The sequence below is a fragment of the Bosea vestrisii genome (genome assembly GCF_030144325.1).
Taxonomy (GTDB): Bacteria; Pseudomonadota; Alphaproteobacteria; order Rhizobiales; family Beijerinckiaceae; genus Allobosea; species Allobosea vestrisii_A.
Genome location: NZ_CP126307.1, coordinates 4604685 through 4660536, shown reverse-complemented (window position 1 = coordinate 4660536; position 55852 = coordinate 4604685). Strand labels below are relative to the sequence as shown.

The 55852-nt window shown below is 67.4% G+C and carries 52 protein-coding genes and 2 pseudogenes (2 of these 54 only partly in view); 22 read left to right on the top strand and 32 right to left on the bottom strand.

The window, feature by feature from the left end:
• Together QO058_RS22875 and ispH are read right to left on the bottom strand one after the other, a co-directional pair.
• Positions 1 to 380, bottom strand: partial view of a homoserine kinase gene (locus QO058_RS22875; protein ID WP_284168517.1) — the start only. 586 nt of this gene lie to the left of the window's left edge; only the first 380 of its 966 coding nucleotides appear in the window; its start codon is at positions 378 to 380; its stop codon lies off the left edge, out of view.
• A 7-nt stretch (positions 381 to 387) separates the two neighbouring features.
• Positions 388 to 1359 (bottom strand): 4-hydroxy-3-methylbut-2-enyl diphosphate reductase, encoded by a 972-nt coding sequence (gene ispH / locus QO058_RS22870; RefSeq protein WP_284168516.1) that lies wholly within the window; start codon positions 1357 to 1359, stop codon positions 388 to 390.
• Positions 1360 to 1552: 193 nt separating this feature from the next.
• Here ispH and QO058_RS22865 point away from each other — a divergent pair, with 193 nt between their 5' ends.
• The 3 genes from QO058_RS22865 to QO058_RS22855 all read left to right on the top strand — a co-directional run bounded on the left by QO058_RS22865 (position 1553) and on the right by QO058_RS22855 (position 5760).
• Positions 1553 to 3418, top strand: a complete 1866-nt coding sequence (locus tag QO058_RS22865) for a monovalent cation:proton antiporter-2 (CPA2) family protein (protein ID WP_284168515.1) — start codon at positions 1553 to 1555, stop codon at positions 3416 to 3418.
• Positions 3415 to 4788 carry an MATE family efflux transporter gene (locus tag QO058_RS22860; protein WP_284168514.1) on the top strand — a complete coding sequence of 458 codons (1374 nt, stop codon included), beginning with the start codon at positions 3415 to 3417 and terminating at the stop codon, positions 4786 to 4788. The genes QO058_RS22865 and QO058_RS22860 overlap by 4 nt, the downstream gene beginning before the upstream one ends.
• A gap of 63 nt (positions 4789 to 4851) precedes the next feature.
• A complete protein-coding gene (locus tag QO058_RS22855; RefSeq protein WP_284168513.1) occupies positions 4852 to 5760 on the top strand; it encodes a DUF937 domain-containing protein in 909 nt (302 codons plus the stop codon).
• A gap of 61 nt (positions 5761 to 5821) precedes the next feature.
• On the opposite strand, the gene QO058_RS22850 is transcribed toward QO058_RS22855, so the two are convergent.
• Positions 5822 to 7708 carry a methyl-accepting chemotaxis protein gene (locus tag QO058_RS22850; RefSeq protein WP_284168512.1) on the bottom strand — a complete coding sequence of 629 codons (1887 nt, stop codon included), beginning with the start codon at positions 7706 to 7708 and terminating at the stop codon, positions 5822 to 5824.
• Positions 7709 to 7896: 188 nt separating this feature from the next.
• A complete protein-coding gene (locus QO058_RS22845; RefSeq protein ID WP_284168511.1) occupies positions 7897 to 8262 on the bottom strand; it encodes a DUF1127 domain-containing protein in 366 nt (121 codons plus the stop codon).
• 168 nt (positions 8263 to 8430) lie between these two features.
• Here QO058_RS22845 and QO058_RS22840 point away from each other — a divergent pair, with 168 nt between their 5' ends.
• On the top strand, positions 8431 to 9312 hold the full coding sequence (locus QO058_RS22840; RefSeq protein ID WP_129158886.1) for a LysR substrate-binding domain-containing protein: 882 nt from the start codon (positions 8431 to 8433) through the stop codon (positions 9310 to 9312).
• A 14-nt stretch (positions 9313 to 9326) separates the two neighbouring features.
• Here the strand turns inward: QO058_RS22840 and QO058_RS22835 are convergent, their stop codons facing one another.
• The 7 genes from QO058_RS22835 to QO058_RS22805 form a co-directional block, all read right to left on the bottom strand.
• Entirely contained in the window at positions 9327 to 9791 is a 465-nt protein-coding gene (locus QO058_RS22835; protein WP_284172998.1) for a TadE/TadG family type IV pilus assembly protein, read from the bottom strand.
• Positions 9792 to 9866: 75 nt separating this feature from the next.
• Complete coding sequence (locus QO058_RS22830) at positions 9867 to 10301, bottom strand: TadE family protein (RefSeq protein ID WP_284168510.1); 435 nt, start codon at positions 10299 to 10301, stop codon at positions 9867 to 9869.
• 62 nt (positions 10302 to 10363) lie between these two features.
• Positions 10364 to 11470 (bottom strand): TadE/TadG family type IV pilus assembly protein, encoded by a 1107-nt coding sequence (locus QO058_RS22825; protein ID WP_284168509.1) that lies wholly within the window; start codon positions 11468 to 11470, stop codon positions 10364 to 10366.
• Positions 11471 to 11695: 225 nt separating this feature from the next.
• Positions 11696 to 11869 (bottom strand): Flp family type IVb pilin, encoded by a 174-nt coding sequence (locus QO058_RS22820; protein ID WP_284168508.1) that lies wholly within the window; start codon positions 11867 to 11869, stop codon positions 11696 to 11698.
• Positions 11870 to 11958: 89 nt separating this feature from the next.
• The gene (locus QO058_RS22815) at positions 11959 to 13344 is read right to left on the bottom strand and encodes a glutamate--cysteine ligase (RefSeq protein WP_284168507.1); all 1386 of its coding nucleotides are present in this window, start codon (positions 13342 to 13344) and stop codon (positions 11959 to 11961) included.
• 223 nt (positions 13345 to 13567) lie between these two features.
• Entirely contained in the window at positions 13568 to 14743 is a 1176-nt protein-coding gene (locus QO058_RS22810; RefSeq protein ID WP_284168506.1) for a carboxylate-amine ligase, read from the bottom strand.
• Positions 14744 to 14909: 166 nt separating this feature from the next.
• The gene (locus QO058_RS22805) at positions 14910 to 15650 is read right to left on the bottom strand and encodes a 16S rRNA (uracil(1498)-N(3))-methyltransferase (RefSeq protein ID WP_284168505.1); all 741 of its coding nucleotides are present in this window, start codon (positions 15648 to 15650) and stop codon (positions 14910 to 14912) included.
• A 243-nt stretch (positions 15651 to 15893) separates the two neighbouring features.
• On the opposite strand from QO058_RS22805, the gene QO058_RS22800 reads away from it, so the two are divergent.
• Both QO058_RS22800 and ubiA read left to right on the top strand, forming a co-directional pair.
• Positions 15894 to 16298, top strand: a complete 405-nt coding sequence (locus QO058_RS22800) for a hypothetical protein (protein WP_284168504.1) — start codon at positions 15894 to 15896, stop codon at positions 16296 to 16298.
• 13 nt (positions 16299 to 16311) lie between these two features.
• Positions 16312 to 17256: a 4-hydroxybenzoate octaprenyltransferase gene (gene ubiA, locus QO058_RS22795; RefSeq protein ID WP_284168503.1), complete on the top strand. Its 945-nt coding sequence runs from the start codon at positions 16312 to 16314 to the stop codon at positions 17254 to 17256.
• Here ubiA and QO058_RS22790 read toward each other — a convergent pair.
• Positions 17253 to 17636, bottom strand: coding sequence for a DUF6101 family protein (locus QO058_RS22790; protein WP_284168502.1), 384 nt, complete (start codon positions 17634 to 17636; stop codon positions 17253 to 17255). The genes ubiA and QO058_RS22790 overlap by 4 nt on opposite strands.
• Before the next feature lie 424 nt (positions 17637 to 18060).
• On the opposite strand from QO058_RS22790, the gene QO058_RS22785 reads away from it, so the two are divergent.
• The 5 genes from QO058_RS22785 to lpxK all read left to right on the top strand — a co-directional run bounded on the left by QO058_RS22785 (position 18061) and on the right by lpxK (position 22395).
• The gene (locus QO058_RS22785) at positions 18061 to 18855 is read left to right on the top strand and encodes a 3'(2'),5'-bisphosphate nucleotidase CysQ (RefSeq protein ID WP_432211971.1); all 795 of its coding nucleotides are present in this window, start codon (positions 18061 to 18063) and stop codon (positions 18853 to 18855) included.
• 205 nt (positions 18856 to 19060) lie between these two features.
• A complete protein-coding gene (locus QO058_RS22780; RefSeq protein WP_284168500.1) occupies positions 19061 to 19303 on the top strand; it encodes a DUF4170 domain-containing protein in 243 nt (80 codons plus the stop codon).
• Between the two features lie 28 nt (positions 19304 to 19331).
• Entirely contained in the window at positions 19332 to 20081 is a 750-nt protein-coding gene (locus QO058_RS22775; protein ID WP_284168499.1) for a lysophospholipid acyltransferase family protein, read from the top strand.
• Positions 20078 to 21379, top strand: a complete 1302-nt coding sequence (locus QO058_RS22770; RefSeq protein WP_284168498.1) for a 3-deoxy-D-manno-octulosonic acid transferase — start codon at positions 20078 to 20080, stop codon at positions 21377 to 21379. The genes QO058_RS22775 and QO058_RS22770 overlap by 4 nt, the downstream gene beginning before the upstream one ends.
• Positions 21379 to 22395 carry a tetraacyldisaccharide 4'-kinase gene (gene lpxK, locus QO058_RS22765; protein ID WP_284168497.1) on the top strand — a complete coding sequence of 339 codons (1017 nt, stop codon included), beginning with the start codon at positions 21379 to 21381 and terminating at the stop codon, positions 22393 to 22395. The genes QO058_RS22770 and lpxK overlap by 1 nt, the downstream gene beginning before the upstream one ends.
• Here lpxK and QO058_RS22760 read toward each other — a convergent pair.
• A complete protein-coding gene (locus QO058_RS22760) occupies positions 22381 to 22602 on the bottom strand; it encodes a DUF2093 domain-containing protein (protein WP_284168496.1) in 222 nt (73 codons plus the stop codon). The two genes, lpxK and QO058_RS22760, sit on opposite strands and share 15 nt — an antisense overlap.
• Before the next feature lie 119 nt (positions 22603 to 22721).
• Here QO058_RS22760 and QO058_RS22755 point away from each other — a divergent pair, with 119 nt between their 5' ends.
• The gene (locus QO058_RS22755) at positions 22722 to 23567 is read left to right on the top strand and encodes a dienelactone hydrolase family protein (RefSeq protein ID WP_284168495.1); all 846 of its coding nucleotides are present in this window, start codon (positions 22722 to 22724) and stop codon (positions 23565 to 23567) included.
• A 29-nt stretch (positions 23568 to 23596) separates the two neighbouring features.
• On the opposite strand, the gene QO058_RS22750 is transcribed toward QO058_RS22755, so the two are convergent.
• Positions 23597 to 24325 (bottom strand): SGNH/GDSL hydrolase family protein, encoded by a 729-nt coding sequence (locus tag QO058_RS22750; protein ID WP_284168494.1) that lies wholly within the window; start codon positions 24323 to 24325, stop codon positions 23597 to 23599.
• A 156-nt stretch (positions 24326 to 24481) separates the two neighbouring features.
• Positions 24482 to 26005, bottom strand: coding sequence for an exodeoxyribonuclease VII large subunit (gene xseA / locus QO058_RS22745; protein WP_284168493.1), 1524 nt, complete (start codon positions 26003 to 26005; stop codon positions 24482 to 24484).
• Between the two features lie 92 nt (positions 26006 to 26097).
• Between xseA and purD the strand changes: the two genes are divergently transcribed.
• The 3 genes and pseudogenes from purD to QO058_RS22730 all read left to right on the top strand — a co-directional run bounded on the left by purD (position 26098) and on the right by QO058_RS22730 (position 29258).
• Positions 26098 to 27378, top strand: coding sequence for a phosphoribosylamine--glycine ligase (gene purD, locus QO058_RS22740; RefSeq protein ID WP_284168492.1), 1281 nt, complete (start codon positions 26098 to 26100; stop codon positions 27376 to 27378).
• Between the two features lie 61 nt (positions 27379 to 27439).
• Positions 27440 to 28355: pseudogene (locus QO058_RS22735) on the top strand (alpha/beta fold hydrolase).
• Positions 28356 to 28382: 27 nt separating this feature from the next.
• Positions 28383 to 29258, top strand: a complete 876-nt coding sequence (locus QO058_RS22730; protein WP_284168491.1) for a patatin-like phospholipase family protein — start codon at positions 28383 to 28385, stop codon at positions 29256 to 29258.
• On the opposite strand, the gene QO058_RS22725 is transcribed toward QO058_RS22730, so the two are convergent.
• A complete protein-coding gene (locus QO058_RS22725) occupies positions 29218 to 29964 on the bottom strand; it encodes an ArsR/SmtB family transcription factor (protein WP_284168490.1) in 747 nt (248 codons plus the stop codon). The genes QO058_RS22730 and QO058_RS22725 overlap by 41 nt on opposite strands.
• Before the next feature lie 157 nt (positions 29965 to 30121).
• Here QO058_RS22725 and QO058_RS22720 point away from each other — a divergent pair, with 157 nt between their 5' ends.
• Complete coding sequence (locus QO058_RS22720) at positions 30122 to 30862, top strand: sulfite exporter TauE/SafE family protein (protein ID WP_284168489.1); 741 nt, start codon at positions 30122 to 30124, stop codon at positions 30860 to 30862.
• A gap of 1 nt (position 30863) precedes the next feature.
• Here the strand turns inward: QO058_RS22720 and QO058_RS22715 are convergent, their stop codons facing one another.
• The 3 genes from QO058_RS22715 to QO058_RS22705 all read right to left on the bottom strand — a co-directional run bounded on the left by QO058_RS22715 (position 30864) and on the right by QO058_RS22705 (position 32609).
• On the bottom strand, positions 30864 to 31244 hold the full coding sequence (locus tag QO058_RS22715; protein WP_284168488.1) for a D-Ala-D-Ala carboxypeptidase family metallohydrolase: 381 nt from the start codon (positions 31242 to 31244) through the stop codon (positions 30864 to 30866).
• A gap of 394 nt (positions 31245 to 31638) precedes the next feature.
• Complete coding sequence (locus QO058_RS22710) at positions 31639 to 32142, bottom strand: GNAT family N-acetyltransferase (RefSeq protein ID WP_284168487.1); 504 nt, start codon at positions 32140 to 32142, stop codon at positions 31639 to 31641.
• Positions 32142 to 32609 (bottom strand): nucleoside deaminase, encoded by a 468-nt coding sequence (locus QO058_RS22705; protein WP_284168486.1) that lies wholly within the window; start codon positions 32607 to 32609, stop codon positions 32142 to 32144. The genes QO058_RS22710 and QO058_RS22705 overlap by 1 nt, the downstream gene beginning before the upstream one ends.
• A gap of 134 nt (positions 32610 to 32743) precedes the next feature.
• Here QO058_RS22705 and QO058_RS22700 point away from each other — a divergent pair, with 134 nt between their 5' ends.
• From QO058_RS22700 to QO058_RS22690, 3 genes are all read left to right on the top strand, one after another.
• Entirely contained in the window at positions 32744 to 35029 is a 2286-nt protein-coding gene (locus QO058_RS22700; RefSeq protein ID WP_284168485.1) for a pseudouridine synthase, read from the top strand.
• Positions 35030 to 35039: 10 nt separating this feature from the next.
• Positions 35040 to 35600: a 16S rRNA (guanine(966)-N(2))-methyltransferase RsmD gene (gene rsmD / locus QO058_RS22695; protein WP_284168484.1), complete on the top strand. Its 561-nt coding sequence runs from the start codon at positions 35040 to 35042 to the stop codon at positions 35598 to 35600.
• Between the two features lie 794 nt (positions 35601 to 36394).
• Positions 36395 to 37060 (top strand): hypothetical protein, encoded by a 666-nt coding sequence (locus QO058_RS22690; RefSeq protein ID WP_284168483.1) that lies wholly within the window; start codon positions 36395 to 36397, stop codon positions 37058 to 37060.
• Between the two features lie 127 nt (positions 37061 to 37187).
• Here the strand turns inward: QO058_RS22690 and mutL are convergent, their stop codons facing one another.
• From mutL to QO058_RS22650, 8 genes are all read right to left on the bottom strand, one after another.
• The gene (gene mutL, locus QO058_RS22685) at positions 37188 to 38999 is read right to left on the bottom strand and encodes a DNA mismatch repair endonuclease MutL (protein WP_284168482.1); all 1812 of its coding nucleotides are present in this window, start codon (positions 38997 to 38999) and stop codon (positions 37188 to 37190) included.
• 18 nt (positions 39000 to 39017) lie between these two features.
• A complete protein-coding gene (locus QO058_RS22680) occupies positions 39018 to 40310 on the bottom strand; it encodes a M16 family metallopeptidase (RefSeq protein WP_284168481.1) in 1293 nt (430 codons plus the stop codon).
• A 52-nt stretch (positions 40311 to 40362) separates the two neighbouring features.
• The gene (locus QO058_RS22675; RefSeq protein ID WP_284168480.1) at positions 40363 to 41673 is read right to left on the bottom strand and encodes a M16 family metallopeptidase; all 1311 of its coding nucleotides are present in this window, start codon (positions 41671 to 41673) and stop codon (positions 40363 to 40365) included.
• A gap of 141 nt (positions 41674 to 41814) precedes the next feature.
• Positions 41815 to 42471 carry a hypothetical protein gene (locus QO058_RS22670; RefSeq protein WP_284168479.1) on the bottom strand — a complete coding sequence of 219 codons (657 nt, stop codon included), beginning with the start codon at positions 42469 to 42471 and terminating at the stop codon, positions 41815 to 41817.
• A 159-nt stretch (positions 42472 to 42630) separates the two neighbouring features.
• A complete protein-coding gene (lspA, locus tag QO058_RS22665; protein ID WP_284172997.1) occupies positions 42631 to 43119 on the bottom strand; it encodes a signal peptidase II in 489 nt (162 codons plus the stop codon).
• Between the two features lie 8 nt (positions 43120 to 43127).
• Positions 43128 to 46121 (bottom strand): isoleucine--tRNA ligase, encoded by a 2994-nt coding sequence (ileS, locus tag QO058_RS22660; RefSeq protein ID WP_284168478.1) that lies wholly within the window; start codon positions 46119 to 46121, stop codon positions 43128 to 43130.
• A gap of 186 nt (positions 46122 to 46307) precedes the next feature.
• Positions 46308 to 47291, bottom strand: a complete 984-nt coding sequence (locus QO058_RS22655; protein WP_284168477.1) for a bifunctional riboflavin kinase/FAD synthetase — start codon at positions 47289 to 47291, stop codon at positions 46308 to 46310.
• A 79-nt stretch (positions 47292 to 47370) separates the two neighbouring features.
• The gene (locus QO058_RS22650; RefSeq protein WP_432211970.1) at positions 47371 to 47817 is read right to left on the bottom strand and encodes a MaoC family dehydratase; all 447 of its coding nucleotides are present in this window, start codon (positions 47815 to 47817) and stop codon (positions 47371 to 47373) included.
• A 278-nt stretch (positions 47818 to 48095) separates the two neighbouring features.
• Between QO058_RS22650 and QO058_RS22645 the strand changes: the two genes are divergently transcribed.
• Positions 48096 to 48479 carry a response regulator gene (locus QO058_RS22645; RefSeq protein ID WP_126113555.1) on the top strand — a complete coding sequence of 128 codons (384 nt, stop codon included), beginning with the start codon at positions 48096 to 48098 and terminating at the stop codon, positions 48477 to 48479.
• A 4-nt stretch (positions 48480 to 48483) separates the two neighbouring features.
• On the opposite strand, the gene QO058_RS22640 is transcribed toward QO058_RS22645, so the two are convergent.
• The 3 genes from QO058_RS22640 to QO058_RS22630 form a co-directional block, all read right to left on the bottom strand.
• Positions 48484 to 49341, bottom strand: coding sequence for a TIGR01459 family HAD-type hydrolase (locus tag QO058_RS22640; protein WP_284168476.1), 858 nt, complete (start codon positions 49339 to 49341; stop codon positions 48484 to 48486).
• An 82-nt stretch (positions 49342 to 49423) separates the two neighbouring features.
• Positions 49424 to 50866, bottom strand: coding sequence for an EAL domain-containing protein (locus tag QO058_RS22635; RefSeq protein ID WP_284168475.1), 1443 nt, complete (start codon positions 50864 to 50866; stop codon positions 49424 to 49426).
• 147 nt (positions 50867 to 51013) lie between these two features.
• Positions 51014 to 52201: a tetratricopeptide repeat protein gene (locus QO058_RS22630; RefSeq protein ID WP_284168474.1), complete on the bottom strand. Its 1188-nt coding sequence runs from the start codon at positions 52199 to 52201 to the stop codon at positions 51014 to 51016.
• A 774-nt stretch (positions 52202 to 52975) separates the two neighbouring features.
• Between QO058_RS22630 and aptA the strand changes: the two genes are divergently transcribed.
• The gene (gene aptA, locus QO058_RS22625) at positions 52976 to 54316 is read left to right on the top strand and encodes an omega-aminotransferase AptA (RefSeq protein WP_284168473.1); all 1341 of its coding nucleotides are present in this window, start codon (positions 52976 to 52978) and stop codon (positions 54314 to 54316) included.
• A 66-nt stretch (positions 54317 to 54382) separates the two neighbouring features.
• Here aptA and QO058_RS22620 read toward each other — a convergent pair whose 3' ends face one another.
• A complete protein-coding gene (locus QO058_RS22620; RefSeq protein WP_284168472.1) occupies positions 54383 to 54877 on the bottom strand; it encodes a peptide deformylase in 495 nt (164 codons plus the stop codon).
• 108 nt (positions 54878 to 54985) lie between these two features.
• Between QO058_RS22620 and QO058_RS22615 the strand changes: the two are divergent.
• Positions 54986 to 55120: pseudogene (locus tag QO058_RS22615) on the top strand (LysR family transcriptional regulator); the annotation flags it as partial.
• Here the strand turns inward: QO058_RS22615 and QO058_RS22610 are convergent.
• On the bottom strand, positions 55121 to 55852 hold the 3' portion of the coding sequence (locus QO058_RS22610) for an FAD-dependent oxidoreductase (protein WP_284168471.1). 1473 nt of this gene lie beyond the right edge of the window; only the last 732 of its 2205 coding nucleotides appear in the window; its start codon lies off the right edge, out of view — the gene reads right to left on this strand; it ends in the stop codon at positions 55121 to 55123.

Below are 55852 nucleotides of genomic sequence, written 5' to 3'. Positions count from 1 at the left end.
AGCGCCAGCCCGCGACCGAGCTCAGAACAATGCGTCGCGTTCGGACGCCGCACCGACAGCCCGTCCAGGAAGGTCACGATCGCGGCCGGGCGGCCGGCCAGGCGGCCAACGGCCGAGCCGTTCAGCGCCTTGACGGGCTGCGGACAGATCAGGCCGCGCGCCGCCAGATGCTCCATCAGGCCGATGAAGAAGGGCAGATCGGCGAGATCGACCCGCTCCTCGTACAGCGTCAGGATGTAAAAGGCCTTGCTGGTGTGGAGCAGGAAATTGGAGTTCGAGACGCCCTCGGCGATACCCTTCACCGCGAGCAGATCGCCGATGCCATAGCTCGCCACGAAGGCAGCCATCTCGTCATCGGGCACTTCGGTATAGACGGCCACGCGTTCTTTACTCGGCTGCGGTCGGGGTCGGCTCGCGCAGTTCGCGCGGCAGCGGGAAGAAGACGCTCTCATCGGCGGTCGAGACCGTCTCGACCGTGACCTCGTAACGCTCGGCGAAGGCGTCGATGATCTCCTCGACCAGCACCTCGGGCGCGCTGGCGCCGGCGGTGATGCCGAGGCGACGCAGATTGCTGAAGAGCGACCAGTCGATCTCGTCGGTGCGCAGGACGAGGCGCGAGACCGGGCAACCGGCCCGCTCGGCGACCTCGCGCAGGCGCTGCGAGTTCGAGGAATTGGGCGAGCCGACCACGATCAGACCATCGACCAGCGGGGCTACGCGCTTGACCGCCTCCTGGCGGTTGGTGGTGGCGTAGCAGATGTCTTCCTTGTGCGGGGCGATCAGCGCCGGAAAGCGCGCCTGCAGCGCCTGCACGATCTCGCGGGTGTCGTCGACCGAGAGCGTGGTCTGCGTGACATAGGCGAGCTCCCTGCCCTCCGGCGGAGCGAGCGTCGCGACATCGTCGAGCGTCTCGATCAAGGTGATCGCGCCCTCCGGCAATTGCCCCATCGTGCCGATCACCTCGGGATGGCCGGCATGGCCGACGAGGAGGATATGCCGGCCGCGCTTGCGATGGACCTCGGCCTCGCGATGCACCTTGGTGACCAGCGGGCAGGTCGCGTCGATCGCGAAGAAGTTGCGGGCATGCGCCTCCGCCGGCACCGATTTCGGGACGCCATGGGCGGAGAAGATCACCGGCCGTGTCGCATCCGGGACCTCGGAAAGCTCGGCGACGAAGACCGCGCCCTTCCGCTTCAGCGATTCGACCACGTATTTGTTGTGCACGATTTCGTGGCGCACGAAGACCGGTGCGCCATGCAGTGCCAGCGCCTTCTCGACGGCGTCGATCGCCCTGACCACGCCGGCGCAGAAGCCGCGCGGGGCACAGAGCAGAATGTCGAGCGGCGGCTTGGCGGTCACTGGCGCGCTGGTTCCAAGGAGATCGCGCCTTCTTTCGGTCTGGCGGCTTCGATGTCAAGAAAGCCTGGCGCCGCAGCGCATCGCCGCCCATGCAACACCGCCTCTCGCAGGATGCCGCGGCAGGCCCTACATTGCTCGCAATCGGCCATTGCCTCCGCGCGGCCAGCCCTTCGCCTTCAGCCCGAGTTCCCGCATGGCCGACGCCGCCTCGCATGCCAGCTATCTGCCGCCGATCCTGACCTTCTGTGCGGGTGCGGTGGTGGCGGTGCCCTTGTTCCGCCGCTTCGGGTTGTCGGCAGTGCTGGGCTATCTCGCCGCCGGCATTGCGATCGGTCCCTCGGCGCTCGCGGTGATCAAGGATCCCGACGCGATCCGCGGCACGGCCGAGATCGGCGTCGTGCTGCTGCTCTTCCTGGTCGGGCTCGAATTGCAGCCAGCGCGGCTCTATTCGATGCGCAAGGACATCCTGGGCGCCGGCCTGACCCAGATGGCGCTGAGCGCACTGGCGATCGGCGCGGCCGCCTGGCAGTTCGGTGTCGCCATGGGCGGCGCAATCGCGATCGGGCTCGCGCTTGCATTGTCGGCGACCTCGATCGCCCTGCAATTGCTGGAGGAACGCGGCGACGGCGCCGAGCCCTATGGCCGACGCACCTTCTCGATCCTGCTGTTCCAGGACATCTCGATCGCTCCGGCGCTGGCCCTTCTGCCGCTGCTGGCGACGACCGGCGCCGCCCATGGCGGCGGCTCGACCAAGGCGCTGACGGGGCTTGGCCTGGCCCTGCTCGCCATCGCCGTCGTGGTCCTCGCCGGCCGCTATGCGCTCAATCCCTTCTTCCGCCTGCTCGCCAAATCCGGCGCCAAGGAGGTGATGACGGCGGCCGCGCTCCTCGTCGTGCTTGGCGCCGCCCTGCTGATGGAGCAGGTCGGACTTTCCATGGCGATGGGCGCCTTCCTCGCCGGCGTGCTGCTGGCGGATTCGCATTTCCGGCACGAGCTCGAGGCCGATATCGAACCCTTCCGCGGCGTGCTGCTCGGCCTGTTCTTCATGGCGGTCGGCATGTCGATCGACCTCAAGCTCATTGCCGAGAACGCGCTGCTGCTGGCGCTGGCAGCGCCGCTGCTGGTGCTGTTCAAGATCGCGGCGGCTGCTGCGATCCTGCGCGCCTCCTGCTCCTCGACGAGCGAAGCGATCCGGGCCGGCGCCCTGCTCTCGCCGGCCGGGGAATTCGCCTTCGTACTGCTGCCGCTCGCCGCCTCGCTCGGCCTGCTCGACGAAAGGCAGGGCGCGCTGGCGACGGCGATCGCCGCGCTCAGCATGCTGATCGGCCCGATCGCCGCCAAGCTGATCGACATCTGGCTCGCCGCCAACGCACCGCCGCCCGAGGAAATCGAGGAGACCTTCGACGGGGTGACGCCTTCGGTGCTGGTCATTGGTTTCGGCCGCTTCGGCCAGGTGGTGACGCAGGCGCTGCTGCTGCAGCATCTCGACGTCACCATCATCGATTCCGACATCGAGCGGATCCGCTCGGCCGCCAAGTTCGGCTTCAAGATCTACTACGGCGACGGCACCAGGCTCGACGTGCTGCGTGCCGCCGGCGCCGGCAAGGCGAAAGTCGTGTGCATCTGCATCGACGACCGGCAGGCGGCGCTGCGCATCGTCGAGATGGCCAAGGTCGAATTCCCGGCCGTGCGCATCCATGCCCGCGCCTATGACCGCGTCCATGCGATGGATCTGATGCGCCTCGATGTCGACTACCAGATGCGCGAGACCTTCGAATCGGCGCTCGGCTTCGGCCGGGTGACGCTGGAAGCCCTCGGCCTGAGCTATGAGGAAGCGAGCTTCGTGATCGAGCATGTGCGCGACCGCGATGCGCAGCGCATGGAGATCCAGTTCAGCGAGGGCGTCGCCGCCGGCCTCGAGAAGGTGCCGCGCGTCACGCCCGAGCCCATCGTCGCGCCGAAGGGCAAGTCGAAGGCGCTCACCAAGGAGACGCAGGACGTCATCGAGGATGGCGGCGCCGAGGTTGCGGTCGGCGGAGTCGGGGAACCGGCAGAGTGAACGCACCAACGCTCCCCTCGCAGGCCGTCTTCGTCAGCGGCTCGACCCTGCGCCATGTCGCGGTGATGACGGCGACCGCCTCGGTCGGCCTGATCGCGATCTTCGTCGTCGATTTCCTGTCGCTGCTCTACGTCTCGCGCCTCGGCCGGCCCGAGGCGACGGCGGGCGTCGGCTACGCGACGATCGTGCTCTACCTGATGATCTCCTTCAATGTCGGCCTGATGATCGCGGTAACGGCGCTGACAGCGCGCGCGCTCGGTGCCGGCGACCGCGAGGGCGCCCGGCGGATGGCCGGCTCCACACTCACGGTGATGGCAATAGCGGGACTGGGGCTCAGCTTCGTCATGCTGCCATTGCTGCCCTGGCTGCTGCCCAAGCTCGGCGCGCATGGCGAGTCGCTCGCCGTCGCGACCTCCTTCCTGTGGATCACCCTGCCCTCGAATGCGCTGATGGCGCTCGGCATGGGCCTGTCCGGTGTCCTGCGCGCCGTCGGCGACGCCAAGCGGGCGATGTATGTCACCCTCGCCGGCGGCATCGTCACCGCAGCACTCGACCCGCTCCTGATCTTCGGCCTCGGGCTCGGCCCGAATGGCGCCGCCTGGGCGACCGTGTTCTCGCGCGTCGTCTTCCTCGCCGTCGGCTTCCATGGCGCGCTTCGCGTGCACCGGATGGTCGCCCGACCGACGCTGGCGGCGCTGCGCCGCGACGTCAGGCCGACTTTCGCGATCGCGGCCCCGGCGATCATGACCAATCTCGCCAATCCGATCGCCAATGCCTGCTTCTTCGGCATCATCGCCCGCTTCGGCGACCAGGTCATCGCGGCAAGCGCGATCATCGACCGGCTGGTCCCGGTCGCCTTCGGTGTGCTGTTTGCGCTGTCTGGCGCGGTCGGGCCGATCCTGGCGCAGAACTGGGGTGCTCAACGCTATGACCGCATGCGCCAGGCGCTGACCGATTCCGTCAGCTTCGCGGCGGCCTATGTTGCGGTCGCCGGCCTGCTGCTGGCGCTGCTGCGTCACCAGATCAGCGCCCTGTTCGGCACCAGCGGCGAGACGGCCGAGCTCGTCGCCTTCTTCGGCCTGATCGCCGGGCCGATGTGGCTCTTCGTCGGCGCTCTGTTCGTCGCCAACTCGGCCTTCAACAATCTCGGCATGCCGTTCTACTCGACCCTGTTCAGCTGGGGCCGCGCCACGCTCGGCACGGTGCCGCTCGCCTGGCTCGGCGCACAATATGCCGGCCCCAAGGGCGCGCTCGCCGGCGCGGCTCTGGGTGCGGTCCTGTTCGGCATCGCCGCGCTGGTCACCGCCTATCGCGGCATCGCCCGGCTCGAGCGCTCGGCCCAGATGGCGGCGAGACCGTCGCTTGCCTGATCACGACCGGCTGCTATCGTCGATTCCGTGAGTTGGCGGGCTCGTCCCGCGAGGGAGCGCGCCATGATGAATCTCTTCGAGATGATGCAATCGGCCCAGAACGGCCAGGCCATGCAGAACCTGGCCCGGCAATACGGGCTTTCGATGCAGCAGACCCAGTCCGCGCTCGATGCTCTGCTCCCCGCCTTCTCGATGGGGCTGCAGCGCCAGACCCAGAACCCCTACGCGTTCGGCAATCTCGCGCAGATGATGACGGCGACGCCCTTCGGCCAGATGTACGACAGCGACGGCGACGGCATTCCCGACCGGGCGATGCCGATGGGCCAGGACGTGATGAGCCAGCTCTTCGGCTCGAAGGAGGTCGCCAACGCCGTTGCCGCCCAGGCGGCGGCGACCAGCGGCGTCGGCCAGGCGGTCCTGAAACAGATGCTGCCGGTGATCGCCTCAATCCTGATGGGCGGGCTGTTCAAATCGGTGAACAACCAGGGTCTCGGCGGCATTCTCGGCCAGTTCGCCGAGATGATGCGCGGCCAGATGCCGGGTCAGCAGCCCCAGGCTCCGCAGGCGAACTCCGCCAATCCGTGGGAACAGATCCTTGGTGGCATGTTCGGCGGGCAAAAGCCCCCGGCCGGCCAGGCGCAAGGTGGCGGACCCTTCGGGGGCGGCGCCATGCCGGGAATGCCCGCCGACATGGGCAATATCTTCGGCCAGATCCTCGGCGGCATGTTCGGCGGTGCGCAGGGGCAGGCCCCGGAGAGCAGCCCCAGCCCGGCGCCACAGTCCCGCCGGCCGGCGCCTGCGCCCGAGCCGGACGAACCGCCTCCACCCTCCGGAGAGACCGGGCCGGGCTCGATCGGGCTCGATGCGCTGAACCAGATGTTCGAGCACGGCCGCCAGGTCCAGGCGGGTCAGCAGGACGCGCTGCGCTCGATCTTCGAGACGATGCTCGGTGGCGGCCAGCGCAAGGGCTGAGCCCATAAGCAAACGGCCACCCGAAGGTGGCCGCCATCAATTTCGGTGATGCCGCTTATGCTCAAGCGCGGCGGCGTTCATCCCATTCATAGGCCTCATCCGCGACCGGCGCGCCGATCAGCGTCGCGGCATTGTCGCCAGTGCGGAAGCTCGCGACCAGCTCGTTGAGACGACGGATCTGACCGCTGAGCGAGCCTGCGGAAGCGGCGCTCTCCTCGGCGAGCGCCGCGTTCGCTTGCGTCATCTCGTCCATATGGGCGACGGTCTGGCTCATCTCGTCGATGCCGTTCGACTGTTCGGCCGCCGCGGCTGAAATGTCGGAGACGGTCGCCGAGACCTTTTTCGAGGCTTCGACGATCCGGCTCAGCGCCTCGCCGGCTGCCCGCACCAGCCCGACACCCTGCTCGACCTCGACGCCCGACTGCGCGATCAGGGCGGTGATGTCCTTGGCGGCCTCGGCCGAACGCTGCGCCAATGTGCGAACCTCGCTGGCGACGACGGCGAAGCCCTTGCCGGCGTCGCCGGCGCGGGCCGCCTCGACCGCGGCGTTCAAGGCGAGCAGGTTGGTCTGGAAAGCGATCTCGTCGATCACCGAAGTGATGTCGGAGATCTTCTTCGAGGCCTGCTCGATCCGCGCCATGGCGTCGACCGCCTGGCTTGCGACGGCGCCGCCGTTGACCGCGACGCCGGTCGCTTCGTTGGCAAGCTGAACCGCCTGCCGCGAGGCCTGCGCCGAGGCTTTGACAGAGGCTGCGAGTTGTTCGGTGGTGGCGGCCGTCTGCTCGAGCGAGGAGGCCTGCTCCTCGGTGCGCTTCGACAGGTCGTCGGCGCCGGAATTGATCTCGCGCGCGGCAGTCCCGACATCGGCCGAGGTCGCCTGGATGGTCGCGATCGTCTGCGCCAGATGGCTGACGGCGCTGTTGAAATCCTGCTTCAGAGCAGCATAGTCGGCAGCGACCTCGTCCTCGACGCGGACGCTGAGATCGCCCTGGGAGAGCCGGGTCAGACCTTCGGCCAGGGCCCTGACCACCACCGCCTGCTCAGCCGCAAGGCGCTGCTGCATCGCTCCTGCACTGGCGCGTTCGGCATCGGCCGCAAGGCGCTGCCGCTCGGCTTCGGTGCGGCCGGCTTCCGTCTCGCTCTCGAGGCGCTGAACGGCGAGGCCGTTCTCCCTGAACACCTGGACGGCGCGGGCCATCTCGCCGACCTCATCGCGGCGGCCCTGGCCCTCGACCTCAGCGGCATAGTCGCCATTGGCGATCTGTCCCATGCTCTGCTTCAGCCGATCGAGCGGCCGGGTGATCGCGGCGCCGGTCAGCAGCACGCCGCCGAGCAGGCCGAGCAATGTCCCCGCGAGGCTGAGACCGATCGCGATCATGGTGATGCGGTGCGCGTCGGTCGCGAGCAGCTCCGACGTCGCCTCGGTATCCTTCTTGATATCGTCGTTGATCTTGGCGGCAGCGCCGGCGATATCGCTGATCGTCCTGTCGAGCTGCGACATGATCGAGAGCGCCGGCAGGTCTTCGTCGCGGGCGGCCTGCGCGATGATCTGGTCGATGTCGGACTTGGTCGCCTGCAGACGGCGGCTGAGTTCGTCGAAGCCCTCGGCCCGTTGCGGGAAGCTGATCTTCGCCTCGACCAGCGCCTGCAGCGAAGCCGCATAGGCGGTCTTCACCTTCTCGATGCTGGTCGCGTTCTGCTTCATGAACTCCGGGTAGGCAATGGCCTGATAGAGATTGCCGACGATCCCACCCATGGCGCCGGCAGCGCGGGCTGAATCGAGGATGGCGGCCGCACGCTGCGAGATCAGATCGGAATAGGTCTTTTCGATTCTGCGGAATTCGATTGCGCCATAGGCGGCCGAGCCGATGCCGATCGCTCCCATGACGAGCATCGGGATGGCGATCTTGGTTCTGATCCGCAGATCCTGAAAGCGAAGGCGACGCATAAAAAACCCCGGGGCGAGGGATCGGGGCGCCGGGCTCGGCGCAATGCGGCGCAAATGTGGCCGAACTTGCTGAATGAAGCGTTACGCTGCGCGCCCAGCGGTTAACGATCGCGGCCAGGTTGCACGTCGAGCACAAAAAAGGGCGGCAGCCGAAGCCACCGCCCGCAGGGACGCGTCACGCCAAGGGGTCAGGCGTTGCACGCGATCTTGATATCCTTCGCGCTCGGCCGCAGCGCAGTCTGGATCACCACCGGCCGTCGAACCCCGGCCTCTCGCCGGCTCGCGGCAGCCGACTGCTGCTGGTCGGAGCGGGCCTGCAGCACGCTGGACGGATCTTCCAGCCAGGAGGTGGCGAGCGCGCCGGCGATATCGGAACGCACGAGGCCGATATCCTTCAGCCCGCGCTCGTCGAGCTCGCTGAGATGCATCACCTCGCGGCGGTGCACCAGGGCTCGCACCAGATTTTTGACGCCGATGACCGTCTGGGTGGCAGCACGCGTCGCGCCACCAGAAACGGCAGACAGGGACTTCGTGACGAAGGTCATGACCAGCATGACAGCCTCCTCGGGAGTTGAGCGGTTCATCCTCCCACCCCGCCGCGACATCGGCGGTCAGGAGCGGGACAGTGACCAAAGGATAACTCTGCTCTGGTCATCAGCCAAACGAATGGTTATGATGGTTGACACAACCGATCTTGATGAACCTCTGGGAGGAGGCCGGTCATGGCCCATGTGCTCGACGCCGATCAGCTCAAGACCTTCGTCGCCATCTCCGACACCGGCTCTTTCACCCGCGCCGCCGAGATCGTCTTCAAGACGCAATCGGCCGTTTCGATGCAGATGAAGCGGCTCGAAGAGCGTGTCGGCCGGCCGCTCTTCGGCCGCGACGGGCGCCATGCCAAGCTGACCGAGGACGGCGAGCGCCTGCTCGATTATGCCCGCCGCATCGTCCGGCTCAACCTTGAATGCGTCGCGAGCTTCACCGAGGCCGATCTCAAGGGCCGCATCCGGCTCGGCGTGCCCGACGACTACGCCGACCGTTATCTGCCGGAGATCCTGGCCCGCTTCGCCCGCTCCAATCCGCGCACCGAGGTCACCGTGGTCTGCGAGCCGACGCCGATGCTGGCGGAGCGGATCGGCACCGGCGACATCGACCTTGCAATCATCACCCATGTCGAGGGCCGCGGCCAGGGCGAGATCATCCGGATCGAGCCACTGCTCTGGGTGACTTCGGCGCGTCACTGCGTGCACGAGGAGGATCCGTTGCCGCTGGCGCTCGGACGGCCGACCTGCAACTGGCGCCAGGCGGCCGTCGAGGCGCTGGAGAGCAAGGGCCGGCGCTTCCGTGTGCTCTATGCCAGCTGGAATTCGACCGCGGTCGGCGCGGCCGTGGTCGCAGGCCTCGCCGTCTCGGTGCTTCCGGAGAGCGCGGTCCGGCCCGGCATGCGCATCCTGGGACCGGGGGAAGGCTTCTCCACCCTGCCCTCGTGCAAGATCGGCCTGCTACGCACCAGGCACGACCCCTCGATCCTGTCGAACGCACTCGCCGAGCACATCATCCAGAGCCTGGACAATCTGCAGAGCTTCAAGGTGGCGGCGGAGTAGGGTCGCTTTGCCGATCAAGGAGCTCGCAGCCGAATCGTCACGGTCGCTGCGCGGAAATTCTTGGTGGTGAAGCCCCAATCGTCGGCGAGGCCGAGGATGATTGGCTGGTGGGTATAGGTAGCAAGGACAGCGACACCGCTATCCCCGTCCGCCAGAAGCGCCAGAGCTCGCGCGCTCAAATCGGCCGGCAGGAAGGTCATCGTTCCGCCGAGGCTGTTGGCCTCGATCTGATTGTTCTTTTCTCGGAAACGCGCCATTCCGAGCTGCATGGTCGGAAGCTTGGGCGCGATATTCGCGCGCCGCGCCATGATCGATTGCATCGTCTGGTTAAAGCAGTCCTCGTTGGGGCAAGCTGCGAGGACCATGGCCGCCTCCGCTGCGACTCGATTGAGATCACGCTTGATGGTAATCGCTTGTGTCAGATCGACGGCGCCCGAGAGCAGCGCGAACATGGCCGTGCTGATCAGGGCGAACTCGATGGCTGCGACACCGCTCTGATCCCTGACGATGTCACGGCGAGGGATTCGACGAAAAAAAATCGATGATACGCCTCATCACGGCCTCGTATAGAGGGCCGCCGCGCTGACATGCAGCGTTGGCAAGCCAGGGACGAAGGTTATCACCGGCGCACGCGCCCGGATCAGCATCACGGTTCCTGAAGTACCCGCAACAAAGGTCGCCCCTGTAATCGGCTGGGCGTTCGCCGGATAGCTCGCCAGCGGCTGCGTCTCCAGTTGCAGATTGATTGCGCAGTTATCGAGCGCGAACATCCGCGCGCAAATCTGCGTGACCACCTGGCTGCGGTTGCCCGCATAGGTACCCACGGTGCGGCCGGTCGCCGCCTCGGAAACGGCATCATGGATGTACATCTGTGCGAAGAAGGCGAGCGCGAATTGGAAGATACCGAGTAGCAGAACGATGAAAGCCATGCCGATGAAAGCGAACTCGACCGCTGTCGAGCCCGCGGCATCCTGGCGGAAGGCGCCCATGCGCGCCGCCAGGCGCTTTGTGCTGGTTCGTCGAGAGCTGTGCGCAACCATATTGGCGCTCGTCACGGACACGAACCACTGCAGAACCGAATGTAGTCGATCAGGCCACCATAAGTGTCCTCGCGTCCAGCAGCCTGGAAGAAGATGCGATAGGTCCCCTTGGTTGTAACCTTCAGCGAAATCTTGCGCTCGGTCCACTTGTCGGTGTGAACGCACACATCGACCTGGTCGGTAGCCTTGTCCACATCCTTGGTGGGCGTGGTATAGCTACTACCCGACTTCTTCTGAAAGAAGACTTCGATGCGGTTGGTCCTCTCTCTCCAGTCCGCGGTCTTGATCCTGTCCCACGCCGCTTGTGGGTCAGTCTTTTTGGCGCAGATTACCTCGCTGCCGTAAGCTGGATTACGCTCGCGCGAGATGTACCAGTAGCTCAACTCGTAATCGCCAGGCTCAAGCTGTGGATTGCTGAATTCCCGCCACATGCTCGAATTAGTGCTGCAGCCCGACGTATAGCAGTGCGAGTCCAGCTCGGCGAAGAAGTTACCGAAGCGGATGGTGTTGGCCGCGAGCTCGGGAATGCCGTTGATCTCGATGCCGCCCTGATTGCTCTGGGTCGTCCAGCCGTTCCAGTTCTTCAGCACGGTCCAGCTGTTCGAGGCGACGTTGTGCCCGGACTCGAAGGATTCAACGAACAGAACCTTGCCAGTTCCCGTGCTGGGCGGCGTCCCGGGAGTACCCACCACATAATTGCATTTTCGCTCAATGCGAAGTGCAATCGTGCTGTAGCCCAGTACACCTGCGAAGGCATTGGCGCTTGTGGCCGCAGCAACGGCGGTGATGACATTATTGGCGAGTGTCGTGCTTACGGTAATCCCGGTGACACCGGACTGGGAAATACCGGTGACCCTGTCCTTGATCTTGGCGTTCGCGACCGAGGTGTAATCCTTTTTCGGATCGGCCCCGGTCTTCCGCGACAGAACGTCGATATCCATCGACGCTTCCCGGCAGCCGAGCTCGACCTCGGTGGCGATAAGCTGCCGCCGCGCTGCCGCCTGACTGAGATCGATGCCACCGCCGACCGCAAGCACCAGTGCCGGCGCGGCGAGGCCGAACATCAGCGCGCTGACGCCGCGGACGTCCTTCAGGAAAGATCGGAACAGGCCGGGCATCGGAAGGCCTCGCAGACGGTACAGATGAGCAACGGGACGATTGCCTGAATGCTAGGCGTGACGCGATTGAGAAAACCTTTCCAGAACCCGTGAATGTCACTGGTATCACTAGGAAAACCCGCCAAACGGCATGGTCTTCGCGCGGTATGGTAAAATGCAGTTAAAACTGAATGGAGAATCCAGGCCCTGGCATGACATGAGGGCCCACGACCGGGCGGCGCGGCGTTATTGCAGGCCCGGCAGGACGCCCGCGTATTTTGCGGCCAGCAACGGGCCGATCTGCTGGAGGGTGGCAAGCGCAGCAATCGAAATCAGAAACGCGATGAAACCATATTCCAGCGCGGTCGCACCACGGCGATCACGCAGGAAGTCGAGGGCCAGGGCGAAAAAGCGTGCCATGGCCTCAAGATAGCGCGAAACTGCGGATGATTGGTTAATCCGAAGCGCGAAACCCGTTGGTTCGCCTCGCTTGGTCTTCAGTCTGGCAGTTACAGCGCGAGCTCCGGGAAGACCGGTTCGACCTTGCCACCCCAGGCGCCCTGTTCGCGCACCGCCAGGCGCTCGGCGAGCGTACGGCCGCTTTCGGCGATCGCGACGACCGGATCGAGATATTGCGTCTCGTCGCGGCCCTGTGCGTCGAGCAACGCCCGGCGGGCAAGGCCCGCGCGCGACAATTCCACGACCTCGCGGGCGAGGTCCCGCAGCGGCCGCCCGCCGATCCGCGCATTGAGCCCGGCCTTCGGCGTCGTATCGCGCAGCTGCTGCCGCTCCTCGGCACTCCAGCCCTTGACCAGGTCCCAGGCGGCCGCGAGCGAAGCGTCATCATAGAGCAGACCGACCCAGAAGGCCGGCAAGGCGTTCAGCATCTCGACCGGGCCGGCATCGGCGCCGCGCATCTCGATATAGCGCTTCAGCCGCGCCTCGGGGAACAGGGTTCCGAGGTGATTGACCCAGTCCGACATGGTGGCGCGCTCGCCGGGCAATTGCGGCAGCTTGCCAGCGAGCAGGTCGCGGAAGGCGGCGCCGGCGACGTCGTGATAGATATCGCCACGCTTGACGAAATACAGCGGCACGCCGAGCGCCCAGTCGACATAGGCCTCGTAGGACATGCCCTCGTCGAAGGCGAAGGGCAGCATGCCGGAGCGGGCGTTGTCGGTATCGCGCCAGATCTCGGAGCGCATCGACTGGAAGCCGTTGAGCCTACCCTCGCTGAAGGGCGAGGCGGCGAACAGCGCCGCCGCCAATGGCTGCAGCGCGAGCGAGACGCGCAGCTTGCGGACCATGTCGGCCTCGCTGGCGAAGTCGAGATTGACCTGGACCGTGCAGGTCCGGAACATCATGTCGAGGCCGCGCGTGCCGACCTTGGGCATGTAGTTCTTCATGATCGTATAGCGCCGCTTCGGCATCATCGGCGTCTCCCCGCGCGTCCAGAGCGGCGAGTGCCCGAGCGCGAGGAAGCCGATGCCGTGCGGCTCGGCGACAGCCTTCAGATCGGCGAGATGCTGGTCGAGCTCGCGGGCCGTCTCATGCATGGTTGCAAGCGGCGCGCCCGAGAGCTCGAACTGGCCGCCGGGCTCAAGCGAAATCGCGCCGCCGCCATCGGGACCGGCGAGGCCGATAATGTGACCGGCGTCGAGAATCGGCTCCCAGCCGAGGCGCTCCTGCATGCCCTCGAGCAATTGCCTGATGCCGCCGCTGCGGCCCGCCGCCGCGCCCTCATAGGGAACCGGGCTGAGATCGTCGGTATAGAACGGGAACTTCTCGTGCTCGGTGCCGAGCTTGAATTCGGAGGCCGGTTTCTCGCCCTGCGCGATCCAGCCGATGAGTTCGGCCTTTGAGCTGATCGGGGTGGTATCGGATACGTCGCGGGCCATGGGCGCTCCGGCATGCGTGCACCGGCGCGCCGCCTGCCTTTTTCAGGCAGTTGGAGAACGCTCCGGATCGAACGGGGCGACATGGCCAGCGGGAGCGGATGCCCCGCCGCGCCATGCGCTGAGGAGCGCCAGACATAGGCGAGCCGCGACAATCCGACAACGACCGCCAGCGCGTGCTGACGCGCTTCGACCTTGCACGGATGCATGCATGACCAGGGGCGCCTCAGGCAGCACCCTGCAGCAGATTTGCCCCTTGCGGCAACAGCTCGTCATCGTCCGCACGCGTCTGCGCGGCAATCCAGTCGGTCACGGCGACGAGCCCTGCGGCCTGTCCGCCGGCGCCGGCGCGCGCTTCCTCGAAGATCGCGAGCTGCATGTCGGCGCTGGTGCCTCCTGCAATGATCGTGCGGCAATGGGCGAGATCAGGGCCGCAGCCGAGCGCCGCGGCATCGTCGTCGAGCAGTTCCAGCACTTCATCCAGAACCTGCCCGACCGGGAGCATGGCGCGGCGCTTCTCGCAGACGAAGCCGCCATGCAGACCATAGCGCTGGGCGCGCCAGATGTTCTCGCCGGCGAGGGCGCGCGAGGCGGCCGTCAGATCGGCGTTGAGCCCAGGCTTACGGGCGAGATGACGCACGAGGCAACGATAGAGAGCGGCGATGGCGAGCGTGTCCTCGAGCCGCGTACAGCTGTCTGCGACGCGCAATTCCAGCGTCGGATGCTTCTGGGACGATCGGATCGCCCACCAGATGAAGCTGGAATCGCGCATGGCGCCCGACGCCACCATGGTGTCGACATAGGTCTGGTAGTCGGCGGCATTGGTGAAGAGCTCGGGCAGGCCGGTGCGCGGCAGTTCCGCATAGGCGCAGAGCCGATAGCCCATCAGGCCGGTCCGCCGCCCCTGCCAGAAGGGCGAGGAGGTCGAAAGCGCGAGCAGCAACGGCAGATAAGGGAGAATCCTGACCATGATCGAAAGGCGCTGCTCTTCATCCGGCACTTCGACATGGACGTGCAGGCCGCAGAGCTGGTTGCGGCTGCCGAGCATCTGCAGATCGCGCATGATGCCGTCATAGCGTTTGGCCTCGGTCGCACGCTGGCGGGCCCAGACCGCGCTCGGATGCGTGCCGCAGGCCAGCAGGAGCATCTCGTGTTCGCGGGCGATCGCAGCCAGGCCGGAGCGCAACTGCTTCAACGACTCGCGCGCCTGGACCATGCTTTCGCAGACCGGCGTCGCCACCTCGATCTGCGATTGCAGCATTTCGCGCTGCAACTCCTTGGGGAAAGCGGCTTGCGCTGCCTCGATGAAATGCGGTGCGATCTTGCGCACGACGCCGCGGCTTTCGGCATCGGACAGGAAATACTCTTCCTCGACGCCAAAACGGTAGGCGCTGCTCACCATGATGTCTCTCCCCCGTGGCGGCGCGCCCCGAAGCGGAGCGCGGCGCCAGACTGCCCGTCAATGAGTCGGAACTGCGACCTGCGGCGCGGTTTCCACGCCTAAACGCGGCCCGGGCCGCCGCGTTCCGACCGGCTGCGAAGAAGCCGATCTTCCGCAAGCCACGGAGTTAATTGGCGGACCAGTCGCCGAGGGTCGCCTGGACGACGGCGAGCGCCGCGACCGCCGCGGTGTCGGCCCGCAGGATGCGCGGCCCCAGCGACAAGCGCAGTGTCCGCTCGCGCTGGAGAACCAAAGCGCGCTCCGATTCGTCGAAGCCACCCTCGGGTCCGATCAGCACGGCCAGCGGGCCGCGCGGCGCCCCCTGCAGGGCAGCGATCGGACTTTCAGTGCCGAGCGTCTCGTCGCAGAAGATCAGTAGCCGTTCCGGCTCGAGGGCAGCGAGCGCCGCGGCGAGCGGTTGTTCGGGCCTGATCTGCGGCAGGGCCAGGATACCGCATTGTTCCGCCGCCTCCACCGCATTGGCGGCGAGCCGGTCGAGATTGAACCGCGAGACCTGGGTGAAACGGGTCAGGACCGGCTGGAGTACGCCCGCCCCCATTTCGACAGCCTTCTGCGCCATATAATCGAGCCGTGCATGCTTCAGCGGCGCGAAAAGGTAGGTGAGATCGGACGCCGCCGGCTGCGGGCGAACCTGCTCCAGCGCCTCGAGGCTGGCCTGCTTGCGTCCCTCCGCCCGGACCGCGCAGAGCCATTCGCCATCGCGGCCGTTGAAGACCAGGATGGTGTCGCCGCCGCGCAATCTGAGGACGTTGAGCAGGTAGTTCGCCTGGTCGCGCGCGACCTCCAGCACGGCTCCCGCGACCAGCGGCGCCTCGCTATACAGCCGATGCTTGGTGAAATCCCGCATGCGAACCCGATCCGATATCCACAAGAATGGCGCGAAAGTCGCCACAATCCCGCGCTATCGGCAAGTGGATCTTGGCTAAATGCGAGCCGGCGCTTGTTGGCGCATGGCTCTCGCTGTTATGGAAAAGCCCGCAACGCCGGGACGGGCGTAGATTACGGGACAAGAGCGGAGCGGATGATGCGGCGATACGCGACCCTGAAGCTGGCTGCGGCCCTGGCTAGCCTGAGCCTGGCCGAGCCGGCCTTGGCGCAGGCGCCGTCGGGCTGTGAGAACCTGCAGAAACTGCTGCAGGAGCGTCAGTCGATCGTGGGGCAGCTCAATGCGAACGCGAAGGCCAAGCGCAAAATGACCCCGCAGCAGGCCTGCGGCATTTTGGGCCGACTGGTCGGCAACGGCAACTCGCTGATCAAGTTCGCCACCGCCAATCAGGACTGGTGCCAGATTCCGGCGACCTTCGTCGACGGCATGAAGACCGACAATGAAAAGGCAGGCACCATCCGCGGCCAGGCCTGCAATGCGGTCAAGCAGCAGGCGACGATGCAGCGGCGTGCGCAGCAGCAGGCGCAACAGCGGCAGGGCGCCAACCCGTTCGGCGGCTCCGACTCGATCACCGGCGGCGCGATGCGCGTGCCGCAGGGCGCGCTCTGACGCCGCGGGCGCCATGGCGCCTCCCCTCACCGATGCGCCGCTCCCCGACGCGCTGACCGGGCATTGGGTCGACACCAGAGCGCCGAAGCGTCTGCGGCCCTATCTCAAGCTCGCCCGGATCGAACGGCCGATCGGCTGGCAGCTACTGCTGCTGCCGTGCTGGTGGTCGGCCGGTCTCGCCGCGATCGCCGCCGGACTGCCTTTTCCCAATCTCTGGCACTGCCTGCTCTTCCTGATCGGCGCCATCGTAATGCGCGCCGCCGGTTCGACCTTCAACGACATCGTCGACCGCAAGCTCGACGCGCAGGTGGCGCGCACGCGCGGCCGGCCCCTGCCGTCGGGCCAGGTCAGTGCCAAGGCGGCCGCACTGTTCATGGTCGGTCTGTCGCTGGTCGGCCTTGTCGTTCTGCTGCAGTTCAACCGCTTCACGGTGATCGCCGGCATCGCCTCGCTGGCGATCGTCGCGATCTATCCGTTCATGAAGCGGATTACCAACATGCCGCAATTCGTGCTCGGTCTCGCCTTCTCCTGGGGCGGGCTGGTCGGCTGGAGCGCAGTGTTCGGCCGGCTCGATGCGCCGGCCTATCTGATCTATGCCGCCGCGGTGTTCTGGACGATCGGCTACGACACGATCTACGCGATGCAGGACATCGAGGACGACGTGATCGCCGGGATCAAGTCGAGCGCGCGCTATTTCGGTGCCTTCACCCAGCAGGCCGTCGGGCTCTGCTATGGCGCGACGATCGCGCTCGCCGGGGTTGCCGCCTGGTTCGCCGGGGCCGGCTTCGTCGCCTTCATCGGGCTAGGGATGTTCGCGCTCCACCTGGGCTGGCAGGTCCACAGCATCGCCAGTGCCGATGGGCGCGCGGCGCTGCTGCTGTTCCGGTCCAATTGGCATGCCGGCCTGATCCTGGCGGCCGGCTTCGCACTCGACGCGCTGGTCGCCTTCGTCTTCTAGGACAGAATCTCGCCCCGGATCACCACCGGGCGCTCGGCCAGGCGGCCGGTCTTGCGCCGGGTCAGGAAGCGCGGGCGCCGGCCCGCCAGCAAGGCATGGCGGCGGCGGATGCGGGTCGGTCCCAGAGCGAGCCGGCCGAGCTGCGGGTAGGGCTCGGTAATCGCGCCATCGCTGGTTTCGAGCAGGAGCGGCAGGCCGCTGGCGCGGCCGGCGTCACGCCAGACGGCGATGGCGTCGTCCTGATCGAGCACAGCGACGATGACGGAGCGGCCGTCACCCGCGGTTAAAGCGAGTTGAAAACGGTCGTCGTCGGCGATCGCGCCACCGGCCAGGCGCAGCGCAATGCCACGCCAGCCGGCGCCACCGCGCAGGATGCGCACCGGCCCGATGCGCTCGATACGGGGCCCATCTTGTTGCAGCGGCGCGTTCGCCGGCTGCGAGAGCTGTCCGTTCTGATTCTGTGCGCCACCGGGGGAAGGTAGGCACGCAGCCAACCTCCCCGGCGGCCGGCGTGACGCTGGCCATCGGTTTTAACGCCTCTCTTCAATCCCTGCTGCCGGAACCCTCTGTCGATGCGGGGTTCTCGTGCTTACAGGGAGGAGAGTGGCCGGAAGGATTGTCCGAGCGCTTAAGAGCTTGGGTTAAACAAAGGTGTTGAAGCGGTTTTCGGTCCGATCTCGGCCGGTTTCCCGGATGATGCTTGACGAAATCTTTCGGGTGGTCCCGGTTTTTTCCTTGTTCCGTCGCACTCTCCGGCCATAACGGGACATGATGGAAAAGACTCCACTGCCAATTGCCGAGGATATGTTGCCCGCGGTTGAGGCCTCCTGCCGCGAGGCCGGCCAGCTTGCGCTCGACCTGTTCCGCCCCGGCGCGCAGACGGCTGCCAAAACCTGGTCGAAAGCCGGCGGCTCGCCGGTGACGGAAGCGGATATCGGCGTCGACACCTTCCTGCATGTGCGCCTGTCGGCGCTGCTGCCGGACGCCGCCTGGCTTTCCGAGGAAACGGTCGACGATGCGCTGCGCCTGTCGCGCCGCTTCGTTTGGGTCGTCGATCCGATCGACGGCACCCGCGCCTTCATGACCGGCTCGCCCGACTGGGCGGTCTGCGTCGCCCTGCTCGACGAGGGCAAGCCGATACTCGGCGTCGTGCACGCCCCTGCAGGCCCTACGACCTATACGGCGATCAGCGGCGGCGGCGCCATGAGCAATGGCAAGCCGATCCGGACGCGCGCGGTCGACACGCTCGCCGGCGCGCGCATTGCCGGTCCGAAACCGATGCTCGACGCGCTGGCGCGTCTGGAGAGCTTCATCCCGGCCGACAAGATCCCGTCGCTGGCGCTGCGCCTCACCCGCATCGCCGACGGCACGATCGATGCCGGGCTGGTCTCGCCCGATGCGCGCGACTGGGACCTCGTCGCCGCCGACCTCGTCCTCAGCGAAGCCGGTGGACAGGTCACGACAGGCGAAGGTGAGGCCATGCGCTATAATCGCGAAGTGCCGATGCACGGCATGCTGGTCGCGTCCGGAAACAGCCTTGTCGCTCCGCTCGCGCAGGCCTTGCGCCGCCTGCGCGAAAGTCAGCCGCAGCGCAGCTGAGCGCAACGCAGCGCTGCTGCCGTCACGTCAGAACGAAAACTGCCGGAAATAACCGCATTTTCTTGCTGAACGGGCCTCGCGCGCGCGCCGCGGATGGCTTATCTGATCGCACGGCAAAAATGCGGTTGGGGCAAGCCGGAGCGGGTCCGGCAGCGCCTCGGCGTGCTTTCGACAGAGATTTCAAGATACAGGCCGGAGACGGATGATGAGCGCGAGCCAGGACAATAAGCAGCTGCTGCACCTCGTGATCGGCGGCGAGCTGAGTTCGCTCGACGGCGTCGAGTTCAAGGATCTCTCCAAGGTCGACATCGTCGGCGTCTACCCCAACTATGCTGCCGCTCATGCCGCCTGGAAGGCGAAGGCGCAGGCCACTGTGGACCAGGCCCAGACCCGCTATTTCGTCGTGCACCTGCACCGCCTGCTCGATCCGTCAACGGGCCAGCACTGACGATAAAGGACGCTGTCAGACCGGTTCGATGGGATTTTCCCTGCTCAAGACGAAATTCGCACAAGAGGCGCTCGGCCGGAGCCTCGCCTTCTATCTGCGCGTGGTCAGACGCACGAACCGCTTCGTCGTCGAGCCGGCCGACATTTATGAGCAGGTCCGCGGCGAGCTGCCGCTGATCATTGCGATGTGGCACGGCCAGCACATCATGATCCCGTTCGCCCGGCCGGACTGGATGCCTTCCTATTCGCTGGTCTCGCGCCATGGCGATGGCGGCTTCAACGCCGTGGCGCTGCGCGAGCTCGGCATCGGCGCAATCCGCGGTTCGGGGGCCTCTGGCAAGAAGGTCCGTGAGAAGGGTGGCGCGCCGGCCTTCCTCGCCATGATCAGGCGGCTCGCCGCCGGCGACACCATGGTGCTGACCGCCGATATTCCAAAGCGTGCACGCGTCTGCGGGCCTGGCATCATCCAGCTGGCGCGGGCCTCGGGCCGGCCGATCCATCCGATCGCGGTGGTGACGAGCCGACGGATCGATTTCAACAACTGGGACCGTGCCTCGATCGGCCTGCCCTTCGGGCGCGGCGCCATCGTTGTCGGCGAACCGGTCCGGATCGCCCGCGATGCCGACGAGGCGACCTGCGAGGCTGCGCGCCTCGCCGTCCAGGCCGGGCTCGATGCCGTGCACGAACGCGCCTACGCGCTGATCGGCGCGCGCGATCCCGGCGCCGGGCTGCGCGAAGCTGCAGCCGCCAAGGCCGCTCCCAAGGCCAGCGCCGCATGATCGGCCGCAGCTTCGTCATCAGCGCCTATCGCACGCTCTCGGCCCTGCTGGAGCCGGCAGCCGCCGGGCTGCTGCTCTGGCGGCGCCGGCGCGGCAAGGAAGACCCGGCAAGGCTATCCGAGCGACGCGGCTATCCGAGCGTCGAGCGGCCAGCGAAGACGCTGGTCTGGCTCCACGGCGCCAGCGTCGGCGAGACGATGACGCTGCTGCCGCTGATCGAGCGCCTGCAGCGGCGCGGGCTCGCCGTGCTGGTGACCTCGGGCACCGTGACCTCGGCGCGGCTCCTGGCTCAGCGGCTGCCAGCCGGGGCGATCCATCAGTTCCTGCCGCTCGACGTGCCGCGTTATATGCGCCGCTTCCTCGACTACTGGCGCCCCGATCTCGGCCTGATCTGCGAATCCGAGATCTGGCCGAACCTGATGATCGAGGCCGGCAAGCGCAGCGTGCCGCTCGTCCTGGTCAATGCGCGCATGTCGGAACGCTCCTTCCAGCGCTGGTACAAGTTCCCCAAGACCTCGCGCTACCTGCTCTCGGGCTTCGACCGCTGCCTGGCGCAGTCCCAGGAGGACGGGCAGCGCCTCGCCCAGCTCGGTGCGCCGCGCGTCAGTATTGCCGGCAACCTGAAATTCGACGTTCCCGCCCCACCCGCCGATCCCAACACACTTGCTCTACTTGATGGCTTGGCGGCGGGCCGGCCGGTCTGGGTCGCGGCCTCGACCCATCCGGGTGAGGAGGAGGATGTGCTCGCCGCCCATCTCGGCGTCCAGGCGCATCTGCCCAAGCTCCTCACCATCATCGTGCCGCGCCATCCCGATCGCGGCGGCGAGGTCGAAGCGCTCGCAAAGGCCAATGGCGTGGCCAGTGCCCGCCGCTCGCTCGGGCAGCTACCGGAGCGCGACATCGACTTCTACATCGCCGACACGCTCGGCGATCTCGGTCTGTACTACCGGCTGGCGCCGGTCGCCTTCATCGGCGGCTCGCTCGCGCCGATCGGCGGGCACAACCCGATCGAGCCGGCCAAGCTCGGCTGTGCCCTGCTGCACGGCCCACTCGTCCACAAATCCGCCGAGCTCTTCGCCGCCTTCGACGCCGGCGGTGGTGCGATCCAGGTTGCGGACCGACAGGAACTTGCCCAGGGCGTGCATCGCTGGCTCAGCGATCCGGCGGCGGCGCGCCAGGCCGCCCGCGCCGCGGCCCGGACCAGTACGGAGCTCAGCGGCGCGCTCGACCGGACGGTGCAGGCGATCGAGCCGCTACTGCTACGCGCGGCTATCGGTCAGCGCGAGGCGATCGACTAATGCGCGCCCCGGGCTTCTGGTGGCGCTCGCCGCCATCCGCCCTCGCCCAATTGCTGCGTCCGCTCGGGGCGCTCTACGGCGCGATCACGCTCAACCGGATGCAGCAAGCGGGGGTGCAGGCCGGCATTCCGGTGATCTGCGTCGGCAATTTCGTCGCAGGCGGCGCCGGCAAGACACCGACCACGCTGGCGCTGGCGGCACGGCTGGCTGCGATGGGCGAGACGCCCTTTGCCCTGACACGCGGTTATGGCGGCAAGCTGCCCGGCCCCCTTCGCGTCGATCCAGCCCGGCACATCTCCGCAGATGTCGGCGACGAGCCGCTGCTACTCGCCACCCGCCTGCCGACGATCGTCGCACGCAAGCGGCCAGCGGGTGCGGTGCTCGCACGCGACGCCGGCGCCAGCCTCATCCTGATGGATGACGGGCTGCAGAACCCCTCGCTGCACAAGGATCTGCGGCTGGCCGTCGTCGACGGCGCGGTCGGCGTCGGCAACAGTCTGTGCCTGCCGGCGGGGCCGCTACGCGCGCCGCTCGCTGGCCAGATGGAGCAGGTCGACGCCATCGTCCTGATCGGAGACGGTCCGGCAGGCGACCATGTCGCCACGCAGGCTCTCGCCCTCGGAAAACCAGTGCTGCGGGCGAAGCTTACACCGCCGGCCGAGATCCAGGCGGAGCTCGCCGAGCTGCCGGTTCTGGCGGTCTCAGGGATCGGCCGACCGGAGAAGTTCGCGGCGACGCTGCGCGCCGCAGAAGCGCGCCTCGTCGGCGAACGCACCTATGGCGACCACCACGCCTATACGGCGGGCGAGGTCACCGCGCTGATCGCCGAGGCGAAGGCTAAAGCCTGCTGCATCGTCGTCACCGAAAAGGACATGGTCAAGCTCGCCCCACTCTGGCCGGCCACCGAGCGTTCGCTTCTGCTCTGTGTGCCGGTCACGCTGGCCTTCGAGGACGAGCCGGCGCTCGATGCGCTGCTGCGCGCGAGCCTCGCACGGGCTCGTTCAGCCGCGGCCTGAGCGGCGGACCCGCAGCAGCACGGCCTCCGGCGAGGCATAGGCTTCCTGCCATTCCACCGACCAGTAGCGCAGATCCTCGAGCCGGATCACGGCGCCGGTGATGGCGCAGCGGACAAAGGCGCCGGGACGCACGACGCGGAACTCGCCATGGCCGTAATCGACCAGTGCTTCCGATCCGGAGGGAGGCAGGCGTTCGTTGATGTTCATCACGGAGCCGGACGATAGAGCGGCGAAGAGCTAGCGTAAAGGTTGCGATAGGGCGCAACCACTTCTGAATCAACGCATTGTTCCAACATGGTCTTTCTGTGATAGCGTCAGTTACGATGATGTCCAGCCTGACCCGCGCCGTGGCCCTGGCGATTGGTCTTGTTATCCTGCTCGCGGTGCCCGCGATGGCGGGGGGCTATGAACGCGTCCGCATTCCGCACGATGATTACCAGCTCGATGCGGTGCTGTTCCGTCCCGCCGGCCCCGGCCCCTTCCCGGCCGTCGTCGCGCTGCATGGCTGCGGCGGCCTCTGGCGTGAGCCGGACAGGCTCTCGACGCGGCACAGCGACTGGGGAGAGCGACTGGCCGCAACGGGCCTGATCGTATTAATGCCGGACAGCTACGGCTCGCGTGGCCTCGGTTCGCAATGCGGCGTCAAGGAAGTGACCATCCGCGCCAGCCGCGAGCGCGTCGGCGACGCGATGGCGGCGCGGCGCTGGCTACAGGAGCGTGCCGATGTCCGCCGCGACGGAATCGCGCTGCTCGGCTGGTCCGGCGGCGGCTCGACCATCCTGGCCGCCATCCGCACCGATCGCCGCCCAGCCGACCGCCAGCCCGATTTCTCCCGCGCCGTCGCTTTCTATCCCGGCTGCCGGCTGCAATCGGAATCGCGCAGCTTCGAGGCTCGCTTGCCGACACTGATCCTGATGGGTGATGCCGACGACTGGACGCCTCCTGCCCCTTGCGACTTCCTCGTCAAGGCCGCCCGTGCCCGTGGCGAGCCGGTCGAGCTCGTGCTCTATCCCGGCGCGGTCCATGATTTCGACCATCCGCGTCTCGACCGGCGCGAGAAGGAAGGCGTCGCCTATTCCGCCTCCGGAACCGGCAAGGTCACGGTGGGGACCGACCCGGCAGCACGCGACGACGCGATCCGGCGGGTCAAGGCGTTCCTGATGGGCAAGTGACCGGCGGCCGAGAGCGGTCTGCCCAGCCGTTAGCGCACCGAGGCTGCGAGCGTCACCGTGGGCTTGTCGCCCAGAAGCGAGCGCGCAATGTCCTGCGCCAGGCAGGCATAGCCGGCATCGCTCATATGGAAGCGGTCGCCGGCGAGAGCGGCCATGAAGCCGGCCTCGTCTTGCCGATACCAGCCCAGCATCGCCTGATAGCGCGACAGGACCGGGACCGCCTGCGCCCTGGCGACCTCGGAGATGGCATCGACATAGGTACGGTAGCGTGCCGTCTCCTTGATGCCGGGGTAGAATTGCGGATCGAGGATGACGAGCCGGGTACGGGCCTGCCTGGCGGCTGCGATGCCATCGGCGACGAGCTGGCGGAAGGTCGCGAGATCGCCGCCTGTCACCGCATCATTGGTGCCGACCTGCCAGATCACCAGATCATAATGGCCGTCCGCCAGCGCAACCTTGAGGCGCGACAGCGTCTGCGGCGCAGTCTCGCCGCCGATGCCGGCATTGACCATCTCGATCGACCGGCCGGACAACCCTTCGCGCAACAGCGTGCCAAGGCGCGCCGGATAGGTCTTGTCCTTGCCGCTGGCGCCGATGCCTTCGGTCGAGGACGAGCCGATAGCGAGAATGCGCAGGGGAGCGCTACCCTTGTTCCAGGTCGAGGCGAGATTGGTAGCGTCGCGCGTGAGCGTCGACGGCTTGCAGATGAATTCGGAGGCGCTCGCCTGCCGGGACTGCAGGCCTGCGAATGCAAGCATGGCAAAGGCGCAAGCAAAGCCTGTCCGGAAACCGGCGAGCATCAAGGAGCATCCCCCAACCGCGATCACACAGCGATTAGCCAGAGCTAGCTGAACGCTATCTGAACAAGGCGAGGTTCATCCAAAACCGTGGTGAATCGCAGGTTTTCAGAGTGTTCAGAACAGATCGCCCTGCCCGCCACCCCCGGCCGGCTTGCGGCCCGCTTGCCGCGGCGCTTGTGGCGCAGAGGATCCGCCCGGCACGACGGCGCCGAAGCTGCCATCGGCAAGCGTGACCTGGAGGGCCAATCCCGGCTTTGCCGCTGCCGCACTGCGCAGCAAATTGCCGTCCTCATCGCGCACCAGCGCATAGCCGCGCGCCAGCACCGCCTGCGGGCCCAGCGAGGCGGCCAGCGCCCAGACGCTGTCCAGCCGGTCGCGGCGGCGCTGGATCTGGCGCGAGAAGGCCGCGACCGCGCGCGCAGCGACAGCATCGAGCCGGTCTCCGGCGCGAGCGATACGGTCGCGCTCGGTACGAAGAAGCGCGCCGCGTGCCGCCGCGAGCCGCTTGCCGAGCCCGTCGAGGCGAGCGGCATGGGTTTTCAGCCGTGCCACCGGCGACTGCGTATGCAAGCGGCGGTCGAGCTGGGTGAGGCGCTGTTCGTAAGCACGGGCATTGCGCGCCAGCGCCGGGCCGAGCTTGGCAGCGGCGAGATCGAGCCGCTGCCGCGGCGCCGCCAGCAGGTTCTCGGGCGTCGGCAGGGCGCGGGCGAGCGCGCGCAGATCGCTGCGCCGGCGCTCGGACAGGCGCAGCGTCGCGCCGGAGAGCCGACGCGACAGGTCGGTGACCTGCGCCAGCAGTTCGGCACGCACCGGCACGACCTTCTCGGCCGCGCCGGTCGGCGTCGGCGCGCGCAGATCGGCAGCATGGTCGATCAGGGTCACGTCGGTCTCGTGGCCGACGGCCGAGACCAGGGGGATCAGCGAAGCCGCGGCGGCGCGCACCACCGCCTCCTCGTTGAAGCCCATCAGATCTTCGAGCGAGCCGCCGCCGCGCGCCACGATGATCACGTCCGGGCGCGGAATGCGGCCGCCTTCCGGCAAAGCGTTGAAGCCGTTGATGGCGTTGGCCACCTCGGCGGCGCTGGTCTCGCCCTGGACGCGCACGGGCCAGACCAGGACGCGCCGGGGAAAGCGCTCCTCGAGCCGATGCAGGATGTCGCGGATGACGGCGCCGGTCGGCGAGGTGACGACGCCGATGGTCAGCGGCAGATAGGGGAGGAGCTGCTTGCGGCCCTCGTCGAACAACCCCTCGGCGGCGAGCTTCTTACGCCGTTCCTCCAGCAGCGCCATCAGCGCGCCGATGCCGGCCGGCTCGAGCGAATCGATGATGATCTGGTAGCTCGACTTGCCGGCGAAGGTGGTGATCTTGCCGGTGGCGATGACCTCGAGCCCCTCCTGGGGCTTGGTCTTCAGCCGGCCGAACACGCCCTTCCAGATCACCGCGTCGATCTTGGCGTTGGCGTCCTTCAATGAAAAGTAGACATGGCCGGAGCCGACCGGGCCGCGATAGCCGGAGATTTCGCCGCGCACGCGCACGAAGCCGAAGGCATCCTCCAGCGTGCGCTTGAGCGCACCAGAGAGGTCGGAGACCGACCATTCGGGGGCATTGCCGGGGGCTTGAGGCGATTCGCTGTCCATGGCGCGAACTTAGCGGCGCAACGACGCAAGCAGAAGCGTTGCCCCGCCAGCCTGCGGCAGCTATTGCGCCTTTGAGCAAGCGGAGAGATGCGATGAACATTCTTCTGATCGGGTCCGGCGGGCGCGAGCATGCCCTGGCCTGGGCGATCTCAGCCTCCCCGCTCTGCGACAAGCTCTTCATCGCCCCCGGCAACCCCGGCACCGGGCAATGCGGCGAGAATGTCGTGCTCGACATCGCCGACCACCGCGCCGTCGCCGATTTCTGCAAGCTGATGGGCGTCGGCCTCGTCGTGGTCGGGCCTGAAGGGCCGCTGGTCAACGGCATCACCGACGATCTCGAAGCCTCCGGCATCAAGACCTTCGGCCCGTCTAAGGCCGCGGCGCAGCTCGAAGGCTCGAAGGCCTTCACCAAGGAGCTCTGTGCCGAGTTCGGCATCCCGACCGCCGGTTTCGCCCGCTTCACCGACGAGGCTGCGGCCCGAGCTTACGTCGCCAAGACCGGCGCGCCGCTCGTGATCAAGGCCGACGGGCTTGCTGCCGGCAAGGGCGTGGTCATGGCAGAGACCGTCGAGCAGGCCAATGACGCCCTGGCGATGATGTTCTCTGGCGGCCTGGGCGCTGCCGGCGCCGAGGTGGTGATCGAGGAGTGGATGATCGGCGAGGAAGCCAGCTTCTTCGCGCTCTGCGACGGCACGCATGCCCTGGCCCTCGCCTCGGCCCAGGACCATAAGCGCGTCGGCGACGGCGACACCGGCCCCAACACCGGCGGCATGGGCGCCTATTCGCCCGCTCCCGTCATGACGAAAGCTCTGGAAGCGCAGGTCATGGCCGAGATCATCCAGCCTACGCTAGCGGGCATGAGCCAGCGTGGCACGCCGTTCAAAGGCATCCTCTATGCGGGGCTGATGATCACCGCCGATGGCCCCAAGCTGATCGAATACAACACGCGCTTCGGCGACCCCGAATGCGAGGTGCTGATGCCGCGCCTGAAGAGCGACATCGTGCCGGCGCTGCTCGCCGCGCGCGACGGCGTGCTGAATGCGGTCGACCTGCGCTGGTCCGACGATGTCGCGCTGACGGTCGTGATGGCGGCGAAGGGCTATCCGGGCACGCCCGAAAAGGGCAGCGTCATCAAAGGCATCGAGAAGGCAGCCGCCGAGAAGGACGTGCTGGTCTTCCATGCCGGCACGCAGGCGAAGGGTGAGGACATCGTCGCCAATGGCGGGCGCGTGCTCAACATCGTCGCGCTTGGCAAGACCGTCAGCGAGGCCAAGGCCAAGGCCTATGGCGCGGTCGACCTGATCGACTGGCCGGGCGGCTTCTGCCGGCGCGACATCGGCTGGCAGGCGGTCAAGCGCGAGCGTGAAGGCTGACAGGATCGGGCACGGTACCTAGATAGTCTGGCACGACGCGAGAACAGCGGAGAGCCCGACCATGACCAATATCGACAGCCTCTTCCCCGGCTTCAAACCGCATTGGATCGACGGGCCGATCGGCAAGATCTTCGCCCGCGTCGGCGGCGAAGGGCCGCCCGTGGTGCTGATCCACGGTTTCCCCCAGACCCATGCCGAATGGCATGAGATGGCGGGCGAGCTGGCGAAGACCCATACCGTCATCTGCCCGGACCTGCGCGGCTATGGCTGGTCGGCCGCGCCGCATGGCGATGGCGGCAAGGCGCTCTATAGCAAGCGCGGCATGGGCGAGGACATTGTCGCCGTGATGAGCGCGCTCGGCTTCAATCGCTTTGCGGTGATGGGGGCACGATCGCGGCGCCCGCGTTGCCTATCGCCTCGCGCTCGACCATCCCGGCCGGGTCGAGCGGCTCGTCTTGCTCGACATCCTGCCGACCGTGTCGATGTGGGAGGGCATGAACGCAGCCCGGGCCATGCAGGTCTATCACTGGACCTTCCTGGCCCAGCCCGAGCCTGTGCCGGAAAAGCTGATCCAGGCCGACCCCACCGGCTGGCTCGACCATACCATCGCGAGCTGGACGCGGGCGAAGGAGCTGAAGGCGTTCCACCCACTGGCGCTGGCCGCCTATGCCGAGTCCTTCAACGATCCCTCGCGCATCCATGCCGCCTGCGAGGACTACCGCGCCGGCGCCACCACCGATATCGAGCACGACAAGGCCGACCTCGGGGCAGGCAAGACAATCCTCTGCCCGGTGCTTGTGCTCTGGGGCGAGGCCGGCATCCCGGCCAAGGGCGCAAGCCCGCTCGATATCTGGCGCGAGACCTTCGCGCCGCAGGCCGAGGGGCAGGCGATCGCCAGCGGCCATTTCCTGCCGGAGGAGAATCCGCAGGACACGCTGGCTGCGGTGCAACCTTTCCTCGCAAGGGAGGTTGCCTGAGCGGCTCTCGCACCGCAACATCAGGTCATGACCAGCGTCTCCAGCCCCCTCGCTCGCCTGCCTGGACCGTCCGGGCCCGAGCTCGTCCTCGTGCTCGGCTCGGGCGGCGCGCGCGGCCTCAGCCATATCCCGGTGCTGGAGGCGCTCGACGAGCTCGGCCTGAAGCCGGCACTGATCGCGGGCTCGTCGATGGGCGCGATCGTCGGCGCGGCCTATGCCGCCGGCCTCTCCGGCAGCGATTTGCGCGCCCATGTCGAGGCGAGCTTCCGGGACCGTGCCCGGGTGATCGCAAGGCTGCTCGAAGCGCGCATCGGCAAGATCGCCGATCTCTGGCGCGGCGGGCTCGGCAATCCCGTGCTGATCGACGGCGAGCGCCTGCTCGACCTGTTCTGGCCGAAGGCCGTGCCGGACCGCTTCGAGGAGCTCGGCATCCCCTTCCTCTCGGTAGCCACCGACTACCATCTGCATGACGAGGTCATCATCGGCAGCGGGCCGCTGACGCCGGCCGTCGCCGCCTCGCTGGCGATCCCCGGCCTGGTCAAGCCGGTGACGATCGGCGGGCGGGTGCTGATCGATGGCGGCGCCATCAATCCGCTGCCCTATGACCGGCTGCTCGGACCGGGACGCCTCGTGCTCGCGGTCGACACCAGTGCGCCGGCGACGATCAGCGACAGCCGTGTGCCCGAACCACTGGAGGCGATGGTCGGCGTCTCGCAGATCCTGACGAGGGCGCTGGTCCAGCGCATGATCGAGCGCCAGCCGCCGGATATCCTGATCCGCGCCGGTGGCGAAGGTTTTGGCGGGCTCGACTTCTTCCGCTGGCAGGCGATCCTCGAGGCCGCCCAGCCGGCGAAGGAAGAGGTCAAGCGGAGGCTGTCAGAGGCGCTCGAACGGGCGGCGTGACGGCCTCCGGCTCGTCGCAGCGGAAGCCCGGCAGGCCCGCCTCCAGCGCCGCGCGCCCTTCATCAGTCAGGATGACGGCGCGGCTGTCCCTGATCCGCGTCACCCAGCCGGCGTCGAAGCAGCGGCAAGCCAGCGCCGCGGCGAGCGAGCCGGCGAGATGCGGGCGCCGCTCGCTCCAGTCAAGACAGGGACGCAGCGCCGCGCGCCTGCCCTTGCTCGCAGTGGCGGGATCGACCCCGAGCCCGGCGAAGAGCGCGACGCCGGAGCGGGTCAGCCCATAGCCGCCATCGGCGACGCTGAGATACCCGCCGGCGACGAGCGCATCATGGATCGCGATGCCCAGCCGTCCGGCGAAATGGTCGTAGCAGGTACGCGCCCGGGCGAGGTCCGCTCCAACGCGCGACGGCAGGCGCCGCCCGTTCGCCTGCCCACCGGAGAGCACCATCAATCCTTCGAGCGCCGCGGCAACCTCCGGCCCGGCCAGCCGGTAATAGCGGTGGCGGCCCTGTACGGCGACGCCGAGCAAGCCGCCCTGCATCAGCTTGGCGAGATGACCGCTCGCGGTCTGCGGCGCGACGCCGGCGAGGAAGGCGAGTTCCTTCGCCGTCAGCGCCCGCCCGTCCATCAACGCGTGCAGCATGTTGGCGCGCGCGGGATCGCCCATCAGATGGGCTATCTCGGCGAGATAGGGTCCGTGCATGGCCATGGCTCGACGCCTCCACTGTGGCTGCCATGATGACGCCCGCGTCCGCCGAGGCAAGCAGGGACGCTACGGCGAGGACCGTAGTGTCGACGAGCGACAGCACCGGTCAGGACTGCCAAAAGTCGCAGCAACGCAATCGACCGACAGGGCCGGCAGGATAATGGACCAGACGACGCTCCTCACCTTCATCGCCGCGACCTTCGTGCTCGCCGGCTTCGTCAAGGGCGTGATCGGGCTCGGCCTGCCGACGATCGCGGTCGGCGTGCTCGGGGTGGTGATGGCGCCGGCGCAGGCCGCAGCGCTATTGGTCATCCCCAACCTCGTCACCAACAGCTGGCAGCTGACCGGACCGAAGCTCAAAGCCATCGCCATCCGGCTCTGGCCGATGCTGGCGGGAACCTGCGTTGGCACCTGGGCTGGAGCGGGGCTGCTGGAGAAGGCCAAGGACGGCTCGGCCACGCTCTGGCTCGGCATCGCACTGGTGCTCTATGCATTGGTCGGCCTGAAGGCGGCGAAGCTGCGGGTGCCTGCCAATGCCGAGATCTGGCTCGGACCGTTGGTCGGCATCATCACCGGCGCCGCCACTGCGGCGACCGGCGTCTTCGTGCTGCCGGCTGTGCCCTATCTGCAGGCGCTCGGCTTCGACAAGGACGAGCTGGTGCAGGCGCTCGGCCTCTCCTTCATCGTCTCGACGATCGCCCTGTCCTTCGGGCTGGTCGGCGCCGGCGCGCTCGATCTGAAGGTCGCCGGCGCCTCGCTGCTGGCGCTGCTGCCGGCGCTGGCCGGGATGTGGTTCGGCCAGGCGATCCGCCAGCGCATCTCGGCGGCGACCTTCAAGCTCTGCTTCTTCGCCGGGCTGCTGGGGCTGGGCGGCTATCTGGTCGCCCGGACATTGCTCTGAGCTAGCGGCCGCGTCCGGCATAGGCCAGGCGGCGGCTGCGCTTCTTACCGTACCAGGCGATTTCGCGATCACCGACATCGACATGGACGAGGCCGTTCGAATAGGAGCCGACGCCGCCGACTGCCTCGATCTTCTTGGCAACGGCCGCAGCGTTCCGCGGCGAGGTGGCGAGCGGGCGGAAATCGATGGCGTTGCCGCGATAATGCTGGGAGTTGCGGGCGTGGCGGCCGCCGCAGGTCGAGGTGATCTGGATCGGGCCGATCTTGGCGGTGAGTTCCTTGATCATGCCGAGGGTCTCCGGCTTCAGGCAGTTCAGCCCCTTCACCTGCGGCTGGAACGAGATCTTCGCGAGATGGGTATCGGCGGCGAAGGCGGGGGACACAGACCAACAGGCCGCGGATAGCGCAGCCAACGCAACTTTACGCATAATGGAGATTTACCGACTTTGGGGAATGGAAGGCTCAAGCCACCATTCCTTGGTCTGGCTGAGCAGTGCATCGGCGACCTACGGGCGATACAAGGCAAAAACATGGCAGATTACGACAGAAATTCAGAAGCCGGCCAGCTCGGAAGCTTCATTACACCATCCGAATTAAACCTATCGAACTAACCAATCGGCTAAATACTGAATTACTCAACTATCAATCGGATTACGATATACGATCAAAATCCACATAATTACTTCTGAATACGGTTTTGCCAAGAACCGCTCAAGCATTCGCGCAGCCGCTCGGGAATCTGCCGCGACCGCGCAGTCCTGAAACCGTTTTGGCCGGCTAGAGTCCGAATGCGGAGGGGTAGCTGACCGAGCCGTGCTGCCCCGCCAGGGCTCCCGGCACGAGTTCCAGCGCCATGAAGGCCTCACCGGAGAAGGGCGAGGCCAGGTTCCGTGCCAGCGCCGCCGAGAAGCCGAAGCGCGGGTAATAATCGGGATGGCCGAGCACGATGACGGCCTCGGCTCCCGCCGCCTTCGCCTCATGGAGCGCCGCCACGATCAGCCGACCGCCGATGCCCTGCTTCTGCGATCCCGGCTGCACGGCCATCGGCGCCAGCGCCAGGGCCTTCACCGTGCGACCGTCCATCATCGTCGGCAGCCAGCTCAACAGGATATGGCCGATGATCACACCGCCCTGCTCCGCGACCAGCTCGACCGCGACAAGGCCATCGCTGCGCAGGCGCTCGACGATGCCGACCTCCTCCTCGCCGCCGAACGCCCCATGATTGAGCGCCGCAATGGCCGCGGCGTCGGCTGGATTCGCGGCTCGGATCATCTCCGCCATCAGCGCCTCTCTCGGAAGAACTCCCGCAACAGCTCCGCCGCCTCGCGCTCGCTCAGGCCGCCATAGACCTCCGGCGCATGATGGCAGCTCGGGCTGCGATAGAGCCGGACGCCGTTCTCGACCGCCCCGCCCTTCGGGTCGGGCGCGCCGAAATAGAGCCGCCTGATCCGGGCGAAGGAGATCGCCGCCGCGCACATCGGGCAGGGCTCGAGCGTGACATAGAGATCGCAGTCGATCAGCCGCTCCGATTGGATCGCTTCGCAGGCTAGCCGGATCGCCAATGTCTCGGCATGGGCCGTCGGGTCCTTCAGCTCGAGCGTGCGGTTGCCGGCGCTGGCGAGCACCTCGCCGCCCCGGACGATCACCGCCCCGACCGGCACCTCGCCACGCTCCGCCGCGGCGCGAGCCTCTGCCAGCGCCAGCGCCATCGGCACCACCTCGGCCTTGCTTGCGTCGATCGATCCCATAAAACCTTCATCTTTGCCGTCGCAGCGCGCGAAAGCGCCTGCTACAAGCGCCGGCTAATACCAGATTCAAAAGCCGCTGCCGTCCCGGATCGCTTCGCAACCCGGTCCGTGATGATCCGGCTTCAGGAGCCACCATGAGCGACGACAACAACCAGAAAAGCCGAGGCCCGCGCAAGGGCGGCGGAACCGGCGGCCGTGGCGGCGGACGCGATGGCGGCCCCGGACGTGGCGGGCCTGGCGGCAGGCCGCCCGCGCGCGGCGGCTCCGGCAAGCCGCCCTTCCGCTCGCGCGATGGCGAGGAGCGGCCCCGGCGCGCGCCTGCCGAAGGTGCCGAGCGTCGCCGCAGCGAGGGTGAGCGCCCGGCGGCGCCGCGCTTCGAGAAGAAGCCGTTCCGCGAGCGCCCAAGCGGCGAGCGGCCGCCACGCGAGGGCGGTGAACGCCCGTTCCGCGACCGTGGCAGTGACGAACGCCGTACCAGCCGCCCGCCTCGCGAAGGCGAGCGGCCACGCAGCGACAGGTCCGGCGGATTCGGGCGCCCGTCCCGCGACGGCGCACCATCGCGCCCACCGCGCGAGGGCGGCGAGCGGCCATTCCGCGACCGCGGTAGTGACGAGCGCCGCAGCAGCCGACCGCCTAGCGACAGTGAACGGCCTAGCCGCGACAGGACTGGCGGCGACAGGCCCGGCGGGTTTGGGCGCCCTTCACGGAATGGCGCACCGTCGCGCCCGCCGCGCGAAGGTGGCGAGCGGTCGTTCCGTCCGCGCGACGGCGAGGAGCGCCAGTCGCCGCGGAGCCGCAGCGATGAAACTGGCCGCAGCGAGCGTCCCTTCCGCGAGCGTAGTGGCGATGGCCCGCGCGCTGCCCGGCCGCCACGTCGCGAAGAACGCGGTGAGGGCCGCAGCTTCGGCGCCAAGCGTTTCGACGCGCCGCGCGGCAGCAATCCGACCCGCGCTCGCCCCGACCGGGCGCATCGCAACGCTGCCGAGATCGCCGAGGCCGTCTCGGTTCCGGCCGCGCCGCAGGAGCCCGAGCGCATCGCCAAGGTGATGGCGCGCGCCGGCGTCGCCTCGCGCCGCGACAGCGAAGCGTTGATCGCGGAAGGCCGCGTCAGCGTCAACGGCAAGGTGATCGAGAGCCCGGCGCTCGACATCGGCCCGAACGATGTCGTGCTGGTCGATGGCGAGCCGTTGCCGGCGCGCGAGCGCACGCGGCTCTGGTTTTATCACAAGCCGCGCGGCCTGGTGACGACCAACCATGATCCGGAGGGGCGCCCGACCGTGTTCGACGCGCTGCCCGAGGACCTGCCGCGCGTGCTCTCGGTCGGCCGGCTCGACATCAACACCGAAGGCCTGCTGCTGCTGACCAATGATGGCGGGCTGGCGCGCATGCTGGAGCTGCCCGAGACCGGCTGGCTCAGGCGCTACCGCGTCCGCGCCTTCGGCCAGGTCAACCAGGGCCAGCTCGACACGCTGAAGGGCGGCGTCACGATCGACGGTGTCCAATACGGACCGGTCATCGCCCAGTTCGAGCGTGAGCAGGGCTCGAACACCTGGCTCACCGTCGATCTGCGCGAGGGCAAGAACCGCGAGGTCAAGACGGTTCTCGAGCATCTCGGCCTGCAGGTGAACCGCCTGATCCGGGTCTCGTTCGGCCCGTTCCAGCTCGGCGACCTGCCCGAGGGCGAGGCCGAGGAGGTTCGCTCCAAGGTGCTGAAAGACCAGCTCGGGACCGAGCTGATGGCCAAGGCGGGCGTCGATTTCGACTCGCCACGGCGCGATGAGATCCGATCGGACGAAAGGCCCGCGCGCGGCAGGTCCGCCCCCGCCGGCGACGACCGGCCGCGCCGCCGTCCCCGCGCCGAGCAGGACGAGCGGGCCGAGGATGCCCGCCCGCTGCGCGGCGACAAGCCGTGGACACGCGGCGTCTGGCGCGATGCCGAAGCCGAGCCGCAGCGCGAGCGCAAGGCGGCTCCGCGGCGCGGCGCCGATCCGAAGGAGGAGAGGCAGGCGCGCGAGGCGACCGGCACCGTCAAGCGCGTGCGCGACAAGGCGATCGCCGATCCCAAGGGGCGGCGCGTCAAGGTCGAGCGCATCAGCGCCAGGCCTAGCGATGAGCCGCGCGAGGACAGGCCGGCGCGTGCGCCGCGCAGCGAACGTCCCGACCGTGCGCCGCGCGAGGAGAGCTTCGGCCACGATCGGGGCGGCGAGGCGCCCTGGCGCAGCAGCGGCGACTGGGCCGACAAGCCGCCGCGCGGCAAGCGCCCGCCGAGCGGCGGCGCTGGCGAGGCCCGGCCCGAGCGTCCGTTCCGCGACAGGCCTGCGGGTGACCGGCCGGCCGGGCGTGGCCCGCGGCCCGGTGGCGGCGGCAAGCCTCCCCGCTCCGGCCCGCCGCGTTCGGGCGGCGGCAATCGTCGCGGCTGAGGCCTGATCGATGCGCATCGTCGGAGGGCGCTTCGGCGGCCGGCCGCTCGCCAGCCCGAAGCCGGGTATCGGCGCGATCCGGCCGACCTCGGATCGCCTGCGGGAATCGCTGTTCAACGTGCTGGCGCATGGCCATGGCGATGCGGCAGACGGGGCGCGCGTGCTCGACCTCTTCGCCGGCACCGGCGCGATGGCGTTCGAGGCCCTCTCGCGCGGCGCCGCCTTCGCGCTGCTGGTCGATGACGGGGCCGAGGCGCGCGGGCTGATCCGCGAGAACCAGACGGCGCTGGGGCTTGCCGGCTATAGCCGCATCTTCCGCCGCGACGCGACGAAGCTCGGCCCGATCAGCGCGATGGCACCCTTCGACCTCGTCTTCTGCGACCCGCCCTATCGCAAGGGCCTGGGCGAGAAGGCGCTCGCCTCGGCCCGCGATGGTGGCTGGCTGGCGAAGGATGCGCTGGTGGTGCTGGAGGAAGCAGCGGACGTTGAGATCGCGCTGCCGGACGGGTTCGATGAGCTCGACCGGCGGGATTATGGCGAGACGCAGGTGAGGTTTCTGCGGGCGAGCTGAAAACGCGCGCCTCATGCTGATCGGCGGTGATAGAGCGCGATCTTATCCTCGGCCCTATTTTAGCGCTTAGTATCCGTCGTCGCGACATGACTATGGGACCTCGCATGAACGACCTGTTCGCCTGCGTCGAAGGTCGGCTTCGCTACAAGGAATTGATCGCGCGACGGACGAGAAACGCAAGCTGGAGCCGCCGCTCAAACTCGATATGGCGTTCGGCGAAGCACTGAGTCGTTTTGTCGCAACGAAGCCCGCCGAGGTCGAAGATAGTATTGAGCGGTCGAAGACGAAAAAGCCGCCGGGAGATGTACCCCCCGACGGCCAGTACGCCAAAGACGTGATACGCCAGCATCAGACCGCAATCGCAAGCCTTCTACCGACTAGGGCGCTGAAAGCCTCTCAGCAGCAGCGCCAGTGCCCGCAAACATGCTCAAGCCGCCCGAAGCGGATGCGCGTGTAAGCAGACACATAGTGACAAGCAATGATGCTCATCGGTGCCTCCTAGAGTGAAGGCACGTTGCGCCGAGAGGCGAGAGGGGCTATATTTCCGTAGCGAACTCTGGGAGCCCACTCCCGCGTTCCGGCATCCGGTCGTGCCACTACACCCCGGCTGCCACCTAAAATCGGCCCGGCTTTGGCGAGTGCAATCGCCTCTGTCCGGGCCGTACTCGTTTCAGGCCGACAATGAATTATTGCCGATGTCCTGAATGAGCACAAGAGCCATTCACACCGCGAGGCTGAATTCCCCAACAGATTCTTTTGTGCTATAAATTCCGCGAACATCAGGGGAACGATGAATGTCCGACAAAGCTCTAGAGAACGCTCTTCGTCAACGCGACGCGATAGCCGCGCAGATTAATCAGGCTCAACAGCAAATCGAGGAATGGCAGCGCTCTGCGGCCGAAATCGATGCGTTCGTCGCAGCTTGGCATAAGTTCGCCGATGCCGCGATTGCGGTCGGCACCAAGGCCCCTGTCGTGGTGTTCCCTATAAGGAATGACATTCCGCTGCCTGCTCCTTCGCCTCGAAAGCGTATGGCAACCCATAATTCAACAAAGGAAGAGGTCGCGCGCGTGACTCGCGAACTCATTGAAGTTCATGGCGCTCCAATCCAGCGGACAGTGCTTCTGAACTTGCTGCGCGAACGGGGACTGGTAATCGAAGGTACCGAGCCGGAGACAGTTCTGAGCACTATGCTGTGGCGCATGAGCAAGGAAGGTGCACCTATCGTGCACCTCAAAGCCATTGGCTACTGGGATTCCGAGAAGGATTGGCCAGAGGCGCGTCATTTTCCAAGCTTGGCCAAAAAGCTTGAGACTGAAGGTGCATTCAGCGGCCTGAACGAAGATTCACGCGACCCTGATCTCATGCGTGATGCCGTTATCGAACGGGCGGCAGAGGCCAAAGAGGAAGCGATTGAGGCGTTACGAGCCTCCGCTTTTGATAGACCTTTCGACAAATAGCCTCAACAACCGACCGTGAATATCCATGTAGGGAGGTCGCTTGGATCAAGAACGTATGTGGCCTCCCGTGATTTCGTACCGCGTTTTCAACGATTTTCGTATTGATACAACATTCGAGAGTTAAACCTCACCGCCGTCCGAACAGCTTCTCGATATCGCTGAGCTTCAGTTCGACATAGGTCGGCCGGCCGTGATTGCACTGGCCGGAATTCGGGGTCGCTTCCATCTCGCGCAGCAGCGCGTCCATCTCCTCGGGGCGCAGGCGCCGGCCGGCGCGGACCGAGTTGTGGCAGGCCATGGTCGCCAGCACATGGTCGAGCCGCCGTTCCAGCGAGCCGGCGTCGCCATGCTCGGCGAGCGCGTCGGCGACATCGCGGACGATGCCCTGCAGGTTGCCGCCGGCGATGGCGGAGGGCGCCTCGCGCACCAGCACGGCGCCGGGGCCGAAGCTCTCGATGACGAGGCCGAGCGAGGCGAGATCGGCCGCCGCCGCGTTCAGCCGGTCGGCATCGACGGGATCGAGCTCGACCACCTCGGGCAGCAGCAAGGGCTGGCTGATGATGCCGGCCCTGGCCCGCTCGGCCTTGAGGCGCTCATAGACCAGCCGTTCATGGGCGGCGTGCTGGTCGACGATCACCATGCCGTCGCGGGTCTGGGCGACGATATAGGTGCCGTGGACCTGGGCGCGGGCCGCGCCAAGCGGCCGGTCGAGCGCATCCTGCGGCGGCTCGGCGAGATGGGCGCGGGCATCGGCAGAAGGCATGGCGAGATCGGCGAAGCCGGCCTGCATCGGCTGGGCAGCCGCCTCCCGCATGCGCCAGTCGGCGACGCTGCCGAAGTGCGGGCGCTGGATCGTGGCCGGCCCGCCACCGAAGCCACCGCCTGAAAAGACCGCACGGAAGGCGTCGAGCGTGCGCGCGCCGCCGGTGGTGGTGGCGCGATGGCCGGCGCCGGCAAGCGCGGCCTTGAGGCTCGAGACCACGAGGCCGCGCACCAGCGCCGGATCGCGGAAGCGGACCTCGCTCTTGGCCGGGTGGACGTTGACGTCGACGACGGCGGGATCGCAGAGCACGTCGAGATAGAGCACCGGATGCCGGTCGGAGGGCACGACGTCGGCATAGGCGCCGCGCACGGCCGAAAGCAGCAGCTTGTCACGCACCGGCCGGCCATTGACCGCCATGTGCACGCCGGCCGAGGTACCGCGATGGAAGGTCGGCAGGCCGGCGAAGCCGGAGAGCCGGACGCCCTCGCGCTCGGTCTCGACCGGCAGGGCATTCTCCGGGAAGTCGCGCCCGAGCGCGCGGCCGAGGCGGCGCAAGCGGCCCTCGGCGCCGATCGGTTCGGCCGGCCAGTCGAAGGCGCCAGCATACTCGCCTTCGAGCGAGAAGCGGACCTCCGGATGGGCGATCGCCAGCCGCCGCAGCATGTCGGAGACGGCCTGCGCCTCGGCCCGGTCGCTCTTCAGGAATTTGAGGCGGGCGGGCGTGAAGATGAAGAGGTCGCTGACCTCGATGCGGGTTCCGGACGCGGCTGCTGCGGGCCGCATTGGCCCCTTGGCTCCAGCCTCAACCACGAGCGCCGAGCCCTGCGCCGCGTCGCGCGGGCGGGTGGTAATAGACAAGCGCGCTACCGAACCGATCGACGGGAGCGCCTCGCCCCGGAAACCGAGCGAGCGGATGGCGAAAAGGTCGCCATCGGGGAGCTTGGAGGTGGCGTGGCGCTCGACGCAGAGCGCGAGGTCGTCCGGGCTCATGCCGCTGCCGTCATCGACGACACGGATCAGCTCGCGCCCGCCAGCCTTGATGGTAACAGCAATGCTGGTGGCACCGGCGTCGATCGCGTTCTCGACCAGCTCCTTCACCGCCGCAGCCGGCCGCTCGATGACCTCGCCGGCGGCGATGCGGTCGACCAGGACGGGATCGAGACGGCGGACGGTCATGGCGGTGGTACGGCCGCCTCAGACCAGCCCGACCGGCCGGCCGACCGCCTGGACGAGCAGCTTGCCCTCGCCGAACAGGCGCTGCGCGACGCGCCGGACATCGGCCAGGGTCACCGCGGCGAAGCGCTGGTTGCGCGTCTCGACGAAGTCCGGCTGCTCGCCGCGGATCGCGAGGCCGAGCAGTTCGCCGGCGATCTTCGGCGAGGTGTCGAAGCGCAGCGAATAGGAGCCGATCAGATAGCGCTTGGCCTCCTCGACCTCATGCTCGCTCGGCCCTTCGCTCACGAGCTTGGCGATCTCCGCGCGGATCACGCTCATCGATTCGGCAACGCGGTCATTGCGGGTCGAGGTGCCGCCGACGAGGAAGCCGGTCTGGCGCAGCGGCATCAGGCTGGACGACACGCCATAGGCGAGACCGCGCTTCTCGCGGACTTCCATGAACAAGCGCGAGGTGAAGGCCGAGCCGCCGAGGATATGGTTCAGAACGGTCGCGGTGATGAAGTCGGGATCGTTCCACATTACGCCGGGACCAACGAAACGCAGCACGGTCTGCGGCACATCGAGATCGAGCACATGCGTCTGCCCGAGATCGCCGATCGGCAGCGGAGCAGCTGGCTGGGCGCGTGGCGTGCCGGCCGGCAGCCCCCCGAACAGGGCGTCGAGCCGCACCGCCAGCTCGGCCGCGGTGATGGCGCCGACCGCAACGACCTTCAGCCCGCCACGGGTGAAGAGGTCGCGCGTCAACGCCTTCAGCCCCGCCGGCTGCAGGGAGCCGACGCTGGCGACGTCGCCGCGCTCGGGCCGGCCATAGGCATGGCCGGGGAAGGCCGCGGCGAAGAGCGCGTTGCGGCAGATCACGTCGGGATTCTGCGCCTGGCGCTGCAGTCCGGCGATCACCTGCGCCTTGACGCGCGCCACCGCCTCAGCGTCGAAGCGCGGCGCGTTGAGGGCGAGGCCGAGCAACTCGAAGGCGACCTCGCGATGCTGCGACAGGGTCTGGAGCTGGCCGTGGAAATCATCGCGGCGGGCGTCGAAGGAGAGGTTGATCGCGTGGTCTGCGAGGCGGCCCTGGAACGCCTCGGCGTCGAGATCACCGGCGCCCTCGTCGAGCAGGCCTGAGACCAGATTGGCGCTGCCGGCAGCATCGGCCGGGTCGCGATTGGCGCCACCGTCGAAGGCGAAGTCGAGCGCGAGCAGCGGCAGGCTGTGCTCCTCGACCAGCCAGGCCTCGACGCCGCAGGCAGCGGTGACGCGCTGGACGGTGAGCGAGGGGCCGGGAGAGGCGACGGCGGGGGCAAGCGAAACGGTCATCAGCAATCCTCGATGGCAGCTCTGCGCTGCCCGTAATGGCTTGGTCGAAGCGTCAGGCAGCGGCCGGCAGCAGCAGGCCGGTGACCGAGCGGTCGGGCTTGAGATAGCGCCTGACCGCCTCGGTGACCTGCTCGCGCGTCACCGCCTCGACGCGCTGCGGCCAGAGCAGCACGTCCTCGACCGTCTCGCCGACGGCGAGCGAGGCGCCGAAGATGCGGGCGAGCGAGGACTGGCTGTCCCGAGCGAAGACCGTCTCGGCGACGAGGCGGGTGCGGGCGCGGGTGAGCTCGAGCTCGGTCGGCCCTTCCGCGATGAAGGCGGCGAGCGCGACGTCCAGCCCGGCTTCGAGCGCCGTCATCTCGACGCCCGGGCGCGGGCTGACCGAGAGCTGGAAGGTCGAGCGATCGACCATCGAGCCCATGAAATAGGCGCCGGCGCCGGCGGCAAGCTCCTGCTCGACGCAAAGCTTGCGATAGAGCCGCGAGGTCGTGCCACCGCCGAGGATCTCGGCCGCGAGCTCGAGCGCGAAGGCCTCGTCGCGCTCAGCCGAAACATAAGTCGGCGCCAGCCAGGCCCGGCGCAGCGAGGGCTGCTGCACGCGCGGGTCGTTGAGCACGACACGCCGGGCCGCACGCGGCTCCGGCTCGGCCGGGCGCTTGCGGCGCGGGGCCTCGCCGCGGGCCGGGATTACGCCATAGGTTTCCTGTGCCAGGGCCAGCACCTGCGCCGGCTCGACATCGCCGGCAACCACCAGGATGGCGTTCTCCGGCGTATAGAAGCGCTGGTAATAGGCGAAGGCGTCGTCGCGGGAGAGTTCCTCGATCTCGTGCTCCCAGCCGATGACCGGCGTACCATAGGGGTGGTGGACATAGAGCGCGCTGGAGAACTCCTCGCCGAGCTGGGCGGCGGGGTCGGCATCGACGCGCATGCGCCGCTCTTCCAAGACGACATCGCGCTCGGGCGCGACCACACTCTCGTCGAAGGCGAGGCCGGTCATCCGGTCGGCCTCGTAATCCATCATCGCGCGCAGATGTTCCTTGGGCACGCGCTGGAAATAGGCGGTGTAGTCATAGGAGGTGAAGGCGTTCTCCTGGCCGCCATAGCCCGCGACGATCTTCGAGAATTCGCCCGCCGGCCATTTTGCCGTGCCCTTGAACATCAGGTGCTCGAGGAAATGGGCGATGCCCGATTTGCTGGCCGGATCATCGCCGGAGCCGTTGCGATACCAGACCATATGGGTGACGACGGGCGCGCGATGGTCTGGTGCGACGACGATCTCGAGCCCGTTGGCGAGGCGGAAGGATTCGATCGGGCTGGCCGCGTTGCCGGACGGAACCTGGCCGGGCGGGGTATGGACCGTCATGATCGGATGAGGCTCCTGCGCGAATGGCGGCTTGATAGCAATCCGGCCCGGGCCCGCAAGGACCCGAGCCGGGAAAAGGCTCGTTCATAGATAGGTCGGCTGCGCCGGAAAACCAACGCGGCGCGGAACGATGGCTTGAGCCTACTCGTAGACCTTCTGGCCGGTGAGGAATTCGCGCTGGCCGACCGCCTGCTTGTCCTCGCGTGGGCCGGAGGCGCCCGGACCGAGAGCTGCCGTGCCGGCAGGGCGACGATAGCCGGTCGGCGGCTCGTGCAGATAGCGGCGCGAGGGTTCGGTGCCGTATTCGAGGTTGGAGGTATCGGTCTGGGCCTGGCGGGCCGCCATCTCGCGGCCGATACGGATCGGTGCGATCTGGTTGTTGCCGGTGTTGTGATCCGGAACGATACCTTCTGGTCCGTTCGTACGACCGGTGACGCGCCCGCGCCGAAGCTCTTCCTGCGACAGCAGCGGCCTGGTGTTGGCGCGATAGGATTCAGTGTTCGAGAACAGGATGTTGGAACTGTCGCGCTCGGCCTTGCGGCGGGCAACGTCCGGATCATCCGGCCAGGCGGCGCTACGGTTCGCGGCAGCCTCCTGCGGCTTGGGCAGGGACGAGGACGGCGGCACGACCAGCGGCGCGCGCTGCTTATACTCGATGTCCGCCTTGTCGGTGCCGAACAGGCCGAGCCCATTCACCAGGTTCTTGAAGAGCATGCCTTCCTGGGCGAAAGCAGGGGTCGTCGCCAGCAACAGGCCGCCCGCGAGCAGCATGCGCGAAGCGCGGATCCGATAAGCCATCTCACCTCTCCGTAGGAATGTCGGTCGCTGTCATGGAGCAGCGGCGCGGCAAAAGCATGGCGGGCCTTTTAACCCATATCCGGCAAAATCGGGAGCCCTTTTGCCGGAATGACGTAAATGGCCTGTGGCCAGCCGGTTTGCAGGCGGCCACAGCGCTGTTCAGGCGGATTTCGAACGGTCCGCTCCCGGCCGCAGCGACTCGTAGAGCAGTCCGAGCACGCCGAAGACGATCGCCGCGTCGGCGATGTTGAAGATGTACCAGCTGAAGCTGCCGACATGAAAATGCACGAAGTCGACGACTGCGCCGTAGACGATGCGATCGAGCCCATTGCCGAGTGCGCCACCGATAATGAGCGCCAGGCTCACCACCGTCAGCCGATCCCCTGTCCGCCACATCCAGCGCCAGAGCCAGATCGCCGCGACGATGGAGAGCACCACGAGCGCCCAGCGGCCGATATCGGTCGATTGCTGGAACAGGCCGTAGGAGATGCCGCGGTTCCAGGCGAGCACGATCTCCAGGAAGGAGGCGAGCTGGAACGGCCCCTCCTCGGCAAGGCGTGCGCCGAAGAGCAGCCAGAGCTTCAGCGCCTGGTCGAGCACGAAAGTCAGCGCGACGATCCAGACGCCGAGGCGACGCGCCGGCGTCATCTCGGTCTTCATGCCGCGCGCCCGAGCTCGCGCAGCGCCTTGGCGTCGCGCGGCGTCACCTCGGGGAAACCCGGCTCGGCCGTGGCCGGATCGAAATACTTCCAGGAGCGGGCGCATTTGATGCCCGAGGCCCGTGTCGGCACGACCGCGACGCCAGGCACGTCCGGCAGGCGGAAGGCATCGGCCGGCCCCTCCCCGTCCGCGATCTTCGCACCGGAGGTGATGCAGATCTCGGCAAGGTCGAGCCCGCTTAGTGCCGCGCGCAGATCAGGATCGGCGATGTGGACGATCGACGCAGCCTCGAGCGAGGAGCCGATGCGCTTGCCGGCGCGCTCCAGCTCGAGCGCGCCGGTGACGACGCGGCGCACGCGGCGAACCTTGGCCCAGCGCTCGGCCAGCTCGGGGGCGAGCCAGGCCTCATCCGCCTTGGCGAAGAGCTCGAGATGGACGGAAGCCTCGCCGGTCCTGGCGTCCGGATAGCGTTCGAGCCAGGCTTCTTCCGCGGTGAAGACCAGGATCGGCGCGAGCCAGGTCGTCAGGCAGCGGAAGAGATGATCAACCACGGTCAGCGCGCTCTTGCGGACATGGCTGGAGCGCGGATCGCAGTAGAGCGCGTCCTTGCGGACGTCGAAATAGAAGGCCGAGAGCTCGGTGTTCATGAACTGCGAGAGCAGGGTCACGACCTTCTTGTAGTCATAGGTCCGGTAGGCTTCCTCGACCTGCGGGCCGAGCTCGGCGAGGCGATGCAGCATCAGCCGCTCCAGCTCCGGCATCGAGGCCGGCTCGGAGATGCGGATCGCCTCGTCGAAATGGGCGAGCGTGCCGAGCATCCAGCGCATGGTGTTGCGCAGCTTGCGATAGGTCTCGACGAAGGTCTTGAGGATCTCCTTGCCGATGCGCAGATCGTCGGAATAGTCGGCAGCCGCCACCCAGAGGCGCAGAATGTCGGCGCCGCTGTCCTTGATGATGTCCTGCGGGGCGGTGACGTTGCCCTTCGACTTCGACATCTTCTCGCCCTTCTCGTCGAGGCAGAAGCCGTGGGTCAGCACCACGTCGAAGGGCGCGCGGCCACGCGTGCCGCAGCTCTCCAGCAGGCTCGAATGGAACCAGCCGCGATGCTGGTCCGAGCCTTCCAGATACATCACCTTGTCGCGGCCGCCATCGACGACGCGATGGGTCTTGAGATCGGCGCGCTTCTCCAGCGTGAAGGCGTGGGTCGAGCCGGAATCGAACCAGACATCGAGCACGTCGGTGACACGCTCGTACTTGGCTGGGTCATAGCCATGGGGCTTGAGGAAACGAGCGCCGTCGGTGTCGGTGAACCAGGCGTCGGCGCCCTCCTGCTCGAAGGCTTCGGCGATCGCGGCGTTGACCTTCGGGTCGAGCAGGATCTCCTTGCTCTCCTTCTCGACGAAGACGGTGATCGGCACGCCCCAGGCGCGCTGGCGCGAGACCACCCAGTCCGGCCGGTTGGCGATCATTCCGTTGATGCGGTTCTCGCCGGCGGCGGGAACCCACTGCGTCTGCTTGATCGCGCTCAGCGCCCGATTGCGCAGCGTGTCGGCATTGCCGCCGGCTGTCGGCGCGGGGGCCTCCAGGTCGGGGGCGCCCGCCTCGCCATAGGGCTTGTCCATGGCGATGAACCATTGCGGCGTGTTGCGGAAGATCACCGGCTTCTTCGAGCGCCATGAATGCGGGTATTGGTGCTTGAGGCGGCCGCGCGCGACGAGATTGCCCGAGGCAGCCAGTGCCTTGATCACGACCTCGTTGGCGTTGCCCTTCTCGCCCTTGTCGGTGATGACCTGTGCGCCCTCGAAGCCCGGAGCCTCCTTGGTGAAGCGGCCATCGGCGTCGACGGTGTAGGGGATGCGTGTCTCGATGCCGCGCTCGGCCAGCATGCGGCCATTGGCCGTCCAGACGTCGAAGTCCTCGCGGCCATGGCCCGGCGCGGTGTGGACGAAACCGGTACCGGCATCGTCGGTGACATGGTCGCCGTCGAGCAGGGGCACGTCGAACTCGTAGCCGTGGCCGCGCAGCGGATGGGCGCTGGCGAGGCCGGCGAGATCGCTCGCAGCAACATCGCGCACCAGCTCATACGCCTCGACCTTGGCGGCCTTGAACACCGACTCGGCGAGGTTCTTGGCCAGCACATAGCTCGCCCCGACCTTGGCCCAGTTGCCTTCCGGAGCAGCCGTGATCCGGTAGAGGCCGTAGGCGATCTTGTTGTGGAACGAGATCGCGCGGTTGCCCGGGATCGTCCAGGGCGTCGTCGTCCAGATCAGTACCGCCGCGCCGGCGAGCGTGCCGGAACCGAGCACCGGAAACGCGGCGAAGATCGTGTCGCTCGTATGCTCCTCGTATTCGACCTCGGCCTCGGCGAGCGCGGTCTTCTCGACCACCGACCACATCACCGGCTTGGAGCCGCGATAGAGCTGGCCGTTCTGCGCGAACTTCATGATCTCGCGGGCGATCTGCGCCTCGGCGCCATAGGCCATGGTCAGGTAGGGATCGTCCCAGTCGCCCTCGACGCCGAGGCGCTTGAACTCGTTGCGCTGGATATCGACCCATTTCTCGGCGAAGACGCGGCATTCCTTGCGGAACTCGACGACCGGGACATCGTCCTTGTTCAGGCCCTTGGCGCGGTACTGTTCCTCGATCTTCCACTCGATCGGCAGGCCGTGGCAGTCCCAGCCCGGCACATAGTTCGAGTCGTAGCCGAGCATCTGCTGCGAGCGCGTCACCAGATCCTTCAGCACCTTGTTCAGCGCATGGCCGATATGGATGTTGCCGTTCGCATAAGGCGGGCCGTCATGCAGCACGAAGCGGTCGCGGCCTTTGCCGGCCTCGCGCAGCTTGCGGTAGAGGTCCATCTTGGCCCAGCGGGCGAGCAGCTCGGGCTCGCGCTGCGGCAGCCCGGCGCGCATCGGGAACTCCGTCTGCGGCAGGAACAGCGTCTGCGAATAGTCGGTCGTTTCGGGCTTTTCGGCGGTCTTGTCGGTCATGATCCGGCTCGGTGCGGATGGCGGCTCGGCACGCGGCGCGCCCATCCTGGAATGTCACGAGGAAGCGATCGTCGTCCCGGCCTGCGCAAACGCCCGCGCATCAGCGCAGGGCGGCAGCCGGGCCGGTAATTCGCCGAAGCAGAACAAGGTGCGGAGCGGACATCAGCGGCTTCTAGCAAAGCCTCGTCAGGGAAGGAAGGCCGGCGTTTTCGCCAGGATGTCGCGCGCGCTCGCGCTGTCGGCATCCATCTGCACGATCAGTGCCTCGAGCGTATCGAACTTCGCCTCACCGCGCAGAAAGGCGACGAAGGCGACATCGACGGTCTTGCCATAGAGATCGCCGGAAAAGCCGAAGACGAAGGTTTCGAGCCGGGGCGCGCCGTCGTCGAAAGTCGGGCGACTGCCGAAGCTGGCGACGCCATCGCGCCAGACACCGTCGATCTTCATCCGGACCGCATAGATGCCGAAGCGCAGGCGACACTCGCGGGACAGATGCATATTTGCGGTGGGATAGCCGAGATCGCGGCCGCGCTTGTCGCCATGGGCGACCTCGCCGCGCACGAACCAGGGCCGGCCGAGCAGAGCCGCGGCATGGCCAATATCGCCGGTTTCGAGCGCAGCGCGTACGAGGGTCGAGGAAACCGGCTCACCCTGGAAGGCGAAAGGCGGGACGACAGCGACGGGAATACCGGCATGGCCGGCGCGCGCCTGCAGCATTTCGGGCGAGCCGGTGCGGCCCTTGCCGAAATGGAAGTCGTAGCCGCAAACGAGACCGGCAGCGCCGAGCTGGCCGAGCAGCAGTTCATCGACGAAAGCTTCCGCCGGGATGCCGGCGATTGCGCGATCGAAGGGGATGATGAAGCTGGGCGAGAGCCCAAGGCCGGCGAGGAGCGCGACCTTGATCGGCTCAGGCGTCAGCCGGAAGACGGGCTGATCCGGCCGGAACACGGTGCGCGGATGCGGCTCGAAGGTCAGCGCCGCGGCGCTGGTCCCCTGCTCCGCCGCCATCTCGCCGGCGACGCGCGCGAGCTCGGCATGGCCGCGATGGACACCGTCGAAATTGCCGAGCGCCAGCACGCGGCCGCGCAGGTCGGCCGGTATCGGCTTGCCGGGTTCGAGGACGAAGACGGGCTGCGCAACGGATCGCGGCGCGTCGAAAGATGAGGTCATGGAACGCAAGGTCGGCGCCGGGAAGCCCCGGCTAGGGCCGTGTTTGGCCCCAAGCAACGGTGAGCGTCAAGGCCGGACCTCAGCCCTTTGCCACCGCACGCGGCAACGCCACCCAAGCCTCGCCTTCCAGCACGGCCTTGCCGTCGACCAGGCATTCGCAGAACAGCCGGGCACGGCGGCGCTCGGCCACGAGCTCGACCACTTCGACGCTGGCGGTGACGACATCGCCGATCTTCACTGGCGCGAGGAAATTGAGTGTCTGCGAGAGATAGACCGCGCCCGGCCCCGGCAGACGCGTGCCGAGCAGGGCCGAGACCAGGCTCGCGGTCAGCATGCCATGGGCGATGCGCTGGCCGAACTTGGTCGAGGCGGCATAGCGATCACAGAGATGGATCGGATTGGCGTCACCCGAGAGATCGGCGAAGAGCGAGATATCACGCTCCATGACGGTGCGCATCAGGCTCTCGCGCTGCCCGACGACCAGATCCTCGAAGGCGTGAACTTGATAGAGCGTGCTCGCCATCATCGGTCAGCTCTCGCAACTGCAGCACGGCGGAGGACCGCCTGCATCCGGGGTTGAGTAGGGAAGGTCTCACAGTTCGCTGCACCGCACCATTGAACTTTGGTGCCTGTTGGGTCGTTCTGATCTCCCCCAAAGGTCGTATGCCGCTAGGTCACTCCGCGACCGGGTTAACGGCTTTGAAACGTCGCCGGCCTATCACAGTTGACCAAAGGTCGCCTCTCTGCGAGAGCGGCCCGCGTCGGCATCGTCGGCGCCGCGGACTACTTGCTTGGAGCGCCGTCATGGCTGTCGATCCGTCAATGCCGATCCTGGTAGTGGACGACTATCAGACGATGGTGCGGATCATCCGTAACCTCCTGAAGCAGCTCGGCTTCGAGAATGTCGACGACGCTTCCGACGGCACTGCCGCGATCGCCAAGATGCGCGACAAGAAGTACGGGCTGGTGATCTCGGACTGGAATATGGAGCCGATGACCGGCTACGAGTTGCTACGCCAGGTCCGCAACGAGGACGCCATCTCCGAGACGCCATTCATCATGGTGACGGCGGAATCGAAGACCGAGAACGTCATCGCCGCCAAGAAGGCCGGCGTGAACAACTATATCGTCAAGCCGTTCAACGCGCAGACGCTGAAATCGAAGATCGAGGCGGCCTGCGCCGCCTAAGCTTTTACCAGGCCAGATGCGGCATGGCGTAATCGGGCTGGTGGCTCTGCCGGCTGAACCAGTCTTCCAGCGCCTCCTCCGACAAGCCCGCCATCTCGCCGGCATGGATGCCGGCCACACACATCAGCGAATCAAGCCCATATCCGACTGCGCCGGCGATGTCGGTGCGGATCGCGTCGCCGACCGCCAGGATGCGTGCCTTTTCGACCGTCTCGCCGCGCAATTCCTGGCCGAGACGGATGGCGAGGTCATAGATCGGCGCATGCGGCTTGCCGGCATAGATCGCCTTGCCGCCAATCTTTTCGTAAGCGACAGCCAGTGAACCGGCGCAAGGGACGATGCGCCCGCCGCGATCGACCACGAGATCCGGATTGGCGCAGATCAGCGTCAGGTCACGGCGAGCGAAATCGGCGAGCTGACCGGCGTAGCTCTCGGCCGTCTCGGTCTCGTCGTCGAACAGGCCGGTGCAGACGACATAGTGTGCCTCGCCCGGCCCGACGCGCGGCGCATCGAGCCCGGCCATCAGCGGCAGATCGCGCGGCGGGCCGAGATGATAGAGCGGCTCGCCGGCGCGGTGGGCGATCAGGTCGCGCGCGACGTCGCCGGAGGTGACGATCGCGTCGAAGGTATCGCCGGGGACACCGAGCTTGCCGAGCTGGACCGCGATCTCGGAGCGCGGGCGCGGCGCATTCGAGACCAGCACGACAGTGACCCCGCCCGCCCGCATCCTTGCCAGGGCATCACAGGCCGCAGCGAAGGGCGCAACGCCGTTATGGACCACGCCCCAGATATCGCACAGGCAAAGCTCGTACTGACCGATGACGGACGAAACCCCGGACAGAAGGCGGGTCGATGACGGCACGGGGAAACTCCTGTCGGACAAGCGCCGCCTGTTTACGCGGCTTCGCCGGCGCGGGCCAGTGCTTCCGCCCTCACGGAAAGGTTCAAGCGGTGGCGCGGCGCAGGATGTCGCGGAAGGGCACGCGCTTCACGACAGGCGGCGATGCCAGGGCGGGATGCTCCACCACTTCGGCGGATGCGGGCGGCGGGACTGGAACGGCGGAAGCCTGAGCAGCCTCCGGCTGCGGTTCGGCGAAGACCTCGGGGCGGACCGGTCGTGGCGGCGAGAAGACGACGCCCTGGCCGTAAGCAATGCCAAGGTCGAGCATGTCGGCGACCATCGGATCGTCCTCGACCTCCTCGGCCACCAGCTGGATCGAGCCGCGGGCGAGCTGGACTGCGAGATCACCCACGGCGATGTCGGCAAGCTTGCCGCCGCGCGCCTCCGCCAGCAGCAACGCCGCCGGAGCCTTGACGAAGCGCACGCCGCGATCGTGCAGTGAAATCGGATCGAAGCGCAGGTCCGAGACATGGTCGAGCGCGAAGCGCACGCCATTGGCCGACATGGCGCCGAGTAGCCCGAGGCTCGCCGGCTCCAGCGACCTGAAGACCCGCTGCGGCATCTCGATGACGAGATTGCCGATATGCTCGTGGTATTTTTCCAGGATCCGCGACAACGCCGCCAGGGCGCGGGATGAACCCCAGGTCGCCGCGCTGAAATTGCAGGCGACGAAGAGCTCGCCCGGCTTGCCGCCGAGGTGACGGGCTATGGCAAGGGCGCGCGTCAGGACGAGCGCATCGAGCGTCGGCCCGAAGCCACGCTCCTCGACCGTAGTCAGGAACTCGGAGGGCAGCAGCAACGTCTTCTCGTCGAGCCGCAGTCTGACCAGCGCCTCGTAACCGCGGGTCCGGCGCTGCGGCAGGCTGACGATAGGCTGGAGATGGACTTCGACCTGCCCCTTGGCCAGCGCTTCGCTGATCAGGGCGGCGCGCTCCTCGGCGGCCCGAAGCCGCGCGGCCTCGGTCGGGTCCTGCCGGCTCGCGGTCAGGGGCTCCGGAATGCGGGGCTCGGTCCGCTCGGGCGTAAACGCCACGAGACGCGCCGGCTGCGGCTGTGGATTGGCGAGCCGCCCCTCGATCCGGCTGAGCTGGTCGTCATGCTCGCCCAGCGTCGTTGCGACCTGTTGCAGGAGATCGCCAAGCAGGCCTACCTCGGCCGTCAGCTCGTGGAGCATCGCCTTGGCGGGCGCAGCATCAGCCTCGGCCATCGGCAGCTGGTCGAAGCGCTTCGCCATCGTATCGACGCGGATGGCATTGGTCGCGAGACGGACCTTGACCTCGCCGATCGCCGCAAGCAGCTGCTCGCGCTCCTGCGTCCGGCCCCGACGCGCGAGAGCCGCGGCCCCGGCAAGACCGAGCCCTGCACTCAGGAGGCCGATCGCGTTGGCGAGATTCCCCGGCAGCAGCAAAATGGCGGCGGCGCCCAGCGAAAAGCCGGCGACGCCGCTGGCGGCCGGAGAGAGAGCGCTGAGGCGGATGCGAGCCAAGGGCTGAAATCGCGCAAGGGGTTGAAGGGGAACGCGACGCTACGAATCAGCTGCGACCAGCACAGGATAGCGGCCGGATTCATCGCCTGCGAGGCCCTTCGTCGAATCTCGCGGGCGCATCCAGAGGAGTTCACAGGATATCTTGCCCTAGCGGGGCTGCAGGCCGATCTGCCCGATGGCGGCGAGGATGCGGTCGCTGGCAGCCGGGGAAAACCCCTTGCGGGTCAGATAGAGCCGCGCATCGAGGGCAAACAGCGGCTCAACCTGCCCGAGCAGCCGCAGGACCTCCGCCAGATCGACACGATCGTCGGCGGCAGCGCTCGCCACGGCGCGCCCGATCAAGCCGAGGGGGGTCTCGTCCGACTTGATCAAGGCAGCCTGGGTCTCGGCCAGCTTGTCGGCGCCGGTCAGATGAGCGGCCAGGAACAGGTAGATATCGTACCAGGACGGGCGGCCAATGCTCAGGGCGACGGCGCGCTCGAGCAGCGGCAACCCTTCTGCCGCCCGATCGAGCTGGACATAGCGCGCGCCGAGATCCGCCATGATGTCGGGATCGTAAGGGTTGCGCGCCAGAGCCTCCCGGCCCGACTTGAGCGCCTCTTCCGTCATGCCGCGCAGAAACTGCGCCTCCATCATCGCCTGATGCGCGCGTGCACTCACCGGCGCCAGTCTCACCGCATTGACTGCGGCGGCAAGAAGGCGATCGAGCGGCGAGCCGGAACGAACGTTCAGGCCGGAGGCGTATTCGTCGGCGGTGAGCAGCGCCAGATGCGACCAGGCCGGGTGGAATTCGGGATCGCGCGCGATGAGCGCATCGAGGCAGTTGCGGGCAGCGAGGTGGTCTTCGGCCCGCATGTGCCGGCGGACGTTGAGCGCCTGATAGATACAGCTGGTCGCGGGCGGCAGCGTGGCCAGCCTGAGGTCGGCATGCAGGATGCCGTAAGGCTGGACGAGCCGGATCGCCAGCCGCTGCGCCATTTCGCGCAGTTCCGAACCGTCACCGAGTGCGGCAAGGCTGCGCTCGCCGGACGTCGTCCAGACGATGCGGCCGTCCTTTGCAGCACTGAGCCGCACGAAGCCCTCGATCTTGTCGCCGGCCCGCGCAGTGTTGAGGGTCAGGACATAATCGGCCCCATCCTCTGGCCGCAGCGCCGTGCCGGGTGTCTTGACCACGAGCAGGTCGTCGAAACGGGCCATGGTGTCGACGAGATGGCGCATGAACAGCCGCGCCGCATCCTCGATCGCGGGATCGGCGATGTCGCCAGCAACCACGACGGCGACCACTGGCAAGCTCGCCGCCACCGTGACCGGCTCGGCGGCGGTCTCCGACGCCATTTGCTCCGGCGCGACCGACAGGGCTGGTCGTGGCGCAAGCGCGTCCCCTTCGACATGGTCGTGCCGGGCTCCGATCCGCGCGAGAGATGCCAGGCGGCAAGCGCAATCAGAGCCGCCAGCAGCGCGATAGAGCCGGCGGCATAGAGCCGGAAGCGCGTCGGTGCGGCAACCGGCATCGCGGCCCGCCCTGCATCCGATGCCAGCCCGGTCAGCTCCGACTCGGACGCGGCGAGTCGCGTAAAGCTCGGCACATAGGCTCCGACCGCAATAGCGATCCGGACTGGATCGCGTACGCCATCAGCCGCGAAATAGAGGTTGAGCGCCTTGCGCAGCCGCCCCGCCTCGACCCGGACGATCGGATCGGATTGCGGATCGAAATCGGCGGAGCGACCAAACGCCTCGACGGCGATGGTATAGCCTTTCAGCTCGCCGGCACGGCCGGCCAGCGCCTGCTCGACGACATAGCTCAAGAAGGCGGTCAACTGCGGCGCGCTACGGAAGATATCCGACGCGAGTACGCGATCGAGCTGCGCGCGGATTTCCTCCGTCGCGATGGGCTCGGTCCCGTCCGGACAAGCGGCATCCTCGGCCATCGGGGCGTAGTCCAGTGTTACCCCCTATTGAGCCTACGCCACAAACGACGTTACGTCACCTTGCGTCAGCGAGCAGGCTGCCGCCCGCCGGGCGCAGGCATGCCCCGAGCCGATGCGGATTTACAGCCCCGACCGCGCTGCTAGGTTGAGGAAGCTTTAAAAAACTAAATGGGACCGGATCATGACCTCTGCGCCGCGCGCCATCAGCTCGCCGAACGATCTCGAAGCCTACTGGATGCCGTTCACGGCGAACCGGTCGTTCAAGCAGAATCCGCGCATGGTCGCCCGGGCCGAGGGCATGTTCTACTACACCCCCGAGGGCAAGCCGGTGATGGATGGCACGGCCGGGCTCTGGTGCTGCAATGCCGGCCATGCCCGCGAACCGATCATCGAGGCGATCCAGGCCCAGGCGCGCGAGCTCGACTACGCCCCGTCGTTCCAGTACGGCCACCCCAAGGTCTTCGCCGCCGCCGCCCGCATCGCGGCGCTGGCGCCGGGCGATCTCGACCATGTCTTCTTCGCCGGCTCCGGCTCGGAGGCGGCCGATTCGGCGCTGAAGATCGCCCTCGCCTACTGGAACGTCTCGGGCAAAGGCTCGAAGACCCGGCTGATCGGCCGCGAGCGCGGCTATCACGGCGTCGGCTTCGGCGGCATTTCGGTCGGCGGCATGGTCAACAACCGCAAGTTCTTCGGCGGACTTTTGACCGGCACCGACCATATCTCGCATACCTATGATCGCGAGAAGCAGGCCTTCAGCAAGGGCGAGCCGGAATACGGCGCCCATTTCGCCGATGATCTCGAGCGGGTGGTCGCTCTGCACGACGCCTCGACCATCGCCGCCGTGATCGTCGAGCCGATGGCCGGTTCAACGGGAGCGCTGCCGCCGCCGAAGGGCTATCTCAAGCGCCTGCGCGAGATTTGCGACAAGCACGGCATCCTCCTGATCTTCGACGAGGTCATCACCGGCTTCGGCCGCCTCGGCTTCGCCTTCGCCGCCGAGCGCTACGGCGTCATCCCCGACATGATCACCTTCGCCAAGGGCGTGACCTCAGGCACGGTGCCGATGGGCGGCGTGATCGTGCGCAAGCACATCTACGATGCCTTCATGGGCGGGCCGGACAACGTCATCGAGCTGTTCCACGGCTACACCTATTCCGGCCATCCGCTCGCCGCCGCCGCCGCGCTCGCCTCGCTCGACATCTATCGCGAAGAGGGCCTGTTCGAACGCGCCCGGGCGATGGAGGAGAGCTGGGCCGATGCGGTGATGAGCCTGAAGGGCGAGCCGAACGTTGTCGATATCCGCACGCTCGGCCTGGTCGGCGCCGTCGACCTCGCGCCGCGGGCAGAGGGCGTCGGCAAGCGCGCCTTCGAAGCGATGGACCGCCTCTTCCGCGATGAGGGCCTGATGGTCCGCACCGCGGCCGACACGATCGCCTTCTCGCCGCCGCTGATCATCACGGAGGCGCAGGTCGAGGAGCTGATCGGCAAGCTGCGGCGGGTGATCAGGGCTGTGGCGAACTGAACGGACCGGGCGTCATTCTCGGGCGAAGCGAAGCGCAGACCCGAGCATGACGCCATGCCCTCGGTGCTACCCCCGCCGCAGCTTGTTGTAGCGGGCGATCAGCCTGTCGCGCTTGAGCCGCGACAGGCGGTCGATCCAGAAGACGCCGTCGAGCTGGTCGATTTCGTGCTGATGGCAGATGGCGAGCAGGCCGTCCGCGTCCTCATTCTGCTCTGTCCCGCCGAGATCCTGATAGCGCACACGGATGCGGGCATGGCGTTCGAGCTCGTCGGTGACGCCCGGCATCGAGACGCTGCCCTCGGTATGACGGATGGTTTCGCGCGAGACCTGGTCCAGCTCCGGATTGACATAAGTGCGCACGTCTCCGGGCGTCAGCTCCAGCACGACGAGACGTGCGAGCACGCCGACATGCGGCGCCGTGATGCCGATGCCCGGTGCCGCCCGCATCGTGTCGAGCAGATCCTCGGCGAGCGCGCGCAGATCCGCATCGAAGCGCGTGACCGGAGGCGCGGGCAGTCGCAGGCGCGGGTCGGGAAAGCTCAGGATCGGACGTACAGGCATCGCAGTATTGTAGTGCGCTCCTCGATTGAAGCGTCATTGCGACCACAGCGTAGCGATCCAGATGGATGCGCTCCACGCTCCCCAGGTTGTTACTGCGCATCCGGCAGCGAGGTGATGCCGGACTACAGGGCCGAGCCGATGCCGGTCGCCCTGCTCTATCCGCACCGGCAGCATCTCTCGCGCCGCTTCAAGGCCTTCGCCGACTGGCTGGAGCCGCTCCTGAAGGAGCGGCTCTTCGCCTGATCAGGCCGCGGCCTTCTTCTCGGCGCTGCCGTAGAAGCTCTCGCCGGTCTTGGCCATGCGCTTCAGCAGCCGGTTCGGCTTGAAGCGCTCGCCATGCTTCTTGGCCAAGCTCTCGCAGAGCTTCACGAAGGCCGCCGCGCCCATATTGTCGATGTAGCTCAACGTGCCGCCCGAATAGGGCGCGAAGCCGAAGCCGATGATCGAGCCGACATCGGCCTCGCGCGGATCGGTGACGACGCCTTCCTCATAGGTCCTGGCCGCTTCCAGCGCCTGCGTGACGAGCAGGCGGTGCTTCAGCTCTTCCATGTCGACCAGCTCGGGCTCGAGCCGGTTCTTGGTGAGCTCGGCGAGGCCGGGCCAGAGCCGCTTCGGACCCGCTTCCGGATAATCGTAGAAGCCCTTCCTGTTCTTGCGGCCGAGGCGGCCATGCTTCTCGACCATCTCGGCCAGCAGCTTCTCCTGCGCCGGATCGACTGCGCCTTCGCCGAGCTGCGCCTTGGTCGCCTTCAGCACCTTGTAGGCGAGATCGACCGCGACCTCGTCATTGAGCGAGAGCGGTCCGACCGGCATGCCGGCCTGCTTGCCGGCGGCCTCGATCATCGCCGGCGGCACACCTTCCATCAGCATGAGGTGGCCCTCGCGGATGTAATTGCCGACGCAGCGATTGGCATAGAAGCCGCGGGTGTCGTTGACGACGATCGGCGTCTTCTTGATGGCGCGGACGAAGTCGAG

Excerpts from the sequence above, each read along its gene's own strand:
- aptA (WP_284168473.1), top strand. The coding sequence starts at position 52,976 with ATGACCTCTGCGCCGCGCGCCATCAGCTCGCCGAACGATCTCGAAGCC.
- rsmD (WP_284168484.1), top strand. The coding sequence starts at position 35,040 with ATGCGCATCGTCGGAGGGCGCTTCGGCGGCCGGCCGCTCGCCAGCCCG.
- QO058_RS22840 (WP_129158886.1), top strand. The coding sequence starts at position 8,431 with ATGGCCCATGTGCTCGACGCCGATCAGCTCAAGACCTTCGTCGCCATC.
- QO058_RS22820 (WP_284168508.1), bottom strand. The coding sequence starts at position 11,869 with ATGGCACGCTTTTTCGCCCTGGCCCTCGACTTCCTGCGTGATCGCCGT.
- QO058_RS22780 (WP_284168500.1), top strand. The coding sequence starts at position 19,061 with ATGAGCGCGAGCCAGGACAATAAGCAGCTGCTGCACCTCGTGATCGGC.
- QO058_RS22760 (WP_284168496.1), bottom strand. The coding sequence starts at position 22,602 with ATGAACATCAACGAACGCCTGCCTCCCTCCGGATCGGAAGCACTGGTC.
- QO058_RS22850 (WP_284168512.1), bottom strand. The coding sequence starts at position 7,708 with ATGCGTCGCCTTCGCTTTCAGGATCTGCGGATCAGAACCAAGATCGCC.
- QO058_RS22750 (WP_284168494.1), bottom strand. The coding sequence starts at position 24,325 with ATGCTTGCATTCGCAGGCCTGCAGTCCCGGCAGGCGAGCGCCTCCGAA.
- lspA (WP_284172997.1), bottom strand. The coding sequence starts at position 43,119 with ATGACGCCGGCGCGTCGCCTCGGCGTCTGGATCGTCGCGCTGACTTTC.
- QO058_RS22690 (WP_284168483.1), top strand. The coding sequence starts at position 36,395 with ATGTCCGACAAAGCTCTAGAGAACGCTCTTCGTCAACGCGACGCGATA.
- QO058_RS22650 (WP_432211970.1), bottom strand. The coding sequence starts at position 47,817 with ATGATGGCGAGCACGCTCTATCAAGTTCACGCCTTCGAGGATCTGGTC.
- QO058_RS22775 (WP_284168499.1), top strand. The coding sequence starts at position 19,332 with ATGGGATTTTCCCTGCTCAAGACGAAATTCGCACAAGAGGCGCTCGGC.
- QO058_RS22725 (WP_284168490.1), bottom strand. The coding sequence starts at position 29,964 with ATGGCCATGCACGGACCCTATCTCGCCGAGATAGCCCATCTGATGGGC.
- QO058_RS22675 (WP_284168480.1), bottom strand. The coding sequence starts at position 41,673 with ATGACGGTCCATACCCCGCCCGGCCAGGTTCCGTCCGGCAACGCGGCC.
- QO058_RS22805 (WP_284168505.1), bottom strand. The coding sequence starts at position 15,650 with ATGCGGGATTTCACCAAGCATCGGCTGTATAGCGAGGCGCCGCTGGTC.
- QO058_RS22645 (WP_126113555.1), top strand. The coding sequence starts at position 48,096 with ATGGCTGTCGATCCGTCAATGCCGATCCTGGTAGTGGACGACTATCAG.
- lpxK (WP_284168497.1), top strand. The coding sequence starts at position 21,379 with ATGCGCGCCCCGGGCTTCTGGTGGCGCTCGCCGCCATCCGCCCTCGCC.
- QO058_RS22825 (WP_284168509.1), bottom strand. The coding sequence starts at position 11,470 with ATGCCCGGCCTGTTCCGATCTTTCCTGAAGGACGTCCGCGGCGTCAGC.
- purD (WP_284168492.1), top strand. The coding sequence starts at position 26,098 with ATGAACATTCTTCTGATCGGGTCCGGCGGGCGCGAGCATGCCCTGGCC.
- QO058_RS22785 (WP_432211971.1), top strand. The coding sequence starts at position 18,061 with ATGTTGCCCGCGGTTGAGGCCTCCTGCCGCGAGGCCGGCCAGCTTGCG.
- QO058_RS22830 (WP_284168510.1), bottom strand. The coding sequence starts at position 10,301 with ATGGGCGCCTTCCGCCAGGATGCCGCGGGCTCGACAGCGGTCGAGTTC.
- QO058_RS22620 (WP_284168472.1), bottom strand. The coding sequence starts at position 54,877 with ATGCCTGTACGTCCGATCCTGAGCTTTCCCGACCCGCGCCTGCGACTG.
- QO058_RS22770 (WP_284168498.1), top strand. The coding sequence starts at position 20,078 with ATGATCGGCCGCAGCTTCGTCATCAGCGCCTATCGCACGCTCTCGGCC.
- QO058_RS22630 (WP_284168474.1), bottom strand. The coding sequence starts at position 52,201 with ATGGCGTCGGAGACCGCCGCCGAGCCGGTCACGGTGGCGGCGAGCTTG.
- QO058_RS22705 (WP_284168486.1), bottom strand. The coding sequence starts at position 32,609 with ATGGGATCGATCGACGCAAGCAAGGCCGAGGTGGTGCCGATGGCGCTG.
- ileS (WP_284168478.1), bottom strand. The coding sequence starts at position 46,121 with ATGACCGACAAGACCGCCGAAAAGCCCGAAACGACCGACTATTCGCAG.
- QO058_RS22730 (WP_284168491.1), top strand. The coding sequence starts at position 28,383 with ATGACCAGCGTCTCCAGCCCCCTCGCTCGCCTGCCTGGACCGTCCGGG.
- QO058_RS22865 (WP_284168515.1), top strand. The coding sequence starts at position 1,553 with ATGGCCGACGCCGCCTCGCATGCCAGCTATCTGCCGCCGATCCTGACC.
- QO058_RS22710 (WP_284168487.1), bottom strand. The coding sequence starts at position 32,142 with ATGGCGGAGATGATCCGAGCCGCGAATCCAGCCGACGCCGCGGCCATT.
- QO058_RS22815 (WP_284168507.1), bottom strand. The coding sequence starts at position 13,344 with ATGGCCCGCGACGTATCCGATACCACCCCGATCAGCTCAAAGGCCGAA.
- xseA (WP_284168493.1), bottom strand. The coding sequence starts at position 26,005 with ATGGACAGCGAATCGCCTCAAGCCCCCGGCAATGCCCCCGAATGGTCG.
- QO058_RS22700 (WP_284168485.1), top strand. The coding sequence starts at position 32,744 with ATGAGCGACGACAACAACCAGAAAAGCCGAGGCCCGCGCAAGGGCGGC.
- QO058_RS22680 (WP_284168481.1), bottom strand. The coding sequence starts at position 40,310 with ATGACCGTTTCGCTTGCCCCCGCCGTCGCCTCTCCCGGCCCCTCGCTC.
- QO058_RS22655 (WP_284168477.1), bottom strand. The coding sequence starts at position 47,291 with ATGACCTCATCTTTCGACGCGCCGCGATCCGTTGCGCAGCCCGTCTTC.
- mutL (WP_284168482.1), bottom strand. The coding sequence starts at position 38,999 with ATGACCGTCCGCCGTCTCGATCCCGTCCTGGTCGACCGCATCGCCGCC.
- QO058_RS22670 (WP_284168479.1), bottom strand. The coding sequence starts at position 42,471 with ATGGCTTATCGGATCCGCGCTTCGCGCATGCTGCTCGCGGGCGGCCTG.
- QO058_RS22810 (WP_284168506.1), bottom strand. The coding sequence starts at position 14,743 with ATGGTGAGCAGCGCCTACCGTTTTGGCGTCGAGGAAGAGTATTTCCTG.
- QO058_RS22755 (WP_284168495.1), top strand. The coding sequence starts at position 22,722 with ATGTCCAGCCTGACCCGCGCCGTGGCCCTGGCGATTGGTCTTGTTATC.
- QO058_RS22855 (WP_284168513.1), top strand. The coding sequence starts at position 4,852 with ATGATGAATCTCTTCGAGATGATGCAATCGGCCCAGAACGGCCAGGCC.
- QO058_RS22720 (WP_284168489.1), top strand. The coding sequence starts at position 30,122 with ATGGACCAGACGACGCTCCTCACCTTCATCGCCGCGACCTTCGTGCTC.
- ubiA (WP_284168503.1), top strand. The coding sequence starts at position 16,312 with ATGGCGCCTCCCCTCACCGATGCGCCGCTCCCCGACGCGCTGACCGGG.
- QO058_RS22845 (WP_284168511.1), bottom strand. The coding sequence starts at position 8,262 with ATGCTGGTCATGACCTTCGTCACGAAGTCCCTGTCTGCCGTTTCTGGT.